The following is a 57,502-nucleotide window of genomic DNA, read 5'->3' as shown; positions in this document are numbered from 1 at the left end:
CACGGAATGTTGAACTTATCGATAAACATGCCGAAGCCGTCTGACCAAAATGTTTTCTGCCATTCGGTCGTGATTTTGCCGCCAGCAGAGAGTTTATCAAACCACTCTTTGCCCTCTTTCTCGTCAGTGGTTGCCAGGCTTACCGCATAACCCGCGTGCTCAGACGCCGGTGGCTTGCTGGTATCGCCGTCGCTCAGCATCAGCTCGCCCTGACCAATCTGCAGATGTGCATGCATGATTTTTTCCGGTGGCAGCGGCGGTGCGGATTTATCGCCCACCTGCTCTCCCTGCTCCGGATTATCGCCGAAGGTCATTTTTTGCAGCACTTTGCCGCCGGTGGCCTGCAGGTAAAATTCGATGGCTTCTTCACAGCGACCATACAGAAACAAATAAGGACTTACTTGCATCGTTCCCTCCGCTTATCAGTTAGTGAGCTTTTGCACTCACCACTAAGTGTAGACGATCGCGTTCAGCCCCCGCCCGCGCTGGCTTTGGCTGATCCGTCGCTGTTTTTCGCCCATAAAAAATCCGGGCACCAGGCCCGGATAATTAACGCTCCGCAGGCGCGCTTACTTCTCTAATGCGTGGATATCCGCGCTGCCCTGATAAGGCTGTACCGTTTTATCCTTACGCTGCTTCGCCACGTCGCCAGCCGTTACGCGGGTGGTAACGCCGTTGCCCCAGCTGCTGCGAATAAAGTTCACCACATCCGCAACCTGCTGGTCGCTGAGACGCCAGCCAAATGCCGGCATGGTGATGGCCGTCGGCGCGCCTTTCACGCCTGGGAGCGTACCGCCCACCAGCACAATGTGGATCAGCGAAGCCGGATCGTCAGCCATCACGACCGGGTTGCCGCGCAGCGCCGGATAGAAGCGCTGATAGCCTGAACCGTCAGTTTTATGGCAGGCAGCACAGCTGTCTACGTAGACTGACGCGCCCGGCTGGCTGTCATCGCCGTGCCACAGCGCTTTCGCTACCGTATCATCCGGGGTAAATACCGCCTGCTGCGGATCTTTGGCGCCCAGCGACTTCAGATACTTCGCAATCGCGCTGATATCCTCATCGCTGAGATGCTGCAGGCTGTGTTCCACCACCTCGGTCATACCGCCAAACGCCGCGGTGTGATCGTTACGGCCAAAGCGCAGGAACTGCTTCAGCTCCTCTTCGCTCCAGCGGCCCAGCCCGTCACGGTTGTCACCGCGCAGATTGCTGGCGGTCCAGCCATCAATCGGTGCGTTGCTGCCGGCAAGGTAGTCGCTGCCGTCACCGTTGTTCAGCGCTTTCTCCTGCATCGTAATGCTGCGCGGCGTATGGCACGCTCCGCAGTGTCCGAGCCCTTCAACCAGATAGCGTCCGCGCGCCAGCGCCGGATCTTCCTGTGCGGCAGGCTGGAACGCTTTCACGTCCGGTGCAAAGATGCCGCGCCAGATCGCCAGCGGCCAGCGCATGGAGAGCGGCCAGGGAATGTCGCTCTCTTTGTTCGCCTGGCTGACCGGCGCCACGCCGTGCATAAAATAAGCGTAAAGCGCTTTCATATCCTCGTCGCTGACAACCGCATAGGAGGGATAAGGCATCGCCGGATAGAGCGTATCGCCATTTTTCGCTACGCCATGACGCACTGCTTTCTGAAAGTCGTCATAGCTGTAGTCACCAATGCCGGTCGCTTTATCAGGTGTGATATTGGTGGAGTAGATGGTGCCAATCGGCGTCGCCATTGCCAGTCCGCCGGCAAACGGCTTGCCGCCGGCCGCGCTATGGCAGGCCACGCAGTCCCCGGCGCGCGCCAGATATTCACCGCGTTTGATCAGTGATTCGGCGGCCACATCGTCAGCCAGCGCGCTGAACGTCAGGGTGCCCAGCATCAGGGCCAAAACTGATTTCATCATCGTCATGTTCCTTATGCCTGTACCAGCGGACCCGGGTTTTTCAGATACTGTTCGCGGATCGCTTTCGCTGACCAGTAGCTCAGTGCAGCGACCATACCGGTCGGGTTATAGCCCAGCCCCTGCGGGAAAGCTGACGCCCCCGGCACAAAGACGTTGGGCACATCCCAGCTCTGCAGATAGCGGTTGACCGCGCTGGTCTGCGGATCTTCACCCATGATCGCACCGCCGCTCATATGTGTGGTCTGATAGGAGGTCGTATCAAAATGGGTTCCCGGCGCTTTGGCGGAGCCGATAATGGTTTTCGGGTTCATCGCCTCGGTGATCTTGCGCATCTTGCCAATCATAAACTGCGCCATTTTGATGTCGTTATCCTGCCAGTCAAAGGTCATACGCAGCAGCGGCTGGCCGTACGCATCTTTATAGTTGGGATCGAGATCGAGATAGTTAGCGCGATAGGACTGGTGCGCACCGTGCGCATCCATGGAAACATGGTGCGTATAGGTATCGGCTACCGCCGCTTTCCACTGGCTGCCCCAGCCTGGCGTACCGGCTGGCACCGGCACGCCGGAGATAGGCTTGGTGCCGGCCTGGTTAACCCAGAAAGGAGACCCGCCAACAAAACCGTGCGGCCCGTGATCAAAGTTGTCCGCGTTAAAATCATCTACCGCCACACCCGCCCCGCCTGCGCCGATAAACGGGTTGGTGGTGGTGTTTTTATCAAACAGCGCTTTCAGCGTGGAGAGATTCTGATAGGCGAAGTTGCGCCCCACCACGCCCTCATTAGTGATCGGATTATAAGGTTTGCCGATCCCGGAGAGCAGCATCAGATGAACATTGTGGAACTGGAAGGCGGAGAGGATCACCAGATCGGCCGGCTGCACCACTTCACGTCCCTGACCATCAAGGTAGGTCACGCCGGTAGCGCGCTTTTTATCATCGGTCAGATTGACGCGCAGAACGTATGAATTGTTGCGCAGCTCAAACTTCGGCTCCTGACGCAGTGCCGGCAGGATATTGACGTTAGGCGACGCTTTGGAATACATGTAGCATGCGTAGCCGCTGCAGAAGCCGCAGAAGTTGCACGGCCCCATCTGTGCACCATAGGTATTAGTATAGGGTCCGGAGGTGTTCGCTGACGGCATATCATAAGGGTGATAGCCAACCGACTCCGCCGCCTGCGCAAACAGCTGCGCAGAGTAAGTACGCTTCTGTGCCGGCAGCGGAAAGTCGCTGGAGCGATCCGGCGCAAACGGGTTGCCGCCGTGCGCGTTATTGACCACTTTGCCCTTGATTGACCAGGCGCTGCCGGAGGTGCCAAACACCTTTTCGGCTTTGTCGAAGAACGGTTCCAGCTCATCGTAGCTGACGCCAAAATCCTGAATGGTCATGCCTTCCGGAATAAAGCTTTTACCGTAGCGCTGCTCATAGTGGCTGCGCAGATTCAGCTCAACCGGATCGACGCGGAAATGCACGCCGGACCAGTGCAGGCCCGCACCGCCGGTGCCGGTGCCGGGCAGAAAAGCGGCCAGCTGGCGATAAGGTACCGCGGTCTGCGACGCATCGTGACGGATAGTCACGGTGCTTTTAGAGAGGTCCTGAAACAGCTTTTTGCGAACGTTGTAGGTCAGTTCATCAATCGACTGCGGATAAGAGCCGTCCGGATAGGTGTCGCGATGCGGACCGCGCTCCAGCGCAACGACGTTAAGACCCGCTTCGGTCAGCTCTTTCGCCATAATGGCGCCCGCCCAGCCAAATCCCACAATCACTGCATCAACTTGTTTTAATTCGTTTGCCACGCTTACGCCCTCGCTCCGCGAATGTCGACTGACGGGAACGGATAACGTTCACCGCGCTCTACCCAATCCATAAAGTCGGCGCGGGCGCCCGGGAAGCCAATCAGCTTCCAGCCCACCATGCCCTGGTTGCCGCCATGAATCGGGTCGCAGAAAAAGCCTTCGCGGGTATTCTGCAGCAGGTAAGAGAAAAAGGTTTTTGCCGGCAGCTGGGCAAACTCAGCCTTACCGGTTTCGAAGGCGCTCAGCAGCGCATCCTGCTGTTCGCCGCTCAGGCTGGCGAACACCTTGCCATGCTGTTTCTGACTCCAGGCATTGGCGTCGGCAATGCCTAAGCGATAAATCTGCTGCGGCACCAGCGGCAGCTGGTAGCCCAGCTCTTTCGGCATATCCGGGTGAAAAGGTCCCTGCATATACCAGTTGCTGCCGGTGGCGTAAGGCGTATTCATCTGACGATCGATAAATTCCGGTACGCCTGCTTCCAGCGCGCCTGGCCCGCGCTCGTCGCTGGGGATCAGCCGCGCCACGGCGGCGGTGATGAAGGCAAACTCTTCGGCGGTAAACCAGCCTGGCTGATAGTCGCGTGCCGGCTGCGCTGGCGCTGCTGCATCGCTGGCAGCAGCAGGCGCGACCAGCACGCCCATGGCGGTTGAACCGACCGCCATAGCGGGTGCGAGGGTGATCGTCCTCAGCAGGAAATCACGACGTGAATGACCCTTTTTTTGTTCTGACATGACATTGCCTCAGTACCGCATATAATGCGGCATGGAAGGTTAAGTAGTTGCGTTGTAATGGTTTTTATTCTTGACTTAAGGGATACAGCACGTTTGTTACCGGTAACAAGATGACAATTGTAACACCGAAACGGTAACGAATTTAGTTTTCCGAAACAATTACGCACAAAATACTTAACATTTTCCCGCGCTGGTTTACATTCCGGCGATGGAATTGTCATGCCCGGAAACAACCCACTACAGACAGATAAACAGAAATAGCGGTATAAACGTGTCTACACCACAGCGGAGTGCTTATGTTTAAATCCTTTTTTCCGCGGCCCGGCGCATTTTTCAGCTCGGCAGCGATTTGGAGCGTGCTTGTTATTTTTGCCTGGTTTGGCTTTTTCAGCGACCTGCCGGCGCGCTGGCCCGCACTGCAGGCCGCGATGCAGCAGCCGCTGCCTACCAATGCCAGCCGGTTTATTCACGCCAGCCAGCTCTGGTTTTACGGCTACTACTGGTCTGCGGTTGCGCTGTTTGCCCTGGCGTGGATGATAATCGATCGCCATCCGTGGCAGCGCTGGTCGGTCTGGGGCACGGCGCTCATCATCTTTGTCACCTGGTTCAACGTCCAGGTCAACGTGGCGGTCAACGCCTGGTATGAGCCGTTTTACGATCTGATTCAGAAAGCGCTGACCAAAGCGGGTGCCGTACAAATTAACCAGTTTTACAGCGAAATCAGCGACTTTCTCGGCATCGCGCTTATCGCCGTGACGATTCTGGTCGCCAACGTCTTTTTCATCAGCCACTGGATTTTCCGCTGGCGTACCGCGATGAACAGCTACTACATGCACAACTGGCAGCGTCTGCGGCATGTGGAGGGGGCGGCACAGCGTGTGCAGGAAGATACGATGCGTTTCTCCACCACGCTGGAGGACTGGGGCGTCAGCTTTATTAAGGCGATCATGACGCTGGTAGCGTTCCTGCCGGTGCTGCTGGCGCTGTCGAAACATGTGAAAGATATACCGATTCTCGGTTCGATACCCTATGGCCTGGTGATCGCCGCTATTCTCTGGTCGGTGTTCGGCACCGCGCTGCTGGCGCTGGTCGGCATTAAGCTGCCGGGACTGGAGTTCCGCAATCAGCGGGTGGAAGCGGCCTACCGTAAAGAGCTGGTCTATGGCGAAGACGATCCGTCGCGCGCGTCACCGCCCACGGTGCAGGCGCTGTTCAGCCGGGTGCGCTACAACTATTTCCGGCTCTACTTCCACTACCTCTATTTCAACGTCACGCGTTTTCTCTATCTGCAGGTAGATAATGTCTTTGGCGTGTTTCTGCTGTTTCCGGCGATCGTGGCCGGTGCGCTGACGCTGGGCCTGATGAATCAGATCCTCAACGTGTTTGACCAGGTACGCTCCTCCTTCCAGTATCTGATCACCTCCTGGTCGACGCTGGTCGAGCTGATGTCTATCTACAAGCGTCTGCGCAGCTTTGAGCAGATCCTGCAGGATATCCCGCATCAGGAGATGCTGCGCGAGGCGGCGAAAGAGCCAGCCGGCGAGTAACGGCATCCTGCGCCCGCCTTCTGCATGGCCGGGAAGGCGGGCGCAGCCTGGTGCGGTGTCACCCTGGCAGGCAACTCAGCCTGCCATCACCTGAAACACTTTCTCTACCGCATACGCACCGGGATCTTTTACCCCATCCAGACTCTGCTGGTTGAGATAGGCTGAGCGTCCCGCTTTCGCACTGTTCATCTGCGCCGTAGCCTCTGCGCCCTGCGCCGCCGCCTGCGCGGCCGCCGTCAGCGATTCGCCCGCTACCAGTTTTTCCAGCGCCGGCTGCAGCGCATCAATCAGCGTGCGATCGCCCGGCTGCGCGCCGCCATAGTGCTTCATGCGCTCCAGCCCCTGCATCAGCGCCTCCGGCAGTGAGCTGCCCTCTTCCAGATGCTGTCCGGCGGAGGTAAACAGAATCGACATCAGTACGCCGCTGGAGCCGCCCATCGCCCCTGCCAGCTGCTCGCCAATCAGCGCGATCAGCGTCGGCAGCTCGTTCAGCGGCAGCTGCTTCTCCTGCAGCGCGCGCTGAATACGCTTTGCACCCGCAGCAAACGTGGAGCCGGTATCACCATCGCCGACCTTTGCGTCCAGCGCATTCAGTTCACTCTCCAGATCGATGAGCGTCTGCGTAACGCGCGTGATCCAGCCCGCCACCTCATCATTTTCAGAGGGATCGAAGTCGAGCGCGCTGCTGACTTTCTCTGCCGTCTGCAGATTGATGGGCGCAAACTCATAGGGCGCAACCCAGCCCTGCACCTGAACCGGTGCCTGCAGCGCCAGCAGGAACGGCTCTTCCAGCGCCAGCACGGAGAGTGAAAAGCCTTTCATATCCAGCGCGCTGACCAGCGTAGCGGGACCGATAAGATGGGTAATACGCGCGGCCAGCGGCGTGCGCAGGACTTCACGCGTCAGCAGCGCCAGCTCCAGCTGCGAAAAACCGCCTAAATTGTTGATAAGCAATAGCGCCAGCTTACCGTCCGGCAGCGCCTGCGCCAGTTTATCCGTCATCAGAGCGGTGATTTTTCCGCTGTCCTGCGTATCCAGCGTAATGACCCCCGGCTCGCCGTGGATCCCCATACCGAGTTCACTGTGGCCTGGCGCCACGCGCGCTTCGCGCTTCTCACCCGGAAGATGGCAGGTCGCAAACGCCAGACCAATAGAGAAAACAGACTCAATCGCCCGCTGCGCCAGCGCCTTCACCTCCTGCAGTGAATGCCCGTGCTCAGCCGCGTAGCCCGCAATCTTATGAACCAGTGCGGTGCCGGCGAGACCGCGCGGCTGCGGGTTTTCAGGCAGCGCAATATCATCCTCGACCATGACCAGTTCTACGTGATAGCCCAGGTTTTTGGCTTTCTCAGCCGCCAGACCAAAATTAAGGCGATCGCCGGTATAGTTTTTAACGATCAGCAGACAGCCCGCGTCACCGGTCACGTTGATAATGGCGTTAAGCACCGCCTCCACGCTGGGCGATGCGAAAATATCACCGCAGACGGCCGCAGTCAGCATCCCTTTGCCGACGAACCCGGCGTGCGCCGGCTCATGGCCCGATCCGCCACCTGAGATCAGCGCCACCCGGCTTTTATCCCAGTCTGAACGCACCACAACGCGGATATCATCGCCCAAATCGAGACGACGCAGGTTACGCCACGGCGTGCTGAGTAAAATACCTTCGATGGCTTCGTTAATCAGATCGTTCTTTTCATGCATAAAAAACTGGCTCATCGCTTTTTTCCCCCTGGTGTAGTTGTCACTAAAGGTAGCGCATCTGTGCAGAAAACCGTCAAAGCAACGCGCGGAAATGCAAAGGGCGGCACACGCCGCCCCTGAATCAGAAAAAGCCCTGCCGCTGCACCTTAGCCATGCTGCCTGACGCGCGTATAGATGGTTACCGCCGCCAGCAGCATCATGACGCCGCTTGCCATAAAGACGCCGCCCGCGCCCTGCAGGTCAAACATCCAGCCGCCGGCCGCCGCGCCCGCCGTGATCGCCAGCTGAATGGTCGCCACCAGCAGTCCGCCGCCCGACTCTGCATCATCAGGCACGGCACGCGAAATCCATGCTGACCAGCCGGTGGGCATGGAGCCAAATGCCAGTCCCCATAGCGCCACGCCGGCTCCCACCAGCCACGGCAGCTGCGCCATTGCGGAGAGTACCACCGCCGTCACGCTCATCAGCAGCGCCATGCCGGTCAGCGTCAGCGAGACGCTGCGCGTAACCAGCACGCCCGCCAGCGAGGTGCCAAAGAAGTTAGCTATTCCAAACGCCAGCAGCGCGAGCGACAGCTGATTAACGTTAAGCTGCGCGCTGCCCTCCAGATAAGGTCGCAGGTAGGTAAAGAAAGCAAAATGTCCGGTAAACATCAGGATCACCGCCAGCATGCCCCAGCGCATGACGCCCTGGCGCAGCAGATCAAGCACGCCGCCGCTTTGCGTCCGGTTTTCCGGCGGCATTGCCGGCAGCGTGAAGAACTGCCACAGCAGCGCCAGCACGCCCAGCAGCCCCGTCATCAGAAAAATGTTGCGCCAGCCAATCACATCGCCGAGATAGCTGCCGAGCGGTGCCGCAATAATTGTCGCCAGCGAGATGCCGCTAAAGACAATTGATAGCGCGCGCGGCACCTGCTCCGCCGGCACCAGTCGCATGGTAATGGCGGTTGACAGCGTCCAGAAGCCGCCAATCGCCATACCCAGCAGCACACGTGCCAGCAGGATCATCGGCAGACTGTCCGCCAGCGCCACCAGCAGCGCCGAGGCGATAAGCAGCAGGGTAAATGCCAGCATCACCAGACGACGATCAAACCGCCGCGTAAGCGTGCCGATCACCAGACTGGTGAGCAGCGCAACCAGCGCGGTTACCGTCACCGTCTGCCCCGCCTGACCTTCGCTGACCTGCAGCGACGCGGCTATCGGCGTCAGCAGGCTAACCGGCAGGAACTCAGCGGTGATCAGGCCAAACACGCCAAATGCCATGGCAAATACCGCGCCCCACGCGGGTTTTTCTGCCACCGCACGGGCAGCTGTCAGTTCAGTTTCCAGACTCATTTGCGATCCCCATCACAAAAAAATAGTTTCGCTAAGGATAGAGCGCTGCGGTAAGACGATCTATGATACAGAAAGTTTATTAGTTGATAATTCGTCTGGATTGCGATGAGCCGTTATGAAGATTTAACCAGCGAGCTGCTGATGGGCATGCGCCTGTACGGCGTAAAATATCAGCGTATTGCGCTGCATGCGCCTTTTGGCCTGCAGTATGACGACGCGCCTGGCCGGGCGCAGCTGCATTTTGTCGGGCGCGGTACGCTGCTGCTGCGCGCCGCTTCCGGTACGATCTATCCGCTGCAGGCGGGCGATGCGTTACTGATCCCGCACGGAAAAGCGCATGCGCTGATCTCAGATGAGACGGCGCACTGTGAACCGATCACCACGTTTAACAGTAAGCCCATCTGCCCCAGCGTCTGCGCGATCAACGATGCGGCAGATGCCGATCTCTGTCCGGCGGATAGCGATGTGATCCTGTTCAGCGCCTGCATGGCGTTTGAACTGGGCGGTATGCAGCCGCTGGTACACACCATGCCGGATGTCATGCTGGTCAGCACCCTGCTGGGACAGTATCCGGAAATCCAGCCGATTCTGGACGCGATGGAGCGGGAAACCCGCCAGCGCAAAGCGGGCTTCGCCGGTATTCTGTCGCGGCTGGCGGATGTGGTGGCCGCGCAGATCGTGCGCGGCTGGGTAGAGAACGGCTGCGGCGCCGGCAGCGGTCTGGTCCAGGCGCTGCGCGATCCGCGCCTGAGCCTGGCGATGGCGGCGATGCACCGTGCGCCGGGAGAAAACTGGACGGTGGAGCGGCTGGCGCGTGCGTCCGGCAGCTCGCGCTCGGTGTTTGCTGCCCGCTTTCAGAACGCCACCGGCATGACGCCGCTGCGCTATCTTACCGAACTGCGTATGCGGCTGGCGAAAGAGCGTATCGTTGATCAGGGCGAGGCGGTAGAGAGCGTTGCGTTTGAGCTTGGCTACGGATCGCTGGCTGCGTTCAGCCGCGCCTTTAAACGGATTACGGGCACGTCACCCGGCGCGCTGCGCGCCGGGCGGGAAGTGGCATAAGCGTTAGCGAAAGACGCTAATCGCCTCAACCAGGCGGTTCGCCTGATGCGCCATGCGGGTTGAGGCTTCTGCGCCTTCAGCCACGCGCGCGGCGTTTTGATGGGTGATATCATCCAGATCTTCTACCGCCGTGCTGACCTCGCTCAGCGCCGTGGCCTGCTCGGCGGTGGCTGCGCTGATCTGCGCAATCAGCGTCGTCACGTTCTGCACCTGGCTGACAATATCCTGCATGGTGCGGCCGGCGGCTGCCGCATAGTCGTTGCCTGACGCTACGCGGCTGGCGCTGGTCTCTACCAGCGTTTTGATTTCGCTGGCGGCTTTTGCGCTGCGCTGCGCGAGATTGCGCACTTCACCCGCGACTACGGCAAACCCTTTACCCTGCTCACCGGCCCGCGCCGCCTCTACCGCCGCATTGAGCGCGAGGATATTGGTCTGAAAGGCGATGCTGTCGATCACGCTGGTGATGCTGGCGATGCGTTTCGCGCTGTCGGCAATATCGCCCATCATGCCTGCCATCTCCTGCATCACCTCGCCACCTTTGATAGCAGCGTGGCTGGTGGTGCCCGACAGCGCATTGACCTCGCTGGCGGTTTCCGTGTTGCTCTTCACGGTGGCCGTCATCTCATTCATGGTGGCGGCCGTCTGCTGCACGTTAGCGGCTGCCTGTTCAGTCCGGCGGGAGAGCTCACTGTTACTGCGCGCCATCGCATCACTGGCACTGAGGACGTTGATCGCCTGGCCGCTGACGTCATCCACCAGCCAGCGGAACATCAGCCCCAGCTGGCCGATGGCGCGCAGCGTCATGCCGATTTCATCCACGCGGTCGGGCTGATCGACTTTATGGCTGTTGCCGGTCGCCACGCTCAGCGCCTGCTGGCACATCCGCTCGATGGGGCGTGAAATTTGCTGCTCCAGCCAGAGGCTCGCCAGCAGCAGGCAGAGGGCCGTCGCAACGCTGAAGCCGCCGAGTGCCAGCGCCGTCAGGCCTGCCCCCCAGGCGCTGCCCGCTATCAGCGGCAGCAGCAGCGCCAGCGCTGAACGAATGCGCCAGCGCAGCGGCAGCGTTTTCAGCAGTGAGGTGGCGCGACGCCAGCCGCTGCCGATAATCAATCCTTTGTAAAAACAGCGTCCTTTGCTGCGCCCTTCGCGAAAATCGCGGTACAGGGTTTCAGCCTGCTGCACTTCCGCTGCTGAAGGTTTGGTCCGCACCGACATATAGCCGCGCACGCATCCTTCGCGTACCACCGGCACCGCATTGGCCCGCACCCAGTAGTGATCGCCATTCTTACGCCGGTTTTTCACCAGCGCGCTCCAGGGCTGCCCCTGCTTCAGGGTATGCCACATATCGGCAAAGGCTTCGGGCGGCATATCCGGATGGCGCACCATGTTGTGGGGCTGACCGTTTACCTCTTCCGGCGTGAAGCCGCTGACCTCAATAAAAGCGTCGTTGGCGTAGGTAATATGGCTGCTGAGATCGGTAGTCGACATCAGCGTCGCATCGTCATTGAAAACGAATTCACGCTGTGTCACGGGCTGGTTATTGCGCATACAGAGATCCCTGGTCAATTCAGGCTGATAAACATTATTCCGGATCTATCGGCTGATTAGCGGAACGACTTAAGCGCTGATGATTTATTTCTTGCTGCTAAAAAAGAGCAATTTTTATAAATAACTGTATTGAAGGGTAAAAACTGAAAGATGAAAACAGGATTATGCGTTGCGGCTCACACCATTATTTAGCCAGAATGGAGGAAACGGTAAATATTTACGGGCGCAGCAGCGCCCGCAGCGGGCGTTAACCCAAATCGATATTTTTCATGCCCCACCACCAGGTGAAGAGAAACCCGCCCGTCCAGGCGACCAGCAGACCGGCAAGATAGACCGCCATGCCGGCAAAAATGCCCTGTGCTGACGTCATCAGCGGCAGCGTCACCAGGCCGGAGGGGCCAAACACCGTATTCATCCCCACCGGCAGGCCGAGCCAGGCCACCAGACCGAAAAAGAAGCCGCCCAGTGCACCCCCGCAGCAGGCGGTGATAAAAGGCTTGAGGCGCGGTAGCGTGACCCCGTAAATCAGCGGTTCCCCCACGCCCAGCAGCCCCGGCACAATAGCTCCTTTGATCTGGCTGCGCAGCAGCGACGCTTTTCCGGCTTTGCACCACAGCGCCAGCGAGGCACCGACCTGCCCCGCTCCCGCCATAGCCAGTATGGGAAACAGCGAATTAAAGCCCTGCGTCTCCATCAGCGCGAAATAGACCGGAATAAAGCCCTGATGGATACCAAACATCACCGCAATTAAAAACAGCCCGGCCAGAATGGCACAGCCAAACGGATTGTTATTGAGGTGAATAAACAGCCACGACATTCCTTTAAACAGCTCCCCCCCCACCGGCATAATGAGCAGAAACGTCACGGCGCCGGTAATAAGCAGCGTCAGCAGCGAGGTGAGGATCATATCCAGGTTATCGGGAATGATTTTACGCAGCTGCTTCTCTGTCCAGGCACCAAATATCGCGGCCAGCAGCACGCCGATAATGTTGCCGCGCGGATCGATCGTCAGCCCGAAAAAGTTCTCCATCCCGCTGTAGTACCCGACGGTGGCTTCCGGGCTGTAGCCAAGCACAAACAGCGAGGCGATAATCGCGCCGTTGACGCCGGTGCCGCCAAACGCTTTCTGCGCGTTATAGCCAATCAGAATGCTGAGAAAGGTAAACAGTCCTTTGCCAAACACTTTCATGTAGGCCACGGTCGCCAGCAGCCACGGGGCGTGCTCACCCGGCTGATTAAGGTGAAACAGTTGCTCGGTCAGGGTGGCAAAACCGAGCAGCAGGCCAGCTCCGATAAATCCCGGAATAAGCGGCGTAAAGATGGTGGCAAAGCAGGCGAGAAAGCGGTGCAGCGCACTGCTCTGTTTCGATTTTAACTGCTGCTTTTGCGCCTGGGCGATCGCCTGCAGATCCTGCGCCGGCGTGCCGTCATTGAGCAATAGCTGCATCTTTTCCGCCGCGGTTTGCGCCTTGCCCGGCCCCAGAACAATCTGCAGCTGGGCGTCGCTGACAATCACGCCCAGTACGCCCGGCAGCTGTTTCAGCTGCGGGCTATCCGCCAGCGCAGCATTCACCAGCGTCAGGCGCAGGCGGGTCATGCAATTGCCGCACATCGCTACGTTACCCGGCCCGCCCACGGCCCGCAGAATATCGCGCAGCAGCGTTTCAGTGATTGCGGCCATCAGCGTACTCCTGAGTCACGTAATGCGGCGCGGATAAACCCGCGGTTCTGATCCAGCAGCGCGCGCGCCTCTTCCGCCGTCAGGCCCGCCAGCACCATGACGATAGCGGTTTTGCAGTGGCCGCCGCACGCCGTCAGCGCCTGCTGAGCCGTGGCGTCGTCGCATTCGGTGGCCTGCTTAACGATGTTTATCTGGCGCTGAACCAGTTTCTGATTGGTAGCTTCCACGTCCACCATCAGGTTGCCATACACCTTGCCGCTGCGGATCATCGCGCCAGTGCTCAGCATATTCAGCACCAGCTTCTGTGCCGTGCCCGCCTTCATGCGCGACGATCCGGTGACGATCTCCGGCCCCACAACCGGCGTCAGCGCGACATCAGCCGCCTGCGCCATCGCGCTGTCGGGATTGCAGGTCAGCGCGGCGGTAAACGCGCCCTGTTCGCGTGCGTAAGCGAGCGCGCCCAGCACATAGGGGGTGCGGCCGCTGGCCGCAATTCCGACCAGCACGTCCCGGGGGCTGAAACCGATATCCGCCAGATCCTGTGCGCCCTGTCCGGCGTTATCTTCCGCGTTCTCAACCGCCTGCAGGATCGCCGTATGCCCGCCGGCAATCAGCCCCACCACCTGACCGCGCGGCGTACCAAAAGTAGGCGGGCACTCACTGGCATCCAGGATACCGAGCCGGCCAGAGGTACCGGCGCCGCAGTAAATCAGTCGCCCGCCCTGGCTAAAGGCGTGCGCAATCGCCTCCGTAACCTGTGCGATCTGCGGCACAATCGCCTCTACCGCCAGCGCCACTTTTTTATCTTCGTCATTAATGACGCGCAGCATCGCTTCCGTGCTGAGCTCGTCAATATTCTGGCTGGCCGGATTGCGGCTCTCGGTGATCATCTTGTTGAGATCAAGGGTCATAATACGCTCCTACAAATGAATAATTTATTCTGAAAAATTTATATCACAAAGAATTGTTAATTCATGTGCAGCGGCGCAGAATTTTTTTATTTTTACTGCAGGCATAAAAAAACCCGCCAGCGGCGGGTTTTGTTCTGCTTAGTAGCGGATCAGGTGGCGCTTTGCATACGCAGCTGCAGCTCGTAGGCGGCGGCCTGCTTAGCATCAAACTGATTTTCCCAGCGTGCAATGACCAGCACAGCGAGCGCATTTCCCACCACGTTCAGCGCCGTACGCGCCATATCCATGATGCGGTCAACGCCTGCGATAAACGCCAGCCCTTCAAGCGGGATCCCCACACTGCCCAGCGTCGCCAGCAGCACCACGAAGGAGACGCCCGGAACACCGGCAATCCCTTTTGAGGTTACCATCAGCGTCAGCACCAGGATGATCTCATCGGTCAGCGACAGGTCAATGCCGTAAAGCTGGGCAATAAAGATGGCGGCAATACTCTGATAGAGCGTAGAGCCATCCAGGTTGAAGGAGTAGCCGGTAGGCACCACAAAGCTGGTGATCGCTTTCGGCGCACCATACGCCTCCATCTTCTGCATAATGCGTGGCAGCACCGTCTCTGAACTGGAGGTAGAGTAAGCCAGAATCAGCTCATCCTTCAGAATACGCATCAGGGTCGTAATACGCAGCTTGCAGAAGCGCGCGACCGCACCGAGCACGACAAAGGCGAAAAACAGGATGGCGGCATAAACCAGCAGTACCAGTTTCGCCAGCGGGTAGAGCGATGCAAAACCGAAGTTCGCAATGGTCACCGCAATCAGTGCAAATACGCCCACCGGCGCATACCGCATGATCATATGAGTCACTTTGAACATGGTTTCTGATACCGAGCGGAACAGGCCGACCAGCGGATCGCGATGTTCCGACGGCAGCGCCGACAGACCCAGGCCAAACAGCACTGAGAAGAAAATAATCGGCAACATATCGCCTTTGACCAGCGAGGCGAAGATGTTCTGCGGGATCAGTGACAGGATGGTACTAACCAGGCCATGAGGAGCGCCCTGAACCGCTTCGGTGGTAGCTTCATATTTAGAGATGTCCACCGTTGCCAGCGTTGACATATCAATGCCGCTGCCGGGTTGGAATACGTTAGCCAGCGTGATGCCGACCACAATGGCAATGGTGGTGATCACTTCAAAATAGATAATGGTTTTCACCCCGATACGCCCGAGTTTTTTCGCGTCCCCGACGCCGGCAATGCCAACAATCAGCGAGGAAATAACAATCGGCACCACAATCATCTTGATCAGATGAATGAAGATATCACCGGCAGGAGTAAGAATATTGGTGATTAACCATTCACGATCGTCTGGCTGATTATGCAGCACGGTTCCTGCGATAATGCCGAGGATCAGGGCAATCAGGATCTGCCAGGCGAGGGTGAGTTTAAAACCTTTCATAACGCGTTATTTCCTCAGTTAAAACCCCTTTGCTCTGCTGCGAAGGTGCAGGAGATGGTACACACAGGGAAGTGAGCAAAAGCCCGATAAAATAGAGGGTTATAATGGGCTGTATTCCGCTTTGTTCTGCCGGCGGTTTGCGCCAGCGCAAGGATACAGCCTGAGTTGATACCTGCTGAACAGCGGCCAGATAAGTACCATTTTCACTACGGTAAATGCAACCCCCGGCGCGATAGCTTAAATCGTGCGCAGCTCAGTAGCATAAAATGCTGCTGTTATCCTGTGGCTATAACCCGCTGTTATGAAAAGCGTTAATTCGATAATTTTCCGCATAGCTATTCAGATCTGACGATTTTATCGCCCGGCGCGTTTGCTTAACATTTAATCACAAAACCCTCTGTTGCCTGCTGACAGCCGCTTTCAGCACGCTGCTTTTTTGCCGCAAAAAGCGCCGTTTTTGCGCGCTTTAGCGCATGCCGGCAGGCCGTGATCCAGACTGCAAAACCGAAACAAAGCCCCTGCCCCCTCTTCAATTAACCTTTGATTGACATATGATTAACATCTTCAAGGAGGTCAGCCATGAGCCAAATTCACAAGCATCCTGTACCCGCTGCCATCGCAGCGAACGCCCTGATTAATGCCGACGAGTATGCGGCGCGCTATCAGCAGTCCGTGGACGATCCTGACGCCTTCTGGGGTGAGCAGGGAAAGATTCTCGACTGGATCACGCCTTACAGCACGGTGAAAAATACCTCGTTTGCGCCGGGCAATATCTCTATTCGCTGGTATGAAGATGGCACGCTGAATCTTGCGGCTAACTGCCTGGATCGCCATCTGGCGACGCGGGGCGATCGCCCGGCCATTATCTGGGAAGGGGATGACGCCAGTGAAAGTAAAACGCTGACTTTCCGGGAGCTGCACGCTGACGTCTGCCGCATGGCAAATGTATTAACGCAGCTTGAGATTAAAAAAGGCGACGTGGTGGCCATTTATATGCCGATGGTGCCGGAGGCCGCTGTCGCCATGCTGGCCTGCGCGCGTATTGGTGCCGTGCATTCAGTGATTTTTGGCGGCTTTTCGCCGGAAGCCGTGGCGGGACGCGTGGTCGACAGCAACGCGAAGCTGGTGATCACGGCGGATGAGGGTATCCGCGCCGGACGTGCCATTCCGCTGAAAAAGAATGTTGATGACGCGCTGGCAAATCCGCTGGTGACCAGCGTGAAGCAGGTAATCGTATTTAAGCGCACCGGAAAAACCACGGAGTGGCATGAGGGACGCGATCTCTGGTGGCACGATCTGGTCAGCCAGGCCAGCGCAGAGCACGAAGCGGTGGCGGTTGAAGCGGAACACCCGCTGTTTATTCTGTACACCTCCGGTTCGACCGGCAAGCCAAAAGGCGTATTGCATACCACCGGCGGCTATCTGGTCTATGCGGCCAGCACCTTTAAATATGTCTTTGATTACCATGACGACGACGTTTACTGGTGCACCGCAGACGTCGGCTGGATCACCGGTCACAGCTATCTGCTCTACGGGCCGCTGGCCTGTGGCGCAACCACGCTGATGTTTGAAGGGGTGCCCAACTGGCCGAAGCCGAGCCGGATGGCGGAAGTCGTCGACAAGCATAACGTTACCCTGCTCTACACGGCGCCCACCGCGATTCGCGCGCTGATGGCGGAAGGCGATCGGGCGATTGAAGGCACCCGACGCAGCAGCCTGCGCATCATGGGCTCCGTGGGTGAACCGATCAATCCGGAAGCCTGGGAGTGGTATTACAAAAAGATTGGCGACAGCCGCTGTCCCATCGTCGATACCTGGTGGCAGACTGAAACCGGCGGCTTTATGATCACGCCGCTGCCGGGCGCAACCGAGCTGAAAGCGGGCTCGGCCACCAAACCCTTCTTTGGCGTACAGCCGGCGCTGGTGGACAACGAAGGCAATCAGCTTGAGGGCGCAACCGAGGGTAACCTGGTTATTAATGACTCCTGGCCTGGTCAGGCGCGCACGCTGTTTGGCGATCATGAACGCTTTGAACAGACCTACTTCTCCACGTTTAAGCATCGCTACTTCAGCGGTGACGGCGCGCGGCGCGATGAAGATGGCTACTACTGGATCACCGGACGCGTGGATGATGTCCTGAACGTTTCCGGACATCGTCTGGGCACGGCAGAGATTGAGTCCGCGCTGGTTTCACATCCGAAAATTGCTGAAGCGGCCGTGGTCGGTATTCCGCACAGCATTAAAGGGCAGGCCATTTACGCCTATATCACCCTGAATCAGGGCGAAGAGCCGTCAGCGGAGCTGTATACGGAAGTGCGCAACTGGGTACGCAAAGAGATCGGCCCTATCGCCACGCCGGACGTGCTGCACTGGACCGACTCGCTGCCGAAAACCCGCTCCGGTAAAATTATGCGGCGTATTCTGCGCAAAATTGCAGCGGGCGATACCAGCAACTTTGGCGATACCTCTACGCTGGCCGATCCAGGTGTAGTAGAGAAATTACTGGAGGAGAAGCAGTCGATCGCCATGCCGTAATCGTTGCCCTTATCAGCGGAGAGCATCAGCCTGTCCCCGGCAGGCTTCTCTCCGTTAGTTCACCTTACGCCGTATGCTGTTCACCATCGCACAACCCTGATAACCAGAATATTCAATCCGTTAAATCACATTAATGTGAGATTTCCGTCTGCTTTGCCTCTGGAGAAACTGTGATGAATGACACCCTGAATCAACAGGAAGCCGTCTGGCAACAAATAGAAAATAACCCCCGTTTTCAGGAGCTGGTCCATAAGCGCCAGTCTTTTGCGCTGCTGCTGAGCATTATTATGCTGGTCCTGTATGTCGGGTTTATCCTGCTGATCGCGTTTGCGCCCGGCTGGCTCGGCACGCCGCTGCATGCCGGTACCAATGTGACGCGCGGTATTCCGATTGGCGTGGGCCTGATTGTGGTCTCTTTTCTGCTTACCGGCGTCTATGTCTGGCGCGCCAATGGCGAGTTTGATCGCCTGACTAAACAGATCGTCAGCGAGGTAAAATCATGAAGCGCGCGCTCCCGATTCTGCTGGCGCTGGCGCCAGCGGGCGTACTGGCGGCCGATGCGCTGACCGGCGACGTCCAGCAGCAGGCGACCAACTATGAAGCGATAATCATGTTTGTGGTGTTTGTCGCGTTCACGCTGGGTATTACCTGGTGGGCATCAAAGCGCACCCGCTCACGCAGCGACTACTACACCGCAGGCGGCAATATTACCGGCTTCCAGAATGGCCTGGCGATGGCGGGCGATTTTATGTCCGCCGCCTCATTTCTTGGTATTTCGGCGCTGGTCTATACCTCGGGCTATGACGGGCTGATCTATTCGCTCGGCTTTCTGGTCGGCTGGCCGATGATCCTGTTTCTGATCGCTGAGCGGCTGCGCAATCTCGGACGCTATACCTTTGCCGATGTGGCCTCCTACCGGCTGCAGCAGAAGCCGATCCGCACCCTCTCTGCCTGCGGTTCGCTGGTGGTGGTTGCGCTCTATCTGATTGCGCAGATGGTGGGGGCCGGCAAGCTTATCCAGCTGCTGTTCGGCCTTGATTATCATATCGCCGTGGTACTGGTTGGCATTCTGATGGTGCTCTATGTTCTGTTCGGCGGCATGCTCGCGACCACCTGGGTGCAGATCATCAAAGCGGTGCTGCTGCTGTTTGGTGCCAGCTTCATGGCGATTATGGTAATGAAAGCTACCGGTTTCAGCTTTAACACGCTGTTTACGGAGGCGATGGCGGTCCATCCTAAAGGCGCGGCGATTATGCAGCCCGGCGGACTGGTGAAAGATCCTATCTCCGCCCTGTCGCTGGGGCTGGGGCTGATGTTTGGTACAGCGGGACTGCCACACATTCTGATGCGCTTCTTTACCGTGGCGGATGCGCGCGAGGCGCGTAAAAGCGTGTTCTGGGCAACCGGCTTTATGGGTTACTTCTATTTCCTGACCTTTATTATCGGCTTTGGTGCGATTCTGCTGGTGGGTGCAAACCCGCTGTTTAAAGACGCCAGCGGCGCCCTGATTGGCGGCACCAATATGGCAGCGGTGCATCTATCGAATGCGGTAGGCGGCAGCCTGTTCCTCGGCTTTATCTCGGCGGTAGCTTTCGCCACGATTCTGGCCGTTGTCGCCGGGCTGACGCTGGCGGGCGCGTCGGCAGTGTCGCACGATCTCTACGCCAGCGTGATCCGCAAAGGTCAGGCAACGGAGCGTGAAGAGCTGCGCGTCTCTAAAATTACCGTGCTGGTGCTGGGTGTGGTTGCCATTGCGCTGGGGATCCTGTTTGAGAAGCAGAACATCGCCTTTATGGTCGGTCTGGCCTTCTCTATTGCAGCCAGCTGCAATTTCCCGATTATTTTGCTCTCCATGTACTGGTCGAAGCTCACCACACGCGGCGCGATGGTGGGCGGCTGGCTGGGACTGCTGACGGCGGTGGTGCTGATGATTCTGGGCCCTACCGTCTGGGTTCAGGTGCTGGGTCACGCTACCCCGGTCTATCCTTACGAGTACCCGGCGCTGTTCTCCATGCTGGTCGCTTTTGTCTGCACCTGGTTCTTTTCCATCACCGATCACTCCGCTCAGGGTGCACAGGAGCGCGCACGGTTCCGCGGACAGTTTATTCGTTCGCAAACCGGTATCGGTATTTCACAGGGGAAATCGCACTGATCGCAGCCGCACCGGGTTCGACACGGTCGCCATAAATGGCGTCATCGGATCCGGTGCGGGAATTGGCCAGGGCGTCATTAATGATGTCATCGGAACCGGGGCGGATATCAACCAGGGCGCCATTAATGGCGCCCCTGCGAGGTGATGTAGGGGGCGCATTTATGCGCCCCTGGTTTGCAGCGGCAGATCAGAAGCGGAGTGAGGCACCTACGTATGGGCCATCTACCAGCACGTTATCTTTGCGGCTGCCTTTATTGTTCAGCTCGATATACTGGTAGCCCACGCGCAGGTTCAGCAGTGAAACTGGCGTAAAGCTCAGGCCGCCTGACGCTTCCTGATAGCTGTCCAGACGATCGGAAAACGCCTCTGGCGCATAGTAATATTCACCATACAGGCCCCACATGCTGTTGAAGCTGTACTGTGCACCTGCACCCACGGCGATGGTGAAGCCATCACGGCCATCTTCCGGGTGCGTAAACAGCGCTTTTGCCGTCGGCGCGACGCGCAGATCGCCAACATCGATGTTATAGCCCAGACCTGCACCGTAGGTGCTGCCGTCATGGTCGCTGCGCAGCCAGTTACCTTTCAGAAACAGACCCGGAGAGGTAGTACCGAGGCCAAGGTTCAGGTTGGTGCTGTGCTCACCCACGTCAACACTGCCCTCAATCGCCTGTACGCTACCGCTCAGCAGTGCAAGGCCCAAAACGCTTCCGGTAACAAGTTGCTTGATCATGCTAATCCACTCCATGAAGTAAAAAATAAGTCGGCGCAAAGAGTAGTTAGCATAGTCGTCAGACACAACTTTTATTGGAAACCTTTACGTAAAATTAAATTACAATGGGAACGATTTATCGATAAACGTGTCACGCGTGCCACAGCAGATGGCTCAGAAGCGGCGCCAGCAGAACCGTGACGACGCCCGAAAGCATCATCACCAGGCTGGATACCACCCCCTCCTGCTGACCAATCTGATAGGCGCGCGCAGTTCCGGCACCGTGAGAGGCAGCACCCAACCCGGCGCCTTTCGCCACCCCCTGTTTTATCGCGATGCGCAGAAAAAGAATATCCCCTGCCGCCATGCCAAACACGCCTGTGATCACCACAAACAGCGCGACCAGATCGGGCTGTCCGCCCATCGGACCGGCGGCGGCCAGCGCAAATGGCGTGGTGATTGAACGCACGGCCAGACTACGCTGAATACTCTCCGGCAGCGCCAGTAATCGCGCCAGCCAGACTGAGCTACACACGGCAACCGTGGTAGCGCACAGAACCCCCGCACTCAGCGACAGCCAGTGACGCCGGATGAGCGCCATGTTTTCATACACCGGCACGGCAAACGCCAGCGTGGCGGGTCCCAGCAGCCAGAGCAGCCAGTGACTCTCCGCAATATAGTTTTGCCAGCTGACATGCGTAATCAGCAGCAGCCCGACCAGTATCAGCGGCGTCAGCACCAGCGGCATCAGCATCAGCCGCCGCCAGCGCCGGTAGAGACGCTTGTTGAGGTAATAGACCAGCAGGGTGAGTGCCAGACAGAGCAGACTGATGATGGCGTTACTCATTGATATCCTGCCTGCGTGCCGCACGCGCCATTTCAAACCGGTAGAGGCGATCAACCACCAGCGATGTGACCGCCAGCACCAGCAGCGTGCTGATCGCAATCACGATAAAAATACGCCATCCCTCACTGCGCAGCAGATCGCTGTAATTGACCACCGCCACCACCGCCGGAATAAAAAACAGCAGCATTTCAGCCAGCAGCCAGTTTGCCCCGGCCCGGACCCAGCCCAGCGGCAATACGCGCAAAACAATCAATAACAGCAGCATAACCATGCCGAGTACATTTGCCGGTAGCGGCAGGTGCAGCCAGCGCACCAGAAGATCGCAGACGCTGAATAGCCCGATATAAAGCAGCAGCTGCAGCGGCAGTATCAGATGTTGTAACAGACGGGGGCGCGGATTAATGGCGGCAGCCATGGCGATCTCCGGTAAGGAATGTGAGAAACGCAGTATAAATCTGCCGCTAACCGTGAAAGAAATGAATTAAAATCATCCGGACTATGCCATTAAGGAATGATCATGGATATACGTGCCCTGCGCTACTTTGTCGCCGTAGTACAGCAGCAGAGCTTTACCCGTGCAGCAGAGCAGCTTTATGTTACGCAGCCCACCATCAGCAAAATGGTGCGCCAGCTGGAAGAGGAGCTGGGGTGCGCGCTGCTGCGGCGGGAGGGACGCCGTCTGCATCTCACCGACAGCGGTCAGGCGGTCTACCAGCGCGGTCTCGCGATCCTGCAGGAGTTTCATCAGTTGGAGGCGCAGATTGGTGATATCAATCAGCTGAAAACCGGTGAGCTGCGCCTGGGTATTCCGCCGATGGTGGGCATGCAGATTGCCGGCTCAATTTCAGCATTTCAGCGCCGCTATCCCGGCGTGCAGCTGCATATTGCAGAATCAGGCGGGCTGACCGCACAGCAGGCGGTGCTGAGCGGCGCGCTGGATATTGCGCTTACCGCCCTGCCGGTTGAGCCCGATTTACCGCTTAACACGCTGGAGCTGATGCGCCATCCGCTCTGCGTGCTGGTGTCGCGCAGCGCGGCCTGGCACGCCCGCCCGCATCTGACGCTGACAGAACTGGCGCAGCATCCGCTGCTGATCCTGAATGAAGAGTTTGCCCTTAACCGCCAGCTGATGCAGGCATTTCAGCGTGAAGGCGTAACGCCTCAGATTGCGCTGCGCAGCGGTCAGTGGGATTTTCTGGCTGCGATGGTGCAGGCGGGGATGGGCGTAGCCGTACTGCCGGAACCTATCTGTCAGCGGCTGGATCCGCAGTCGCTGGCGTGGCTGCCGCTGGCATCTGCGCTGGAGTGGCGTATCGGGTTGATCTGGCGTGAAGGGAGCTATCTGTCGCGCAGTGCGGAAGCCTGGATCAGCTGCTGTCGCACACACTGGCCGGATGATGCGCCGCGTCTGCAGGTGTGAGACGCGGCGGCATGCAAAGGAGGTTACTCCTCTTTCTCGATCAGTAGCGCTTCCAGCAGATCGAGATCGCGCAGCAGGCGCTGCATCGTTTCATTGGAAATCTGCTGCGTTGCGCGCAGGTGATACACTTCAGCACGCTCGGCGCGCAGCGCGGTCAGACGGAAACGACGCTCCAGGTTCTCAGCAAACAGTGCCTGATCCACGTCATCCTTGCCATCCACGCGGCGGCGCAGGTTGCCAATCACCCGCAGGCTGACCTCTTTAAGCAGCTCCGGATCGATATTCTCTTCGGTATCACTCTCCAGCCGCTGCTCCATCTTATGCAGGCTTTCAATCGCCACACCCGCCATCGCGGCTCGCGCATGCTGCAGTTCATGACGGTGGCCTGCTTTATCATGGCTGTCGATACCGCGCAGCAGGAGAGGCAGCAGGATAACGCCAACAAACAGCGAGAAGAGGATCACGCCGGTGGCGATGAATACCAGTTCATAACGCGCCGGGAAGGGCTCGCCATTACTGAGAAACAGCGGAATAGAGAGCACGCCCGCCAGCGTAATCGCACCGCGTACGCCCGCAAAAGAGGCAATCAGCAGCTCGCGCAGCGAGTAGTTTGAGAATTCCAGCGGTTTTTTCTTCAGCAGGCGCATGCTGGCGCGCTTCATGATCCAGAGCCAGCCAAAACGCACAATCATCAGCGCCGCATACACCAGCGCGACATCGGTAAACAGCATCCACAGCTCGACGTTGGGATCGGCATTCGCCTGCTCAACGGACGTCGCAAGGATATCCGGCAGCTGCAGGCCGAGCATCAGGAACACCATGCCGTTGAACACAAACTCCAGCATCTGCCAGACGCTGTTTGCGCGCAGGCGCATCGCCAGCGGCGCCTGACGGATGATGCCGGAGCGCGTGATGGTCATCCCGGCCGCGACGGCGGCAAGGATACCGGAGACGCCGAGATGTTCAGCAATCAGGTAGGAGGCAAACGGCAGCAGCAGCAGCAGCACGGTCTGCGTCGCCGGATCGTCTCCGCTCCAGCGGCTCAGCAGGCGCAGCGAGCGGCCATAGAGCCAGCAAACGGCCACGCCGGCAATCAGTCCGCCAATGGCCACTTTAAGAAACTCCACGCTGGCGCCGCCCCAGGTAAAGACCATGGTGCCCATCGCCACGGCGACCGCAAATTTCAGCGATACCAGGCCAGAGGCGTCGTTCATCAGCGCCTCACCCTGCACAATCGACATGATTTTCTTTGGGATGCGCCCTTCGCCAACGATACCCGACAGCGCCACGGCGTCGGTCGGTGACAGCACGGCTGCCAGTGCAAAAGCCGGGATCAGCGGAATACCCGGCACCAGCCAGTAGATCAGGTAGCCGATACCGACCACGGTGATGAGCACCAGTACCAGCGCCAGCCCGAGGATCTCGCGACCGTGGCTCAGAAACTCATTGATAGGCGTCTTCCAGCCGTCAGCAAACAGCAGCGGCGGGATAAACAGCACCAGAAAGAGTTCCGGATCGAAATCGACATGCAGGCCAAACGTGGGCCAGGCAAGTAAGGCACCCGCTGCGATCTGCACCAGCGGCAGCGGAATTTGAAACGGCAGGATTCTTGCCGCGACGCCGGAGAGTGACACCACCAGCGTCATAATGAGAATAGTAAAAAAGATTTCCATGCTTTCCTTAGGCGAATCGAAATGGTTAAAAGCGAGGGTCGTTACGCTAAAAAGTGTAAAACAAAACGCCGCACATAGGGGGACCCGATGTGCGGCGCTGGCAAAGTCAGGGGATTATCTGAAAATTACTGGAACCTGTGGTCAGATAGCCCAGCCTGCCGCATAAAAGGTGACCAGTGCAACAGCGATCGCTACCGTCCCCACGTTGAGTTTGCGCCACTCCCCGGCAAACAGACGGCCAATCACCAGCGAGGCGAAGCCCAGCATAATGCCGGTCACGATGTTACAGGTCAGCACAATAAACACCGCGGTCAGCAGGCCTGACATGGCATCTACAAAATCGCTGAAATCAATTTTTGCCACGTTGCTCAGCATCAGTAGCCCGACATACATCAGCGCCGGCGCGGTCGCATAGGCCGGCACCAGACCGGCAAGCGGCGACATGAACAGCATCAGCAGAAACAGTACGCCTACGACGATAGCGGTTAAGCCGGTTTTGCCACCCGCTGCCGTACCGGCTGCTGATTCAATATAGACTGCTGCCGGAGACGCACCGACCAGGCCGGCAAACAGGCTGCTGAGGGAGTCGCTGGTCAGCGCCCGGCCGCCATTGAGGATCTGCCCTTCTTTATCCAGCAGATTGGCCTGCCCGGCAACCGCACGAATGGTGCCGGTCGCATCGAATACCGCTGTCATAACCAGCGCCAGAACGCTGGGCAGTACGGCTGGCTGCAGCGCGCCTGCGATATCCAGACTGAACATCGCTGACTGACCGCTGGCATCCTTCAGGCTTGGCATCGCAAACAGCCCCTGCCAGGTCACCGCCGGATCAAACACAAGCCCAATCAGTGAGATAGCCAGTATAGTCAGCAGGATGCCGCCAGGTACGCGGCGTTTTTCCAGGCCAAAGATTGCCGCCAGACCCACCAGCGACATGATGACCGGAAACGCGGTAAAATCGCCCAGCGCCACCGGCAAGCCTGCGGCCGGGTTTTTTACCACCAGGCCAATACCGTCTGCTGCAATCAGCAGTAAAAACAGGCCGATACCAACCCCGGTACCGTGCGCCACGCCCATCGGCAGATTGCGTAAGATCCAGGCGCGGATACCGGTTACCGAGATAAACGTAAACAGTAATCCCATCAGGAATACGGCGCCCAGCGCGACCGGTACGCTGATGTGCTGCCCAAGGACCAGGCTGAATGCAGTGAAGGCGGTCAGCGAGATAGCACAGCCGATAGCCAGCGGCAGATTGGCCCAGAGTCCCATCAGCAGGGAGCCAAACCCGGCGACCAGGCAGGTGGCAACAAATACCGCCGTAGGGGAAAAGCCCGCTTTACCAAGCATGCCCGGTACCACAATAACCGAGTAGACCATGGCCAGGAAGGTGGTAAGCCCCGCCAGCACTTCCTGCCGCACGTTGCTGCCGCGTGCTGAAATGTGGAACCAGGCGTCCAGTTTTCCACTGGCCGGGCGTGAGTCGCCAGACATAATTATTCCTCTGCATATTTTAGATGTAAGTCGCCGCACAGCTGCCGCTTACGCATCACCCTGGTGGGGATTTCTCAAAGAGAAAAGAGGCGCAAACGATTACGCAGCTATGTACTTCCCGTCAAAGAGGGGGAGATAAAATGGCAGGCGATTATCTGGCGTTTGGGGTAACGTTTTCAACTGTTAATCGTCACCGGACTGGAGAAAGCACGCCTGCGGTGACGGCGGACCAATTCGGGGCGCATTAATGCGCCCCCTACGATTACCGGATTCCGGGCCGGCGTCAGTCGCTGAATTTAATCGGGCCGCCCTGCTTCAGCGCCCGCTGCCAGGCGGCGCGCTGCTGCATCTCTTCCAGCCAGCGGGTGGTGGCAGGCAGATCGTGCAGGCCGCCGCGCATCTGAAGCGCCAGCAGCGGAAAACTCATCTGAACATCAGCGATGCTGAAACGCGAACCGGCAAAAAACGCATGCTGACTTAAATGCTGTTCAATCACGCGGGTATGCAACGCCAGCTGCTTATTCAGCCAGGCTTTCTCCATTCCTTTACGCATGGCGCCACCGATCGGGCGCAGCAGCCAGGGAACCGGTTTTTTGCTTAGCTGCGCAAAAACCAGCTTGATGATCAGCAGCGGCATCAGCGATCCCTCGGCATAATGCAGCCAGTAGCGTCCCTGAATCTGTTCATCTTCATTGCTCAGCGTCAGCTGCTGCTCGCTGTCATACTTCAGCTGCAGATACTCCAGAATGGCGCCGGATTCAGCAATAACGCGGTTGCCATCGGCTATTACCGGTGATTTCCCCAGCGGATGCACCTTTTTCAGCTCATCGGGTGCCAGCATCGTATTTTCCCGCTGATAACGTTTGATCTGATACGGCACCGCCAGCTCTTCCAGCAGCCATAACACACGATGCGAACGGGAGTTTTCCAGATGATGAACGGTGATCATGTACAGCTCCTTGCTGATAAAGGTATCGCACCAGTATAGCGGATTAACGCCCCTGCTCATCCTGCTCCGGGTCAAGCAGCACGGCGCCTGAACCCTGCTGCGCCAGCCGGTCGCCGGGGTTGCGTAACGGACAGTCGCGCATCGACAAACAGCCACAGCCAATACATCCGTCCAGATCGTTCCGCAGCCGCGTCAGCGTCTCAATGCGTTTATCCAGCTCCTCACGCCAGTGCTGCGTCAGTGCATCCCACTCCTGCGTCGACATCCGTTTATTCGCCGGGACATGCATCAGGCTCTCACTCACCGTCGCCAGCGGAATACCGATACGCTGCGCAATTTTAATAATCGCCACGCGGCGCAGTACATCACGGCTGTAGCGTCGCTGATTGCCATTATTACGGGTGCTGGAGATCAATCCTTTGGTTTCATAAAAGTGCAGTGCCGAGACCGCTACGCCGCTACGTTTTGCCACTTCTCCTGGCGTCAGCACCGGCTTTGGATAGTTACGCTCTTTTTTTACCATCAGCCTTTACCTCAAGTTAACTTGAGGAACTATACTCGCTCACCATCAAAAGTACGAATTTCTCACCGGGTAATACCCCTTCAGAAGGATGAGGCTATGATGCAACAGGAAATCATTCATTCACTGACTAACTGGATCGATCAGAATCTGGATAAAGCACTGTCGATTGATGATGTGGCAGCAAAATCGGGTTACTCAAAATGGCACCTGCAGCGTATGTTCCGTACCGTGACGAAACAGACGCTGGGTGGCTATATTCGTGAACGGCGTCTGACGATGGCGGCAGAAGCGCTGCTGCAGACGCAGCGACCGGTTTTTGATATCGCTATGCAGTATGGTTACGATTCGCAGCAAACCTTTTCGCGCGTGTTCCGCCGGCAGTTTTCGCAGACGCCTACGGCCTATCGTCACGCCATGCGTCGTCAGGCGATTGCGCAACGGCCTCGCCTGCTTAGCTTTGACTGCAGCGACAATATGAACAGCTTCGCCCAGCGCACCACCGGTGAATGCTGCCCTGTCCGGTAATCAGCGCGCCTGCTTCAGGCGCTCTCTTCCAGCTTTAGCCGCGCGTCCCAGCCCGCCTTCGCGGGTACAAAATTTGTTCAAAAATTCAAATCCGCTGATATAATGTGATCCAAATCACACTCAATCCGACGTGAGAGCGTTTCCTGACGCGCTCTTTGCCGTCAGTGATGTCCGGTTAATGTCAGGGATATCACTGATTCGAAGAGGTTTTGCGTTAATGGCTACGTTAACAACCAGTTTACTGGTAATGCGCTGGGGTATTCTGAGCGCCGTTCTGATGTTTCTCGCCAGCTCAATGAAAATAAAACTGCTGCAAAAGAGCCATCCGGTTATGGCGCTGCTGTGTGGCGGTCTGGGCGTGGGGATGTCGTGCTGGTTTGTGACCGGACTGCTGGGTATTACGCTGAGCATGGAGAACGTGCACAACTTTATGCAGATTGGCAAACAGGCTTTTATCGATGTGATGAGTCAGGCGCCGACTGAGTGGCCAATTCCCTGAATAGTATGCATAAAAAACCCCGCGCTGCGGGGTTCTTTATATTGCTGTGCGATCAAATTTTCTTCAACACGGCGGGAATACCGACTTCCGCAACCGAAACGCCCGGTCTCTTCGTACCGCGACGATCCTGAATCCACATATCACCCATCATCTGGTCCAGCCCGCGGTCCAGACCCGTTACCAGTCCGGCACCCGGCGTGAAGGTCAGCTCACCAAAGTAGATCTCTTCACCGTGGATATACCAGTCAACGCGGACATAGTCGAAATCGCTGGCCAGCGTCTTGCTCAGCGCCAGCGCCTTCTGCAGCTGCGGCAGAATAGGCTCAACATCCAGACCGGTATCGCGGATCTTATGATACGCCTCGTTCAGATTGTTGACGTAAAAGTTCATCGACAACAGCGGGTTGCAGCGGTTGTAGATCACCTGCAGCACATATTCAAAACTGCCATCGCGCTTATTGAACATGTGAAATTTGTAGTCAATCGGCGCACTTTTGCCATCGCCAATGTACTGCTCTACCAGAATCCGCGGCTTGATGTAGCGATAGTGGATCTCACGCGCTTCATTAGCGAAGTCCGTTTTCAGCCAGCGATGACAGTCGCTGATGATCTGCTGCTTCTTCAGCGCATCCGGCTCTTCCAGCAGGATCTCAACCATGTTGGAACCATGGTTAGGCTTGATCACAGTATTCTTCCACTGCGACAGCGTGTGAAGCGAATGCGGATCGCTGGTCTCGTAAACCAGCGGGATCAGATACTCACTGCCTACCTTCTCAGCAATGTATTCGCGTACTGAATACTTGTCCGACAGGCGACCATAGATTTGATAGTCGCCATACACAAATTTGCGATACAGCACCTTCTCGTTAAACACCTTTGGCTCGCGCAGATTAGGCAGCTTACGGAATTTACGGAAGTAGTAGATGCGATCCTGCGTAGCCCAGGGCATCTTCTTGATAAAATACTGAACGCTTCTTCTGAGTTCTTCTTTCAACCTGAGCATATCTGACCTCATTTGTAGGTTTTGTAGTTGAGTGAGGAAACCTGAATTTTTTGAATGACGCCGTTTTTAAAGAAGTAATTCATTACGGTAAGGGAGAGCAGCTCAGTGATGAAGACGCTCCAGGCGGCACCCATAATGCCGTACCCCTGGATCAGCCACCATGAGAGCGGCAGGCTGATAACCATCAGGCAGAGGATCTTCTTCAGCAGATAGTTAAACCCGCCCTCTTTGACCATGTAGCGGTAAGCTACGGTCCCCATTGCCGAAAAGCAGGTTGCTAACGACAGTAACGTAACGAGACTTCCCGATTGTGTGTACTCGTGACCATATAACGCGATGATGATCTTCTCGCCAAACATGGCGATCACCGCCAATAACAGCAATGAAACTCCCATGACATAGCCGTTCAGCCGCGCGGTGAGTTTGATTGCGGCTGCTCCACGCTCACGGAAAATTTCCGAAAAGCAGGAAGTGATGATGGCAACCGGGATAAAAATCCAGGAAGCCGAAATGGTGTTAGCCGCGGCGAACAGGCCCAGATCGCGGGCGGAAGCGATACCGGCCAGAAACATCTGCGCCGCTTTTACCTGCACGGAGATAAAAATGCTGGAGATAGCGAGCGGCAGACCGGCATACATCAGGTAGCGCAGATAGGTAGTGCGTTTCTGCTGCGGCGGCGCAATGTCCTGATGCTCACGGTAAAAATTGATGCGCTTGATGAGATAAGGCACCAGCGTTACCGCCACGATGGATATGGTCAGCCACAGCGGATTGAGATGCAGCCACGCGATGGTAAAGCTCAGCGCGAAGCCAAGCAGCAGTCCCACTGAGTTAGCCAGCGTATTGAGCCGCGACGCGAGACGCGCATTGTTGTAGACGCTAAAAGTGTCCTGCGTTACAAATACCGAGGAGATAAATGAGGCCAGTGCAAATGCGAGAAAATTCTCCTGCATGTTGTACCAGACCCAAATCAAGACCGGAATGGAGGTCAGCAGCAGCAGCGCGAGGCGCATGGTGCGCGCCACGGCCATCAGACGCAGACCTTTAGGCGCACTTTTGCTGATGCGCTTAAACAGGATGGTTTCGGTACCGAAAATCGCCACGGTCTGCACCATGGAGAATAGCGAAGCTGAAAATGCCATCTGGCCAAATATGGTCGGGCCAAACGATTTTGCCACATAGGAGGTGACAAAGATGACGCCGAACACCGAGACGACTTTTTCAGACATCATCCAGACGGCATTAGACATTACGCTCAATTTCATTGACTGGTCCTTAGTATTACTTACAGCAACTGCCTTGCGGTAAAACGTCCTTGAAATGAATTAACAAGCGCTCAGTGGGCCTGACAAAAATTAATAACTTCAAACCAGGCTGGTCCGAAAAATGAGACTCGCGTCAGGATTTAGAAGAGAAATTCAGGAAAATTCTGATTAAATCTGGTGCGAATTTCAGCGGATGTAAACGATTTCAACCCGAATTCGAGACAAAAGTTTACTGGCACGCCCTCTCTTTTTTGCAAGAAAGCTGTACCGAATATCCAATGTTTGTCGTATTTTTCTGCATTTGGGATGGAATGAATCTATATCAAAAAGCCAATGCCAGGAAGATGTTCATTGGCATTCATAATAAAATAAGATTTATCCCATGATGATATTTATTCTAAATATCTTAATTTATCCCTCGCAATTCAAATCGCGCACTTTAATACTGCATTAATACCGTTTTTGCAGTACCAGATATTAATACAGTAATTCTCATCCACTAATTGATAAGAAAGGTAAGAGCATTTATGAGAAAGTCACGATATAGCGAAGAGCAAATCACAAATGCCATTAAAGCTTCTGAAACAGGAGTAAAAGTCAGGGAGATTTGTGAAGAGCTCGGCATTTCAGAGGCTACCTTCTACAGCTGGAAGAAGAAATTTTCAGGCCTTTCTTCTGAAGAAGGAAGAAAGATCAAGGAGTTAGAGGACAAACTACAGAACCTTACCCGCGAACTGCAAACGCTGAGTTCCGATAAAGAGATGCTGCAGAGCGTGCTCAAAAACTTCTTTACCACCAATGAAAAGCGTCAGGCAGTCAACTTTTTGCAGACAACCTTTGATATTGGAACCCGCCGCAGCTGTCGTTTGCTCGACATCAGCCGCAGCGTTTACCACTATCCGTCAGGATCAGAAAATCGCTAATAGTTGTAAGGCCGCTGTTATTTGACTAAATGCTGAGATTTGTTCTTACCAGAAGAGATGAAGATCATTTAATCCGGCGTTCACAATATAACAATTCGCACCTCTTTTTCCTGATGAGTAATGGCAGGAAAATGCTTCTTTTTTTGCGGTAAAATTGATTCACACCAGCAAAAGTCTTGTAGTTTAAGCCATTTAGACGTTGCCCAATCTCATTGCGGTGAGATTGGCGCTTCGTTTATTGCATTAATGCCACTGTTGCTGGCCTTAAATCACAGTTGTTTTTAGTTAGCACAACTGAACATCTCCTCCGGCTGCACCACTTTTCCCCTCTCATTTATCCTGGCCCTGACGGTTGCGCTTAAAAATCGGCGCGTCGCGTGGGATAAACAATTTATGATTTAATTTCTCCAGGAATTTTCCCGCCCAAAAACGTAATGAGCTTTAAACTATGTAAGATAAAAAGCGATATGATCGATAAATAACATTCGGTTATTTGTCGCTGGTTTTAATATTTTTATGCGGAATGTGACCGGGATCATTCTTAACCGCAGCGCTCTCGCTTGATACCTGAATGGTTTTTCTTACCATTAAACAGGGCCATTCTCTGATTAAAACCGGGGGCAGCAGAGCGGTTCCAGCCAATTTTTATTCTCATTTCGTCTCATCAATATGCAACTGCTGCTCTGTTTTGCATAAAAAACAGACGTCCTGACACATTTATCATCGGGGTAAGCACGCCATAGCAGCCGGGCTTTATGTCAAAAGGTGATTAAAAGACAACCTGTCTGCCTGCTCAGGAGCATATAGCAGCGGATGTGCAGGCGATAAGGCGGGTAAATCAGGCAAAAGCGGGTGGGCTAAATTCTTAAAAACGCCGGTATAACACTACAAATCAACGCCGGTTGGACATCGCTGGCCGTGGTCACAGAATGAGGAGGCATGAACGCCAGCAACCTCAGCAAAAGCTGTTAGCGACATAATACGCAGAGCACAACCGGCACGCCTCTGGCTGTAAAAAGCGCGTCACTGCTGGCGAGCTATATCGCAGCGTAAACCTGCCGGGCTGACGCTACGGCACTTCTGTTTTCGTCAGGCTGTCCGTTGCCTCTCAATCTCAGTCAGTAACTTCTGGACTAACCCTGCAGCAAAACGCTGTCGGCTAACAAGCTCATCTTCGTCTTCATCGTTCTCGCTATGGAAACGTGCATAGGCAACGGGGGACCAAACCACCGACAAGTCTCAGAGTTTCTCTCAAATTTCCAAAGGCGCTTAACAGTGTAAGCAGCGTCCTCTCGCATGCCAGTGTGACATTTTGATCGTATCCAGCCGCTGTACGAGGTTTCAATTCCGTTGCCATAAAGACTCCAATCGTTCTCTGATATGTTGCGCCAGTTCCTTGTTACGGCCCCGACCATCTAATAAGTCCAGATACAGAATGTAAGGACTGGCGAAAAAGGCAGGCTGATCCGAGCGCATATATCGATAAAGCAAGCTCGCAGGTTCGCGCTCGATGAGCGTAACGTTTGCCCCTTTACTCACTGGCTTCAGGCCTAATCTATCAGCCATCTTATCCGCATAGCCCCTGGGCACAATGATTTCTGCTCCCTCAGTACTGGTCAGCAGTGGAGCATAAACATTCGCTGCAGCAGCACCCGTAAATGCCCACGGATAATCCACTTTCTGACGGTCTATCTCTTCCGCCAGGTGAGCCAGCAGATGCTCGGGCGTTTCGACAAAGGTGTACCACTTTGACCTTTTTTCTTTACGCCCCTGCCACTGCTCAGACCAGGCGTCTAAAAGCTTATCAGGGTGAGTGAGCATTCTGCGCTTGCCCGGTCCTCTACCAGTAGACTCCACCCATTCACGCAGCGTCAGCTCCTGCAGGACGAGAGAGCAGGTGTATGGAGATGTTTCGGCTTTTTCGGCCAGTTCTGCACCGGTTAACCACTTATGACTATTCATCAGAAGCGCATGTATTACACTTTCCCGAGCCTCAGTGAAAAGCTCAATGCCATGAGTGTTCTTTTTGGTACGGTGGGAAGGCTTTTCGATGTTAATGAGCCAGCCTTCATGCTTCAGATAAAGGCTGCCCCCCAGCTCGAATGAGGCGATATTTTGATTCCTGAGCTCCTGTTTAGCCCCGGGACTCAACTCACCTGCAGCAAGCAGTCCAATCGCTTCGTGACAATCACTGGTTTCATCTATGCCTCTGCGAAGCTGGTAGACAGCATTTCTCAGGTCTCTTGGGTAGACCTTTTTTTTGACGTCGACGAATACCTGCAGGGTTTTACCAGGAGTCTTGATCACAATCTTGCCATCAAGTTCAACTCCAGCTTCGGGAAGCTCGTGTGAGGCATTCAGTACAGAAGCTTCGGAGCCGAAGGCTTCAGCAATAGCTTCCCTCAGTGCATCCAGCATCTGTTGTTCGAATTCTGAATAATGTGCGTAATGGCTCATAACATTCGTTTCCAGCCCGTTATTAGCTGTGCAAAAATAAAGCTAGCTTAGCTAATATTAGTCATAATTGCATCATTAGCTGCGCAGCTAATAATTATTCTAAGGCTAATATTGCTCTTTCCTGCTTTACATCAGCTGACGCGTTCATACAGATAAAATATGCCACTCTTTTTTCTCCTGGCTGTCATGCAGGATCTTTGGATCAAAAAACGGATATGAATTGATATTTGATGAGTGCCGAAAGTACAAAATAAAAAGCCCCTGTATTAACAGGGGCTTGCGCATATATTTTAAAAGGTGACTTATCAGTCAGCTTCAGAACGGGATATCGTCGTCGAAATCCATTGGCGGTTCGTTGTTCGCCGGTGCGCTCTGCTGCTGTGGACGCTGCTGCGCGCCGCCGCTGAACTGATTGCCGCCCTGAGACTGCTGCGGCTGCTGTGGCTGACCCCAGCCGTTGTTATTTCCGCCGCCGCTCTGGCCGCCCATCGGTGCGCCACCTGCATTCGCACCGCCCTGCTGACGTCCGCCCAGCATCTGCATGGTGCCGCCTACGTTGACAACAACCTCGGTGGTATATTTTTCCTGACCGCTCTGATCCTGCCACTTGCGCGTACGCAGCTGACCTTCAATATAGACCTGTGAGCCTTTACGCAGATATTCGCCGGCAACTTCAGCCAGTTTGCCAAACAGCACAACGCGGTGCCATTCGGTGTTCTCTTTGTTTTCACCGGTCTGCTTGTCACGCCAGCTTTCAGACGTGGCCAGCGTGAAGTTGGCTACAGCGCCACCGTTTGGCATGAAACGCACTTCCGGATCCTGACCCAGATTCCCGACAAGAATCACTTTGTTTACGCCACGACTGGCCATGTTGCTCTCTCCCGATGAGTTGATGCTATAAGTCTAAACGACAAAGTTTAACACGTCCTGATCTATGATGGATACTTTGGAGCGTGCTTCCAGTTTTGCGTCTCTAGTGTACCAAAGGATAAAACTACTGGATATTTATTCAGGTTATTTTTTGTGCCATAATGATGCGTTTCTATCCGTTATGCTTTGCTGGCATAGCGGGTGTAGTTCAATCCGGGAAAGGTGAATGGATAAGATCGAAGTCCGCGGTGCTCGCACCCACAATCTGAAAAATATTAACCTGATCATTCCACGCGATAAGCTGATCGTTGTCACCGGTCTCTCAGGTTCCGGGAAGTCATCGCTGGCGTTTGATACGCTCTATGCCGAAGGTCAGCGGCGCTATGTAGAGTCCCTCTCTGCTTACGCGCGCCAGTTTCTCTCGCTGATGGAGAAGCCGGATGTCGATCACATCGAAGGCCTGTCGCCCGCCATTTCCATTGAGCAGAAATCGACTTCGCATAACCCGCGCTCGACGGTGGGTACTATTACTGAAATCCACGACTACCTGCGCCTGCTGTTTGCCCGCGTGGGTGAGCCACGCTGTCCCGATCACGACGTCGCGCTTGCGGCGCAGACCGTAAGCCAGATGGTGGATCAGGTGCTGGCGCAGGAAGAGGGTCGCCGCCTGATGCTGCTGGCACCGGTGGTGAAAGATCGCAAAGGTGAGCACACCAAAACGCTGGAAAACCTGGCGGCGCAGGGTTACATCCGTGCCCGCATCGATGGCGAAGTGTGCGATCTCTCCGATCCGCCGAAACTTGAGCTGCAGAAAAAGCACACTATTGAAGTCGTCATCGATCGTTTTCGCGTGCGCGACGATCTCGCCACGCGTCTGGCGGAGTCGTTTGAAACCACGCTTGAACTCAGCGGCGGCACCGCGATCGTGGCGGACATGGACGATCCTGACAGCGAAGAGATGCTCTTCTCCGCCAACTTCGCCTGCCCGATCTGCGGCTACAGCATGCGTGAGCTGGAACCGCGCCTGTTTTCGTTCAACAACCCGGCCGGCGCCTGTCCAACCTGTGACGGCCTTGGCGTGCAGCAATACTTCGATTCCGATCGCGTGGTGCAGAACCCTGAGCTGTCGCTGGCGGGCGGTGCGATTCGCGGCTGGGATCGCCGCAACTTCTACTATTTCCAGATGCTGCGCTCGCTCGCTGAGCATCTCGATTTTGACGTAGAGGCGCCGTTCAGCAGCCTGAGCGACAAAGCGCGTCAGGTGATCCTGTATGGCTCGGGCAAAGAGAATATTGAATTCAAATATATCAACGATCGCGGTGACACTTCCGTGCGGCGTCATCCGTTTGAAGGGGTGCTGCATAATATGGAGCGCCGCTATAAAGAGACGGAGTCCAATGCGGTGCGCGAAGAGCTGGCGAAGTTTATCAGCAACCGCGCCTGCACCAGCTGTCACGGTACCCGCCTGCGCCGCGAAGCGCGCCACGTGTTTGTTGAAGATACTAACCTGCCTACCATCTCTGAAATGAGTATTGGTCATGCGATGGAGTTTTTCACCAACCTTAAACTGAGCGGCCAGCGCGCAAAAATTGCTGAGAAAGTCCTGAAAGAGATCGGCGATAGGCTGAGTTTCCTGGTCAACGTCGGCCTGAACTATCTCTCCATGTCACGTTCGGCTGAAACGCTCTCCGGCGGCGAGGCGCAGCGTATTCGTCTGGCCAGCCAGATTGGCGCGGGCCTGGTTGGCGTCATGTACGTTCTTGATGAGCCCTCTATCGGGTTACACCAGCGCGATAACGAACGCCTGCTCTCGACCCTGATCCACCTGCGCGATCTCGGCAATACCGTGATTGTGGTAGAGCATGACGAAGACGCGATCAGAGCGGCTGACCATATCATCGATATCGGTCCGGGCGCGGGCGTGCACGGCGGACAGATAGTGGCTGAAGGTGATGTACACGCCATTATGGCGCATGAAGAGTCGCTGACCGGCCAGTTCCTGAGCGGCAAGCGCGAAATCGCAGTGCCGGCCGAGCGGGTGAAAGGCGATCCGGCTAAAGTGCTGAAGCTCACCGGCGCGCGCGGCAATAACCTGAAGGATGTGACGCTGACGCTGCCGGTTGGCCTGTTTACCTGCATCACCGGCGTCTCCGGCTCCGGGAAATCAACGCTTATCAACGATACGCTTTTCCCGATCGCGCAGCAGCAGCTTAACGGTGCAACCAGCGGTGAAGCGGCACCTTATCGTGAGATCGCCGGCCTTGAACACTTCGATAAAGTGATCGACATCGATCAAAGCCCGATCGGGCGTACGCCACGATCTAACCCGGCGACCTATACCGGCATTTTTACGCCGGTGCGTGAACTCTTTGCCGGTGTGCCGGAGTCGCGCTCGCGCGGCTACAATCCGGGCCGCTTCAGCTTTAACGTGCGCGGCGGACGCTGTGAAGCGTGCCAGGGCGATGGCGTGATCAAAGTGGAAATGCACTTCCTGCCCGACATCTATGTGCCGTGCGATCAGTGTAAAGGCAAGCGCTATAACCGCGAAACGCTGGAGATCAAGTACAAAGGCAAAAGCATTCACGAAGTGCTGGAGATGACGATTGAAGAAGCGCGCGACTTCTTTGAAGCGGTCCCGGCGCTGGCACGCAAGCTGCAGACGCTGATGGATGTCGGCCTCTCCTATATCCGTCTCGGCCAGTCCGCCACCACGCTCTCCGGTGGTGAGGCGCAGCGCGTCAAGCTGGCGCGTGAGCTGTCGAAGCGCGGTACCGGACAGACGCTCTATATTCTGGATGAGCCGACCACCGGCCTGCACTTTGCCGATATTGCGCAGCTGCTGGAAGTCCTGCATCAGCTGCGTAATCAGGGCAATACCATTGTGGTGATTGAGCATAATCTGGATGTGATTAAAACCGCAGACTGGATCGTGGATCTGGGTCCCGAAGGCGGCAGCGGCGGCGGTGAGATCCTGGTCGCCGGTACGCCGGAAACCGTGGCAGAGTGTGAAAAGTCACATACCGCACGCTTCCTGAAACCGATGCTGAAGAAGTAAGCCTTTTCTGTCTGCGCCTTTACCATTATCAGGCCGCCCTCCGGGGCGGCTTTTTATTTGCCGGTTATTCAGACGTGCCTGATTACGCAACAAAATGCAGAAACAGGCAAGAATCAGACAACTTCAGGCATGGTCGCATCCAGGCGAGCTGACTACGCTTATAGCGGTCTGCTTGCAACGCTGCCTCAGCGTTGCGGCCTTTCGAACTCCGTAAGGCGTTTGCATACCCTACTCACGACACATCCGACTGGAGACACCATGAATATTACCCATGCCTGGGCTGCACAGGACGCCAAATCAAAACTCGCCCCGTTCGACTACAAACCGCGCGAACTGCGTGAGCATGATGTGGAGATTGAAGTGCTCTATTGCGGCGTCTGCCACTCCGATCTGCACCAGGCGCGCAACGAATGGAACAACACAATTTTTCCGGTCGTACCGGGCCATGAAATTGTCGGTCGCGTAACCGCCGTGGGCGCGCACAGCCATAAATATCAGCCCGGTGACCTGGTGGGCGTTGGCTGTATGGTTGACTCCTGCCGCAGCTGTCCGAGCTGTCAGGAAGGGCTGGAGCAGTATTGCGAAGAGGGCATGACAGGCACCTACAACGGCCAGGATCGCGAAACCGGCGCGGTCACCTACGGTGGCTACTCCACCAGCATGGTGGTCAACGAAGATTTTGTGCTGCGCGTGCCGGAAAACCTCGACCTGGCAGGCGTTGCGCCGCTGCTGTGCGCGGGGATCACCACCTATTCGCCGCTGCGCCACTGGAATGTCGGGCCGGGCAAAAAAGTGGGTATCGTAGGCCTCGGCGGCCTGGGCCATATGGGGGTGAAAATTGCCCATGCGATGGGCGCGCAGGTCGTGCTGTTTACGACATCGCCATCAAAAGTCGAAGATGGCAAACGTCTTGGCGCTGATGAAGTGGTGATATCTAAAGATGCCGATCAGATGGCGGCCCACGCTAACAGTTTCGATTTTATTCTGAACACGGTAGCCGCACAGCACGATCTCAACCCGTTTATCACCCTGCTGAAGCGTGATGGCAATATGACGCTGGTCGGTGTGCCCGAGCACGATCATCCGGCACCTCAGGTGGTTAACCTGATTTTCAAACGCCGCAGTGTCTCTGGCTCGCTGATCGGCGGCATCGCTGAAACGCAGGAGATGCTCGATTTCTGTGGCAAGCACGGCATCACCTCAGACATTGAACTGATTGCCATGGATCAAATTAATGAGGCGTATGAGCGCATGCTGAAAAGCGATGTAAAATATCGCTTTGTCATCGATATCAATACCCTGCGCGATACGCCTGCGGCGTAACGGCTCAGGCGTTGTGCTGGCTGGCGCCCGCCGCGTGCGTGGCGTCGGCCTGCTGGTAAGAGGCGTCAACCAGATAGTAAATCTGCGAATCCTTCAGCGATCCATCCAGCCACAGCGTGCTCCAGCAGGATTTATTCAGGTATTCGCTGGGAAAGACGTCGCTGTGCTCTTCACGCAACAGTTCAGCCAGTGCGGGAGAGGTTTTCAGCGTCACCGCCGGCCGCCCTGCTTTCTCATAAAGCATGGCAAACAGCACACCGTGGCTCTTAATCTGCGTTGCATCCCACGCCTCTTTAATGTCCTGTTCTGCGGCGGGTTTGCTCATGCAGTAGGTCAATAGCTCAGAAATCGTCATTGGTTATTCCCCTTGTAAAGTCGCGACGATGCGTCTGGCACCGCCCTGTATGCGATGTTCGCCCAGCCAGATGCCCTGCCAGGTCCCCAGCATCAGCCGCCCGCGACTGACCGGCAGCAGCAGTGAAACGCCCAGCAGTGACGACTTGATATGGGCAGGCATATCGTCTGCGCCTTCATAATCGTGCTGCCACCCTGCGTTTTCAGGCACCTGGCGTAAGAAATGCTGCTCCATGTCGCTGCGCACGGTGGGATCGCAGTTTTCATTCAGCGTCAGCGACGCGGAGGTATGCTGTAACAGCAGATGCAGCTGGCCGATGCGCACGCCATTGAGGCCGTTAAGCTGGCTTAAGATCTCATCGGTAATGAGGTGAAACCCGCGCGCTTTTGCGCTCAGGGTGAGGGTCTGTTGCTGCCACATAGCAAAGTCCTAAAAAAACAGGTCTCTTAAGTGTGCAGCATGTTGGCGAAAGGTAAACCCTGCCGCAGGAAAAAGCATCAGCCTGCCTGGCAGACGCAAAAAAAAACCATCCGCATTAAAACGGATGGTTCGTGGTGTCGCGTCCGGCAGTTACATAACGGCAGCAAACGCCTCTGCAACGCGTTTAACGTTACTGCGGTTCAGACCAGCAACGCACATACGCCCGCTGGCGATAAGATAGATCCCGAACTCATCGCGCAGGCGATCAACCTGCTGTGCGCTGAGACCGGTGTAGCTGAACATACCGCGCTGCTTCAGCAGATAGTCGACATTTTTACCCGGCAGAATTGCCTGCAGCTCGCTGACCAGCGCCTGGCGCATCTCCGCAATACGCAGGCGCATCGCTTCAACTTCTGCCAGCCACATGTTCAGTAATGCGGCATCATTCAGCACGCAGGAGACTACCTGCGCACCAAAATTTGGCGGACTGGAGTAGTTGCGGCGCACGGTGGCTTTCAGCTGACCCAGCACCCGTCCCGCTTCTTCAGCGCTGTCGCAGACCACAGAGAGCCCGCCCACGCGCTCGCCATAGAGCGAGAAGATCTTGGAAAATGAGTTGCTCACCAGCGCCGGCAGACCCGCGGCTGCGATAGCGCGAATGGCGTAAGCATCCTCTTCCATTCCTGCACCAAAGCCCTGATAGGCGATATCGAGGAACGGGATCAGCTCCTGCGCTTTCAGCACGGCGGTGGTCTCATCCCACTGGGCATCAGTGAGATCGGCGCCGGTCGGGTTATGGCAGCAGGGATGCAGCAGCACAATGGCATGCTTCGGCAGCGATTTCAGGCAGCGGATAAATGCGTCAAACTTAACGCCGTTGGTCTCAGCATCGTACCAGGGGTAGGTGTTTACCGCGAAGCCCGCGCCGTTAAAAATCGCTACGTGATTTTCCCAGGTCGGATCGCTGACCCAGACCTCTGAGTGCGGAAAATAGCGCTTCAGGAAATCAGCCCCCACTTTCAGCGCACCGGAACCACCCAGCGTCTGAATAGACGCGATGCGTCCCGCTTTCAGCACCGGGTGTTCGTGACCAAACAGCAGCGGCGCAATGGCGTTGCGGTAAGGGCCTAAACCTTCCATCGGCAGATAGAGTGATGCCTGATGCGGCTGCGCCTGCAGACGCTCTTCAGCTGCCGCAACGGCCTGCAGCTGCGGAACGATCCCTGCTTCGTTGTAGAACAGGCCGATACTGAGATTGACTTTATGCGCGCGCGGATCTTGTTTGTAGGTTTCCATCAGCGACAGAATCGGATCGCCGGCGTAGGCATCAACGTTTTGAAACACGGTGCAGATCTCCATAAAAATGCATGAGTAAGCGTAAGACGGCGCTTTTATACCTGATAGCGGCCAGGACGATGGTTCAGCGCAATGATAAGGTTGAGGATCGCCGCGCCCGCAACAGAGGCCAGCAGCATCGGTAGCGGTACGACAAACAGCGAGGCGCATACCACACAGGTATCAACCATCATCTGTAGCTTCCCGGCACGCAGACCGGTGCGATCCTGCAGCCAGAGCGCCAGAATATTGATACCACCCAGGCTGGCTTTGTGACGAAACAACACTATAAACCCGATCCCCATGACCACGTTACCGAACAGTGTCGCATAAAAAGGATTTAATGCCGAAAAGTGGATAAACAGCGGATGCAGCTGTGTGAACAGGGAAACCAGCGCCACGGCACCAAAGGTTTTGCAGGTAAATTCCCACCCCATGCGGCGTATCGCCAGCCAGTAAAACGGCAGATTGATGGCAAAAAAGGCGGCGCCGAAAGAGGAGGATGAAAGGTAGCTGATTAAAAACGCGATACCGGCCGTTCCGCCGGTCAGCGCGCCCGCCTGCTTCAGCAGCATGACGCCAAATGAGACCATCAGCGTTCCCAGCACGATAGCCAGCGCATCTTCGATGCGGGAGTGAGGAGCCGCCACTGGCTGAGCGATGTTGTCCATCAGGAGTTCTCTGTGCAAATAAAAGCGATATAGCTGCAAAAAACGCACCACTCCGGCCTCGCTGCTGCTTAGCCGGAGGGTGCCAGCGAATATCCCATTGATATCTAAGGCGCTTTATTGCACAGTTTTATGCATGAATCAGAATAAAACCGTTGATTCATGCACAAATTCGGTCTTAATCGCGAGAAATAAGCAGAGAGAGGGAGTCTGATGCACTTTTATGGCGCATTATGCACCTTTATGGCGCACTTTGTGCGCAGGCTTCATCATCAGGCCATTCTCTTTCAGCCGGTTGAGTACCACCGCCGTTTTAACGTGCGACACGCTCTGATGGCCCGCCACCAGCTGGCTGATCAGCGCGCTCAGCGAAGCGAGATCGGCCACCGCCACTTTCAGCAGATAGTCAGCGTCTCCGGTGGTTTTAAACGCGTCAACAATGGCGGGTTCTGCTTCTACCATCTGCAAAAAGTTATCTTCGTAATCGGGCGTATGGTTTTTCAGCCGCACTTCAATCAGTCCGACCATGCCGAGACCCACCGCATCAGGCGACAGCCGGGCATGATAGCCAAGGATTAAATTCGCCTGTTCAAGGTTGATGCGGCGGCGTGAGCATTGTGATGCGGATAACCCCACCAGATCGCTCAGTTCCTGATTGGTAAGACGGCCGTTAGATTGTAATAGCGTCAATATCTTAAGATCGTAATCATCTACCTGCGTCATTCTGATCCCACAGCGTTGTCACATTCGCTTTGGCACAGATAACCTGATAGCGGACCGCCTTGTCCAACACTATTTTCTGATGACGTGAGGTGCATGCACAAAACGTGCATGCACTGGCAGGCAAAGGCTTATTCGTCGTCGTATTGCGGGCCGGCGTAGTTGTCAAAGCGCGACCACTGGCCGTTGAAGGTAAGACGCACGGTACCGATCGGCCCGTTACGCTGCTTGCCGATGATGATCTCAGCGATGCCTTTCAGATCGCTGTTTTCGTGATAAACCTCATCGCGGTAGATAAACATGATCAGGTCAGCATCCTGCTCGATCGATCCTGATTCACGCAGATCGGAGTTAACCGGACGTTTGTCGGCGCGCTGCTCCAGTGAACGGTTTAGCTGCGACAGCGCCACGACCGGCACATTCAGCTCTTTGGCCAGCGCTTTCAATGAACGCGAAATTTCGGCGATCTCCAGCGTACGGTTCTCGGAGTGCGACGGCACGCGCATCAGCTGCAGATAGTCGATCATGATCATGCTCAGACCGCCATTTTCGCGGAACACGCGGCGGGCACGCGAGCGTACTTCGGTTGGCGTCAGGCCGGAAGAGTCATCAATAAAGATGTTTTTCTTCTCCAGCAGAATACCCATCGTGGCGGAGATGCGCGCCCAGTCCTCATCTTCCAGCTGGCCGGTACGAATACGCGTCTGGTCCACGCGCGACAGAGATGCCAGCATACGCATCATCAGCTGCTCGCTGGGCATCTCCAGACTGAAGATCAGCACCGGTTTCTCATTGAGCATCGCGGCGTTTTCGCACAGGTTCATGGCGAACGTGGTTTTACCCATTGAGGGACGCGCCGCCACGATAATCAGATCGGACCCCTGCAGGCCAGCCGTTTTTTTGTTCAGATCCTGATAGCCGGTATCTACGCCGGTTACGCCATCGTGCGGCGTTGAGACCAGCGCTTCAATACGGGACACGGTGGCTTCAAGGATCTGCTCAATGTTCTGCGGGCCGTCATCTTTATTCGCGCGCTGCTCGGCGATTTTAAAGACGTTGGATTCGGCAAAGTCGAGCAGATCTTCACTGCTCCGCCCCTGCGGATCGTAACCGGCGTCGGCAATCTGGTTAGCAACCGCGATCATCTCACGCACTACCGCACGTTCGCGCACGATATCTGCATAGGCGCCGATGTTAGCCGCACTTGGCGTATTTTTCGCGAGTTCGGCCAGATAGGCAAAGCCGCCCGCCATCTCCAGCTCGCCGCGCGTTTCCAGCGACTCTGACAGCGTGATCAGGTCGATAGGCTGGCCCAGCTCCAGCAGCCGCTGCATCTCAGCAAAAATCATGCGGTGTGAGCGGTTAAAAAAATCGTCTGCGACAACGCGCTCAGAGACGTTGTCCCAGCGCTCGTTGTCCAGCATCAACCCACCCAGCACCGACTGCTCCGCTTCTATGGAGTGCGGCGGCATTTTTACGCCTTCCAGCTGCCGATCGCGGGGTTCGTTCGATTTGTTGGTGGGTTTGTTTCCTGCCATAGTGAATGCATTACCGATCGTGAAAGGGACGCGCAAGTATACCGCCCCCGGATGAACATTCACAGGAGTCAGCATGGCAAAGCGTATTCAGTTCAGTCAGCACGGTGGCCCGGAGGTTTTGCAGTGGGCAGATTTTGATCCTGCCGATCCGGCTGAGCATGAGGTGCAGGTAGAAAACCGGGCGATAGGCATCAACTATATCGACACCTATGTGCGCAGCGGGCTCTACCCGGTTTCAGCCTTTCCTTCCGGACTCGGTACCGAAGCGGCAGGCGTGGTCAGCAAAGTGGGCGCAGCGGTCACGCGTTTTCAGCCTGGCGATCGGGTGGTTTACTGTCAGGCCGCTCTGGGCGCTTACAGTGAACTTCACAACGTTGCGGAAGAGCGGCTGGCGCTGCTGCCGGAGAGTATCTCTTTTGAAACGGCGGCTGCCTCATTTCTTAAAGGGCTGACAGTCCAGTATCTGCTGCGACAAACCTGGAAAGTCAAAGCGGATGAGACGTTTCTGTTTCATGCTGCCGCAGGCGGTGTGGGTCTGATTGCCTGCCAGTGGGCCAAAGCGCTGGGTGCACATCTTATCGGCACGGTGGGTTCTGCCGAAAAAGCGCAGATTGCCAAAGCGGCTGGCGCATGGGCCACCATCAACTATCGCGAAGAGGATATTGCACAGCGCGTCAGCGAACTGACGCAGGGGAAAAAAGTGGCCGTGGTGTATGACTCTGTCGGTAAGGATACCTGGGAACCATCGCTCGACTCTCTGCAGCGCCACGGGCTGCTGGTCAGCTTTGGCAACGCCTCCGGCCCGGTAACCGGCGTGGATTTAGGAATTCTTAATAAGAAAGGCTCTCTGTTTGTCACCCGCCCGTCGCTGTTTGGCTATATCACAAACCGTGAGGAGCTGGAGCAGGCGAGCAGTGAACTCTTTTCCCTGATAGCCAGCCGCGCCATTCAGGTAAACGTACCGGAGCAGCAGAAGTTCCCGCTGCGCGATGCCATGCGCGCGCATCAGATACTGGAGAGTCGTGCGACCCAGGGCTCCAGCCTGCTGCTGCCCTGATGCAGGCAAAAAAAGAGGGCTTCCTGAAGGAAGCCCCTGATTCTTTTTTTAGTTCGCGCTGGTGTAGGGACAGCGGTACTGAATCTGTATACGTATAGTGGCAGAAAACATAAGTAAAAAATATGTTTACGTTTTATTTAGCGCCAGCGGAATTCAGCGCTGTGATCTGAGCCGCATTTTTTACCAGCCGCGTCGCTCCATCCTGCTGATTTTTCTCCTGAGCCGGTTCAGTCTGGTGCTGCTACCCGGTGTGGTAACGCTGCGCCAGACCCAGACGGCGACCACGGCCAGCAGCAGCCAGGGTAACAGTTTTATAACAAAGGCAAACAGGCCGGTTAAAAACATCAGCGCGGTGGCAACGGCTAAAGCCGCAATCACCCCCAGCAGGGAAACGCCGGTCAGCAACAGCATTAAAAAGAACCCAAGCACAAATACAATTTCCACGTCTATTCTCCTCTGTCAGGACTCTGCTGACAGATACAATTTTCGTGCCAGATCGGTTAATTTATAAGATATTGATTGAAAAGTATTTATTCAGGGCACTGCGGTAGAAGTGGTGAAAAAAACCAGGTTTCAGGCAAAATAAAACCGCACCATTTCTGCTGCGGTTTTTAGAGAGCGCGAATTACGCTTCCTGGGGGATGCGATCGGCCACCAGCGCCAGCGCGGCTTCCAGCACCCGCACATCAGCACCCGGTTTATGGGCATTTTCGCTCAGATACCGTCGCCACTGACGGGCACCCGGAATACCCTGAAACAGCCCCAGCATATGCCGGGTGACGTGCCCCAGATAAGTGCCCTGCGTCAGTTCCGCTTCGATATAGGGATACATTGAACGCACAACGGCGACCAGATCCACTGCCGGCGTTGTGCGGCCAAAAAGCTCGCGGTCAACCTGCGCCAGCACGGAAGGATTTTGATACGCTTCGCGGCCCATCATCACGCCATCCAGATGCATCAGGTGCGTCTTGGCCTCTTCCAGCGTTTTTACCCCGCCGTTGATCGCCATGGTCAGCGCCGGAAAATCACGTTTTAGCTGATAAACGCGCGGATAGTCCAGCGGCGGGATCTCCCGGTTCTCTTTGGGGCTCAGGCCTGACAGCCAGGCTTTGCGAGCGTGAATGATAAAGGTGTCGCAGCCGCCCCGCTCTGCCACGGTGCCGGTAAAGTCGCGCAGAAACGCGTAGCTGTCCTGCTCATCAATACCGATGCGGGTTTTTACCGTGACCGGAATAGAAACCACATCGCGCATCGCTTTAATGCAGTCAGCCACCAGGTTCGCATCCGCCATCAGGCAGGCACCAAAACGACCGTTCTGTACGCGGTCGGAAGGACAGCCCACGTTAAGGTTGATCTGATCGTAACCGCGCGCTTCAGCCAGTCGGGCACACTGCGCCAGCGCCGCCGGATCGCTGCCGCCCAGCTGCAGCGCAACCGGATGCTCCTCTTCGCTATAGGCAAGGTAATCGCCTTTGCCATGAATAATCGCGCCGGTCGTCACCATTTCGGTATAGAGCAGCGTATCGCCGGTCAGCTTGCGATGAAAATAGCGGCAGTGACGATCGGTCCAGTCGAGCATCGGCGCGATAGAGAAGCGTTGCGAAGAGAAGTTATCAGTCATGAAGCGCAGTAGATCCGGAGTTAAATGATGAGAAACTGCGCAATGATACCACAGCCGTCACGGACGACACAGCCGCCCGTGACAGACCCGTCAGAAGTTAAAGCCGAGCTGTACCATCGCACCCCAGGTACGATCTTTACCGGCGGAGCCCGCGAGATCCAGATGCACCGCATTATTAAACGGCGACAGCCCGAGGCCGGCGGTAACCACGTTAACGTCATTTGATTTCAGATCGGCGCGATAGCCTGCCCGCAGTGCCAGCCAGTCGAGCACGCGATATTCCGCGCCTGCGCCCGCATACTGGCTGCTCTCCTGCGACTTAAAGCGTTTGGTTTCCGTCAGGTCCACATCGCCGGTCAGGGTAACCGGCCCGCGCTCCCATGCCAGTCCGGTTGTCACCAGCGGACGGATTTGATAGGTATCGCGATAGCCATTGACGACTTTGGTTTCCAGATCGCGTGAGATCAGGTTCTGCCCGGTCAGACCAAACGTCCAGTTTTCAGCAAACGCGGTTGCGAGACCGGCATCAACGTTAAAGCCGGTGTCTGAACTGCGATAGCGTCCGTTTTTAAGATCGTTTTTATCGTAGTTATAGACGCTGGCGCTGTAGTTATAGAGCCATGTCTTCTGCAGCTTGGGCGTAATACCGAGCGAGACCGGATGACCGGCAACCGTGAACTCATGCGCCATGGCGATACCATAATCGGTGACCAGCGCTGCCAGTCCGTTCGCGCTGGAGCGCAGGTTATCCTGATCGCCCGGCTGCGGAAACGCCCCGTTTGCCAGACTATCCAGATAATCGATATCGCTCTGAGCCACATTGGCCCGGATATGGGCGGTGCCATAGGCTTTGGTAATAAAAGCAAACGGCAGCGTCGCATTGGGAACGGTGACGGCCAGCGCAACGCCAGCGGTGGCATCCGCTTTGTTACCTTTAAGCCCGCGCAGCTGATCGGCCATATCACCGGCTGCGGCACGCAGTTGCGGTACCGCATTGATGGCGGCAAACGGATCCGAGATGAGATTCGCGTTGATGTTATCAATCACGTCGCGATAGCGATCAACCGTATCGGTGATGTCATCAATGCGATCGACCAGCTTGTCTTTATCCGTCACCTGTAACCCGGCAGAGGGAAAAATAATGCCGGCGTTCTCTTCCGGCTGCGCGCGTGTCATCAGCGCGGGGTTAGCCAGCACGGCAGAGCTCCAGTGCGACGATGCGACACCGGTTCCGCCCATCGCATCATTGCGCGCATCATACCAGGTTCCCGCGGCCAGCGCTGAAGAGGAAACCAGCAGCGCGTTTAAACCAGCAAAATAAGCCACCCGGGCCAGCGTAAAGCGTGTTGTCATCATGAGGCTGCTATCACCTTAAAAAATTATTGAGTGTCGCGTAGGCGAAATAATGGTGTTAACCGCTATTCTGAATGGCGGCTAACGCTTCATTGCTGTGAACTGAAAGGGATAAGCACTGCTGTTCGCAGAATTGGACACGATTGCGTCACACTGCGCTTTTTTTAGCCACTCAGGCGAATTATTGCTCTTATAAGGCCAGTGATAACTTTAGCCTGCCTGAACCATATCGGGAATCTGGTCACTTGCAAAGCAAAAATAGCGCGCTAAACACGCTTAAAATTGCCGGATAAGTGTGATCGACAGCACGCTTCGGCCTGGGCAGGCAAAAACAGCATGGGCGGATGGAGTGTGATAAAATAACATCACCTGTTAGCCGGAGAACATTATGTCAACTCTTACCCCAGCGCAGCTGCTGACCCAGGTCGAGGCGCTCTGTCTCGATCGCGGCGTGCGTCTTACGCCACAGCGTGCCGAAGTACTGCGCCTGATGGCTGAGCAGAAAGGTTCTGTCAGCGCCTACGATCTGCTGGATCAGCTGCGTATGAGTGAGCCTCAGGCGAAGCCGCCCACGATTTACCGCGCCCTCGACTTTTTGCTGGAGCAGGGATTTATCCACCGCGTGGAGTCCAACAACAGCTATGTGGTCTGCCATCATTTCAATGAGCCGGCCCACAGCTCTGTCATGCTGGTTTGCGACAGCTGTGCCGCAGTGAGTGAACAGCAGGCGCACGGCGTGGAAAAAATCATTGCGGGACTGGCTGACCAGGCAAACTTCAGCCTGCGCCATACGGTAATTGAAGCGCACGGCCTGTGCGAAAACTGTGCGGAAATTGCCGCCTGTACACAGCACGCCAGCTGCGCGCACGATCATGAAGCGATGAGTAAAAAACGCGGCAAAAAGGGCTGAGCGCACGCCTGAAGGCATGCGGGCGGGTTATGCTCTGAAGCGGGGTGGCACTAGCTGTGTGGATCGTTGTGCCGGCTTTCCCATTCGTTTACTTCGCGCTCCGCTTCTGCTCTGGCATAGCCGTAGCGCTCCTGAATTTTGCCGATCAGCTGCTCGCGTCTGCCTTCGATCACGCTCAGGTCATCATCGGTCAGCTTGCCCCACTGCTCTTTGCATTTTCCTTTAAACTGTTTCCAGCTGCCACTCGCTTCATCTCTGTTCATTGCATCTCTCCCCGGTTTGCTGAGCCAGACGGTATGCCACCACAGCGCGGGCTGAACCGCCGTATAACCCGCGTGCTGTCACGTTAAGGTTAACCGCTGCAGCACAAACTGCCAGTTTTGTGGGCTACCGCCTGACCGGCTGCTATCACACGCTGAACCAGCTGTCGCGCTGCCAGTGATGACGCCAGATCAGCCCGAGCGTAATGCCTCTCAGCGCGAGAAATACGGTAATAGCCAGCCATAAACCATGATTCCCGAGCCACGGCAGCGTCAGCAGCGTCAGCGCATAGCCCAGCGCCGCCAGCAGCATGCTGTTGCGCATATCCCGGCCGCGCGTGGCTCCGATAAACATCCCATCCAGCAGATAGCACCAGACGCCAGCCAGCGGCAGGATCACCTGCCAGATCAGATAGCGGTCAGCCGCCTCACGCAGCGACTCAATCGAGGTCAGCAGCGCGATAATTGCCGGACCGCAGAGGGCGTAAATCACAGCGAACAGCAGCGCCACAATGCCCGCCTGCCGGCAGGCGGCATACCAGATCAGCCGCAGCCGGCTGCGATCGCCTGCGCCGGTCGCCTCACCGGAGCAGGCTTCCACCGCATACGCAAAACCATCCAGCGCATAGGCAGTAAAAGTCAGGAACATCAGCAATACCGCATTGACGGCGACCACGTCAGCGCCGAGTCGCGCGCCCAGTAGCGTCAGCGAGGCGAAGCAGAGCTGCAGCAGCAGCGAACGCAGCATGATGTCGCGGTTAAGCCGGAACAGGCGCGCGGCGTCGCCGCGCCAGCTGGCTTTAAGCAGCGAAAATGATATGCCGCGCAGCGCCAGCACCCGCGCCACCATCCATAGCCCCACGGCCAGCGTCACATAGTCCGCGACGGCGGTGGCCGCTGCGGCACCCGCCACGCCCCAGTGCCACTGCAGAACAAACAGCAGATCGAGCAGGATATTCACGACGTTGCCGGTAATAAGCAGCACCATCGGCGCGCGCGCATACTGTACGCCGAGCAGCCAGCCGAGGATCACCAGATTTGCCAGCGTGGCAGGCGCGCTGAGCCAGCGGATAGCGATAAAGGTTTGTGCCTGCTGCTGCACCGCCTCGCTGCCGCCCATCAGCGCGGCTGCCAGCTCGCTGACCGGCGTTCGTAGCGCAATGAACAGCACGCCTGCCGTCAGCGCAATCAGCATCGGCTGGATCAGCGCCCGCGCCAGCGCTGGCTTATCGCGGGCGCCGAACGCCTGCGCCGTCAGGCCAGTGGTGCTCATCCGCAAAAAGAGCAGCAGCATAAAGACAAAGCTGGTGGCCGTTGCACCCACGGCTACGCCGCCGAGGTAAACCGGGCTGTCGAGGTGGCCAATGATAGCCGTATCCACAATGCCCAGCAGCGGTACGCTGATGTTAGAGAGGATCATGGGCAGCGCCAGGCGCCAGAGCGTGCGATCAGAAGAGGTAAACAGCGGCATCAGCCAGTCCTGTTATTGCGGGCAACGCGCCTCATGCAGCTGCACGGCGCCACGGTTGGAAGCAGAGGGGTAATATAGCAGACCGCGGCCTGTGCAAGCACAGACCGCAGCGGGGGGACTAACCAGGTATTACAGCCATTCACCGGTACGGACAATACCGACAGCCAGACCTTCAACGGTCAGAGACTGCTGGCGCGTATCCACTTCGATAGGCTGAAAATCGCTGTTTTCCGGCAGCAGATGCACGATAGCACCCTGCTTTTTCCAGCGTTTTACGGTGACCTCGTCGTCAATGCGCGCCACCACGACCTGGCCATTACGCACATCCTGGGTTTTATGCACGGCAAGCAGATCGCCATCCATAATCCCGATATCTTTCATCGACATGCCGCTAACGCGCAGCAGAAAATCCGCACTCGGCTTGAACAGGTTAGCATCGACCTGATAGTGGGTCTCGATGTGCTCCTGAGCCAGCAGCGGCTCGCCGGCAGCGACACGCCCGATTAACGGCAGTCCGCCGCTTGTCTCTTCTTCCATCAGCAAGCGAATGCCGCGCGAGGCGCCAGAGACAATCTCAATGACCCCTTTACGCGCCAGCGCTTTCAGGTGCTCTTCAGCTGCATTGGGTGAGCGGAAGCCCAGCTGTGAAGCGATTTCAGCACGCGTTGGCGGCATGCCGGTTGTATTAATATGGTCGCGAATCAGGTCATAGACCTGCTGCTGCCTGCTGGTTAACGCTTTCATCCCGCCCCCTGGTTGTTTATACAGTCGCTGTGAGTATATACAGGTATTGGCGAAATGAAAACCGCAGCTGCGGCAAAAATCAGCGATATATCGGTACGGGCGGCCTTAATATGCGTGCGGCCAGAGCAGCGTTATCCAGACAAACAGCGCGAGAAGGATCGTCAGCAGTACGGCGGCAGAACCCATATCCTTAGCGCGGCCCGCCAGCGGATGACGCTCCTGGCCGATTCGGTCGACCACCGCCTCAATCGCGCTGTTGAGGATCTCCACCACCACCACCAGTATCACCGAACCAATTAGCAGTACGCGCGTCACTGCGTCCACATCCAGCCAGCAGGCGACAACTACCGCAATCACCGCTGCAACGGCTTCCTGACGAAAGGCCGCTTCATGTTGCCAGGCTGCGCGTATTCCCTGCCAGGAGTAGCCCGCCGCTTTGATAATACGCAGCAGGCCGGTAACGTTATTTGCCATGAATAGGGAACCCTTGAGTAATTTTGGCGTCAATGAGTGCGCAGCGTGCGATGGCACAGCCACAGATCTCCGCTGCACTTTCTGGTATGCTTGCCGCGCTTTGCTAACAAGAGGCTTCAAGTTGTCTATGTCAGGTTGGCGTAAACTCTATTACAAATTATTGAATTTACCACTCTCTATTTTGGTAAAAAGTAAGGTCATACCGACCGATCCGGTTTCGGAGCACGGTATCGATCCCACTCGTCCCGTGATGTATGTTTTGCCTTATGATTCAAAGGCGGACCTGCTTACATTACGCAACCAGTGTCTGCGGCTTGATCTGCCCGATCCGCTCGCGCCGCTGGAGATTGACGGCACGCTGCTGCCGCGCCATGTGTTTATCCATGATGGCCCGCGTGTCTTTCCTTACTACGTGGCGAACCCGGAGTCAGTGAAATTGTTTCACGACTATCTGGATCTGCATCGTAATAACCCGCAGCTGGATGTCCAGATGCTGCCGGTGGCGGTGATGTTTGGCCGTGCGCCGGGTCGTGAAATTCAGGGCGAGCCTACGCCGCATCTGCGCGTACTGAATGGCGTACAGAAGTTTTTCGCCATTCTCTGGCACGGTCGCGACAGCTTTGTCCGCTTCTCTTCCACCGTCTCGCTGCGCCAGATGGCGACCGAACACGGCACGGATAAGTCGATTGCGCAGAAGCTGGCGCGCGTGGCGCGTATTCACTTTGCCCGCCAGCGTCTCGCCGCGGTGGGACCAAGCCTGCCCGCCCGTCAGGATCTGTTCAACAAGCTGCTGCAGTCGAAGGCGATTGAAAAAGCGGTTGAAGATGAAGCGCGCAGCAAAAAGATTTCGCATGAAAAAGCGCAGCAAAACGCCGTTGAGATGATGGAAGAGATCGCGGCAGACTTCTCATATGAGGCGATCCGCGTTACCGACCGCATCATGGGCTGGCTCTGGAGCCGCCTCTATCAGGGCATTAGCGTCAACGGCGGCGAGCGCGTGCGTCAGCTGGCGCAGGATGGTCATGAAATAGTCTATGTGCCCTGCCACCGCAGCCATATGGATTATCTGCTGCTCTCCTACGTGCTTTATCATCAGGGGCTGGTGCCGCCGCACATCGCTGCCGGTATCAATCTTAACTTCTGGCCAGCCGGGCCCATTTTCCGCCGGCTGGGGGCCTTCTTTATTCGCCGTACCTTTAAGGGCAATAAACTCTACTCCACCGTATTCCGCGAATATCTGGGCGAGCTGTTCAGCCGCGGCTACTCGGTTGAGTACTTTGTTGAGGGCGGACGCTCGCGCACCGGTCGCCTGCTCGATCCCAAAACCGGCACGCTTTCAATGACGCTGCAGGCGCTGCTGCGCGGCGGCAGCCGTCCGATTACGTTTGTACCGATCTACATCGGCTATGAGCACGTAATGGAAGTGGGTACTTACGCCAAAGAGCTGCGCGGCGCAGCGAAAGAGAAAGAGGGCTTTGTGCAGATGGTGCGCGGCCTGCGTAAGCTGCGCAATCTCGGTCAGGGCTACGTTAACTTTGGCGAACCGCTGCCGCTGGTTAACTACCTGAACAAGCATATTCCCGAGTGGCGCGAGGCGATCGACCCGATCGATCCGCAGCGCCCCGCGTGGATGACGCCAGCGGTAAACGATATCGCTGCCCGCCTGATGGTGCGCATTAACGAAGCGGGTGCGGCCAACGCCATGAATCTGTGTGTGACCGCGCTGCTTGCGTCCCGTCAGCGCTCGCTGACGCGTGAGCAGCTGACGGAGCAGCTGGAGTGCTACACCCAGCTGCTGCGCAACGTGCCCTATTCACCGGAAGCGACGGTGCCCGATCTGAGCGCCGAAGCGCTGCTGGATCACGCGATGGGCATGAATAAGTTTGAAACCGAGCAGGACAGCATCGGCGATATCATTATTCTGCCGCGCGAGCAGGCCGTGCTGATGACCTACTACCGGAATAACATTCAGCACATGCTGGTGATGCCGTCGCTGATTGCCGCGATTGTGCAGCAGCACCGCGAAATCAGCGAAGCAGAGCTTCTGCGTCAGGTAAGCCTGGTCTACCCGATGCTGAAAAGTGAACTGTTCCTGCGCTGGGAAAGTGCCGAACTGCCGGCGCTGCTTAGCGCGCTGTGCGCGGAGATGGCGCGACAGGGGCTGGTAACGCAGCTGGATGGGCAGATTAAGCTGAGCGCCGCGCGCTATCGCACGCTGCAGCTGCTGGCAGCCGGTATTCGCGAAACGCTGCAGCGCTTTGCGATCACTTTCGCCATTCTCAGTGCCAAACCGACGATCAACCGCGGCACGCTGGAGAAAGAGAGCCGCACGCTGGCGCAGCGTCTGTCAGTGCTGCACGGTATCAATGCGCCGGAGTTCTTTGATAAGGCGGTATTTACCACGCTGGTGCTGACGCTGCGCGATGAGCGCTATATCAGCGACTCAGGTGATGCCGATGCGGAGCGCACGCACGCGATGTGGCAGATGCTGGCGGAGCTGGTCACCAGCGATGTGCGTCTGACGATAGAGAGTGCGGTCGCACACGAGTAAGGCAAAGCAGGGACGCAGGATGCGTCCCTGCCGGTTCAGAACAGCGCCAGAAACGGCTGCGTATTCAGCAGCACGCCAGCAAACAGCACCAGTCCCACATAGTTGTTATTCAGAAAGGCCTGAAAGCAGGCGTCGCGTTCGCGGCGGGCGATCAGGCTCTGCTGATAGACAAACAGCGCGCCGGCAGCCAGCAGTGACCAGTAGAATGCCCCGTTCAGATTCAGCATACTTCCCACCAGCGCCATCAGCCCCAGCGTGGCCAGCTGCAGCAGGCCAATAATCAGCTTGTCAAAACGACCAAACAGAATCGCCGTAGATTTAACGCCTATCTTCAAATCGTCATCGCGATCCACCATGGCGTACTGGGTATCGTAGGCCACCGTCCAGCAGATGTTAGCGAAGAACACCAGCCAGCAGACTAAAGGTAAGGACTCACTTACTGCAGCCCACCCCATCGGGATCGCCCAGCCAAAGGCTGCGCCGAGCACCACCTGCGGCAGATGGGTATAGCGTTTCATAAAGGGGTAGACCCAAGCCAGCGCCAGCCCGCCGAAAGAGAGCAGGATGGTCATGCGATTCATGGTCAGCACCAGCATAAACGCCAGCAGGCCCAGCGCAGCAAACAGCAGCTTTGCCTCTTTTTCTGAAACCGCCCCGCTCGCCAGCGGCCGGCCGGCGGTGCGTTTGACGTGACCATCCACTTTGCGATCGGCGTAATCATTGATGACGCAGCCGGCAGCGCGCATAACGATGACGCCAAGCACAAACACAATCAGCACCGGCAGCGGCGGCACCGCCATGCCAGCCAGCCACAGCGCCCAGAGCGTAGGCCACATCAACAGCAGCGTGCCGATAGGTTTGTCGATGCGCATCAGGCGGCTGTAAGCCTGCCATTTGCTTACGGATAATGATTTTTGCACGGGTCTCATCCTTGCTGCAGCGCGCGGTAAAGCGGCGATGCCGGTAAAAAAAGTTCAGTTAACAGAAGGGGCTTATCCGACAGGCGCAGGCGCGAACGCCGTCCCCACAGATCGCCGGCCTGGCCGGGATGAATAAAATCGCGGCTCAGCGCTGAAGAGGCAAAAAGATAGCGCCCCAGCGGGCGTGTGCCAAGTTGCTGCAGCATCTGCTCCGGTCCCTGCAGCGTACTCTCGGGCACTACGGTGCGGCCCAGCAGCCACGGCTCGCCGTCGCCGCACAGCACGATTTCGCGCAGCCAGAAGCGCGTATCGTTCGGCAGAAAAGCCGCTTCTGCTGCGACCTCCGCCGCGCTGACAAAGCCTTCACGGATGGGTTGAACGGTAACCTGCCGGCAGTGCTGCTCAAAACGGCGCGTCATGGAATCTTCTTCCATCAGCCAGTCGGTCAGCGGTGCGGGCAGCAGCGAGGAGGCGGGTAACCACTGCAAGGCATATAACTGGCGCAGCGCATCGTGCGACATCAGGCGATCTCCGGCAAAAAAGTTGCCTTAGTTTACCGCAGAGCGCGGCCGCTGGCACGGCCGCGAGCGCCGGAGATGATAAGGGACGTTATTCGCGCTTCAGCCGGTTGCTGTTTGCCAGCCACAGCGTGACCACCAGAATCAGGATCGCAGCGGAATAGCAGAGCGTGTCGAACGGGTTTTTGTGGTCAACGATAATCAGCCGGATAATGGCGGTGATCCCGATATAAACAAAGTAGCGCAGCGGAAAGTGATAGCCCGACTGAAAATATTTCACAATCAGCGCGATAAATTCAAAGTAGAGAAAGTAGATCACAATGCCTTCAATCAGCAGATAGGATGACGCCTGTTCACCGGTGCTGAACAGCACGTTAGCCAGATGAATCGTCTCCTTGCCGAGAAACACCACCAGGATCACGGCCAGGATTAACAGGCCGAGGTTAAGTACCCACTGCAGCACCGTCGCGATGAGCTGACCGGCGGCTGATTTATCTGTCATTGCTGCGTCCTTAATGCGCAAATGAGAAGAGCGCTATCATGCTGCAATGTGATCTGAATCACAATATGACGTTAAGGTGGCGGTTCTCCGGCAGGGGCAGCGTAAACGCCGTGGATATCTCATCGCAGTGAACCGGATTCAGCTACAGTTAACAGGTCGACGCCGCTTCAGGTTATTTATATCTAACGAAAAATTCATGCGGTGCGCTACCGGTC

Annotated in this window: 51 protein-coding genes (1 of these 51 running past the window's edge); 14 read left to right on the top strand and 37 right to left on the bottom strand. The window is 56.5% G+C overall.

Annotation, left to right across the window (positions count from 1 at the left end):
• From yjdN to F3J39_RS13230, 4 genes are all read right to left on the bottom strand, one after another.
• Positions 1 to 407: the 5' portion of a VOC family metalloprotein YjdN gene (gene yjdN, locus F3J39_RS13245; RefSeq protein WP_039382083.1), read on the bottom strand. 31 nt of this gene lie to the left of the window's left edge; only the first 407 of its 438 coding nucleotides appear in the window; its start codon is at positions 405 to 407; its stop codon lies off the left edge, out of view.
• A 162-nt stretch (positions 408 to 569) separates the two neighbouring features.
• Entirely contained in the window at positions 570 to 1,886 is a 1,317-nt protein-coding gene (locus F3J39_RS13240; protein ID WP_039382082.1) for a cytochrome c, read from the bottom strand.
• A gap of 11 nt (positions 1,887 to 1,897) precedes the next feature.
• Complete coding sequence (locus tag F3J39_RS13235) at positions 1,898 to 3,682, bottom strand: GMC family oxidoreductase (protein ID WP_071668433.1); 1,785 nt, start codon at positions 3,680 to 3,682, stop codon at positions 1,898 to 1,900.
• A 2-nt stretch (positions 3,683 to 3,684) separates the two neighbouring features.
• Positions 3,685 to 4,413, bottom strand: a complete 729-nt coding sequence (locus tag F3J39_RS13230) for a gluconate 2-dehydrogenase subunit 3 family protein (RefSeq protein ID WP_094111316.1) — start codon at positions 4,411 to 4,413, stop codon at positions 3,685 to 3,687.
• Between the two features lie 296 nt (positions 4,414 to 4,709).
• Between F3J39_RS13230 and sbmA the strand changes: the two genes are divergently transcribed.
• Positions 4,710 to 5,960 (top strand): peptide antibiotic transporter SbmA, encoded by a 1,251-nt coding sequence (gene sbmA / locus F3J39_RS13225; protein ID WP_094111315.1) that lies wholly within the window; start codon positions 4,710 to 4,712, stop codon positions 5,958 to 5,960.
• Between the two features lie 75 nt (positions 5,961 to 6,035).
• Here the strand turns inward: sbmA and F3J39_RS13220 are convergent, their stop codons facing one another.
• Both F3J39_RS13220 and F3J39_RS13215 read right to left on the bottom strand, forming a co-directional pair.
• On the bottom strand, positions 6,036 to 7,676 hold the full coding sequence (locus F3J39_RS13220; RefSeq protein ID WP_094111314.1) for a dihydroxyacetone kinase subunit DhaK: 1,641 nt from the start codon (positions 7,674 to 7,676) through the stop codon (positions 6,036 to 6,038).
• 131 nt (positions 7,677 to 7,807) lie between these two features.
• Entirely contained in the window at positions 7,808 to 8,995 is a 1,188-nt protein-coding gene (locus F3J39_RS13215; protein ID WP_094111313.1) for an MFS transporter, read from the bottom strand.
• Positions 8,996 to 9,100: 105 nt separating this feature from the next.
• On the opposite strand from F3J39_RS13215, the gene F3J39_RS13210 reads away from it, so the two are divergent.
• Positions 9,101 to 10,057 (top strand): AraC family transcriptional regulator, encoded by a 957-nt coding sequence (locus tag F3J39_RS13210; RefSeq protein WP_094111312.1) that lies wholly within the window; start codon positions 9,101 to 9,103, stop codon positions 10,055 to 10,057.
• Positions 10,058 to 10,060: 3 nt separating this feature from the next.
• Here F3J39_RS13210 and F3J39_RS13205 read toward each other — a convergent pair whose 3' ends face one another.
• From F3J39_RS13205 to gltP, 4 genes are all read right to left on the bottom strand, one after another.
• On the bottom strand, positions 10,061 to 11,605 hold the full coding sequence (locus F3J39_RS13205) for a PAS domain-containing methyl-accepting chemotaxis protein (RefSeq protein ID WP_094111311.1): 1,545 nt from the start codon (positions 11,603 to 11,605) through the stop codon (positions 10,061 to 10,063).
• Between the two features lie 247 nt (positions 11,606 to 11,852).
• Positions 11,853 to 13,286 carry a PTS N-acetylmuramic acid transporter subunit IIBC gene (gene murP, locus F3J39_RS13200; RefSeq protein WP_166714298.1) on the bottom strand — a complete coding sequence of 478 codons (1,434 nt, stop codon included), beginning with the start codon at positions 13,284 to 13,286 and terminating at the stop codon, positions 11,853 to 11,855.
• A complete protein-coding gene (gene murQ / locus F3J39_RS13195; protein WP_094111310.1) occupies positions 13,286 to 14,197 on the bottom strand; it encodes an N-acetylmuramic acid 6-phosphate etherase in 912 nt (303 codons plus the stop codon). The genes murP and murQ overlap by 1 nt, the downstream gene beginning before the upstream one ends.
• A gap of 149 nt (positions 14,198 to 14,346) precedes the next feature.
• Positions 14,347 to 15,648 carry a glutamate/aspartate:proton symporter GltP gene (gene gltP / locus F3J39_RS13190; RefSeq protein ID WP_071668440.1) on the bottom strand — a complete coding sequence of 434 codons (1,302 nt, stop codon included), beginning with the start codon at positions 15,646 to 15,648 and terminating at the stop codon, positions 14,347 to 14,349.
• Positions 15,649 to 16,227: 579 nt separating this feature from the next.
• Between gltP and acs the strand changes: the two genes are divergently transcribed.
• The 3 genes from acs (at position 16,228) to F3J39_RS13175 (ending at position 20,335) form a co-directional block, all read left to right on the top strand.
• On the top strand, positions 16,228 to 18,183 hold the full coding sequence (gene acs, locus F3J39_RS13185; RefSeq protein ID WP_071668441.1) for an acetate--CoA ligase: 1,956 nt from the start codon (positions 16,228 to 16,230) through the stop codon (positions 18,181 to 18,183).
• A 173-nt stretch (positions 18,184 to 18,356) separates the two neighbouring features.
• Complete coding sequence (locus F3J39_RS13180) at positions 18,357 to 18,686, top strand: DUF485 domain-containing protein (protein ID WP_094111309.1); 330 nt, start codon at positions 18,357 to 18,359, stop codon at positions 18,684 to 18,686.
• Entirely contained in the window at positions 18,683 to 20,335 is a 1,653-nt protein-coding gene (locus F3J39_RS13175) for a cation acetate symporter (protein WP_094111308.1), read from the top strand. Before F3J39_RS13180 ends, F3J39_RS13175 begins: the two co-directional genes overlap by 4 nt.
• Before the next feature lie 187 nt (positions 20,336 to 20,522).
• Here the strand turns inward: F3J39_RS13175 and F3J39_RS13170 are convergent, their stop codons facing one another.
• The 3 genes from F3J39_RS13170 to F3J39_RS13160 form a co-directional block, all read right to left on the bottom strand.
• Positions 20,523 to 21,068, bottom strand: a complete 546-nt coding sequence (locus F3J39_RS13170; RefSeq protein ID WP_039382044.1) for a YfaZ family outer membrane protein — start codon at positions 21,066 to 21,068, stop codon at positions 20,523 to 20,525.
• 130 nt (positions 21,069 to 21,198) lie between these two features.
• Complete coding sequence (locus tag F3J39_RS13165; RefSeq protein WP_071668443.1) at positions 21,199 to 21,894, bottom strand: LrgB family protein; 696 nt, start codon at positions 21,892 to 21,894, stop codon at positions 21,199 to 21,201.
• Positions 21,887 to 22,309 (bottom strand): CidA/LrgA family protein, encoded by a 423-nt coding sequence (locus F3J39_RS13160; protein ID WP_104085611.1) that lies wholly within the window; start codon positions 22,307 to 22,309, stop codon positions 21,887 to 21,889. The genes F3J39_RS13165 and F3J39_RS13160 overlap by 8 nt, the downstream gene beginning before the upstream one ends.
• 102 nt (positions 22,310 to 22,411) lie before the next feature.
• On the opposite strand from F3J39_RS13160, the gene F3J39_RS13155 reads away from it, so the two are divergent.
• On the top strand, positions 22,412 to 23,314 hold the full coding sequence (locus F3J39_RS13155; RefSeq protein ID WP_071668445.1) for a LysR family transcriptional regulator: 903 nt from the start codon (positions 22,412 to 22,414) through the stop codon (positions 23,312 to 23,314).
• A gap of 23 nt (positions 23,315 to 23,337) precedes the next feature.
• Here F3J39_RS13155 and F3J39_RS13150 read toward each other — a convergent pair whose 3' ends face one another.
• The 4 genes from F3J39_RS13150 to soxR all read right to left on the bottom strand — a co-directional run bounded on the left by F3J39_RS13150 (position 23,338) and on the right by soxR (position 27,950).
• The gene (locus F3J39_RS13150; protein WP_039382034.1) at positions 23,338 to 24,987 is read right to left on the bottom strand and encodes a Na+/H+ antiporter; all 1,650 of its coding nucleotides are present in this window, start codon (positions 24,985 to 24,987) and stop codon (positions 23,338 to 23,340) included.
• 141 nt (positions 24,988 to 25,128) lie between these two features.
• On the bottom strand, positions 25,129 to 26,478 hold the full coding sequence (locus tag F3J39_RS13145; RefSeq protein WP_094111306.1) for an NCS2 family permease: 1,350 nt from the start codon (positions 26,476 to 26,478) through the stop codon (positions 25,129 to 25,131).
• A gap of 283 nt (positions 26,479 to 26,761) precedes the next feature.
• Complete coding sequence (locus F3J39_RS13140) at positions 26,762 to 27,427, bottom strand: glutathione S-transferase (RefSeq protein WP_104085639.1); 666 nt, start codon at positions 27,425 to 27,427, stop codon at positions 26,762 to 26,764.
• A 43-nt stretch (positions 27,428 to 27,470) separates the two neighbouring features.
• On the bottom strand, positions 27,471 to 27,950 hold the full coding sequence (soxR, locus tag F3J39_RS13135) for a redox-sensitive transcriptional activator SoxR (RefSeq protein WP_039382028.1): 480 nt from the start codon (positions 27,948 to 27,950) through the stop codon (positions 27,471 to 27,473).
• A gap of 96 nt (positions 27,951 to 28,046) precedes the next feature.
• Between soxR and soxS the strand changes: the two genes are divergently transcribed.
• Together soxS and F3J39_RS13125 are read left to right on the top strand one after the other, a co-directional pair.
• Positions 28,047 to 28,475: a superoxide response transcriptional regulator SoxS gene (gene soxS / locus F3J39_RS13130; protein ID WP_039382026.1), complete on the top strand. Its 429-nt coding sequence runs from the start codon at positions 28,047 to 28,049 to the stop codon at positions 28,473 to 28,475.
• Positions 28,476 to 28,692: 217 nt separating this feature from the next.
• Entirely contained in the window at positions 28,693 to 28,974 is a 282-nt protein-coding gene (locus F3J39_RS13125; RefSeq protein WP_104085612.1) for a YjcB family protein, read from the top strand.
• 52 nt (positions 28,975 to 29,026) lie between these two features.
• Here F3J39_RS13125 and F3J39_RS13120 read toward each other — a convergent pair whose 3' ends face one another.
• Positions 29,027 to 29,977, bottom strand: a complete 951-nt coding sequence (locus F3J39_RS13120) for an ATP-grasp fold amidoligase family protein (RefSeq protein ID WP_039382021.1) — start codon at positions 29,975 to 29,977, stop codon at positions 29,027 to 29,029.
• 8 nt (positions 29,978 to 29,985) lie between these two features.
• Positions 29,986 to 31,242 (bottom strand): polysaccharide biosynthesis C-terminal domain-containing protein, encoded by a 1,257-nt coding sequence (locus tag F3J39_RS13115; protein ID WP_104085613.1) that lies wholly within the window; start codon positions 31,240 to 31,242, stop codon positions 29,986 to 29,988.
• Positions 31,243 to 31,769: 527 nt separating this feature from the next.
• Between F3J39_RS13115 and F3J39_RS13110 the strand changes: the two genes are divergently transcribed.
• On the top strand, positions 31,770 to 32,165 hold the full coding sequence (locus tag F3J39_RS13110) for a transposase (RefSeq protein ID WP_039382017.1): 396 nt from the start codon (positions 31,770 to 31,772) through the stop codon (positions 32,163 to 32,165).
• 1,341 nt (positions 32,166 to 33,506) lie between these two features.
• Here the strand turns inward: F3J39_RS13110 and F3J39_RS13105 are convergent.
• On the bottom strand, positions 33,507 to 34,622 hold the full coding sequence (locus F3J39_RS13105; protein WP_166714297.1) for a type IV toxin-antitoxin system AbiEi family antitoxin: 1,116 nt from the start codon (positions 34,620 to 34,622) through the stop codon (positions 33,507 to 33,509).
• A gap of 315 nt (positions 34,623 to 34,937) precedes the next feature.
• The gene (gene ssb1 / locus F3J39_RS13100; RefSeq protein WP_166714296.1) at positions 34,938 to 35,492 is read right to left on the bottom strand and encodes a single-stranded DNA-binding protein SSB1; all 555 of its coding nucleotides are present in this window, start codon (positions 35,490 to 35,492) and stop codon (positions 34,938 to 34,940) included.
• Positions 35,493 to 35,718: 226 nt separating this feature from the next.
• Here ssb1 and uvrA point away from each other — a divergent pair, with 226 nt between their 5' ends.
• Positions 35,719 to 38,547 carry an excinuclease ABC subunit UvrA gene (uvrA, locus tag F3J39_RS13095; RefSeq protein ID WP_039382007.1) on the top strand — a complete coding sequence of 943 codons (2,829 nt, stop codon included), beginning with the start codon at positions 35,719 to 35,721 and terminating at the stop codon, positions 38,545 to 38,547.
• Positions 38,548 to 38,805: 258 nt separating this feature from the next.
• Entirely contained in the window at positions 38,806 to 39,870 is a 1,065-nt protein-coding gene (locus F3J39_RS13090) for an NAD(P)-dependent alcohol dehydrogenase (RefSeq protein WP_039382002.1), read from the top strand.
• 4 nt (positions 39,871 to 39,874) lie between these two features.
• Here F3J39_RS13090 and F3J39_RS13085 read toward each other — a convergent pair whose 3' ends face one another.
• The 6 genes from F3J39_RS13085 to dnaB form a co-directional block, all read right to left on the bottom strand.
• Positions 39,875 to 40,225: an MmcQ/YjbR family DNA-binding protein gene (locus F3J39_RS13085; protein ID WP_039381999.1), complete on the bottom strand. Its 351-nt coding sequence runs from the start codon at positions 40,223 to 40,225 to the stop codon at positions 39,875 to 39,877.
• Between the two features lie 3 nt (positions 40,226 to 40,228).
• Complete coding sequence (locus tag F3J39_RS13080) at positions 40,229 to 40,645, bottom strand: secondary thiamine-phosphate synthase enzyme YjbQ (RefSeq protein WP_071668448.1); 417 nt, start codon at positions 40,643 to 40,645, stop codon at positions 40,229 to 40,231.
• Between the two features lie 150 nt (positions 40,646 to 40,795).
• Positions 40,796 to 41,989: an amino acid aminotransferase gene (locus F3J39_RS13075; protein WP_108570134.1), complete on the bottom strand. Its 1,194-nt coding sequence runs from the start codon at positions 41,987 to 41,989 to the stop codon at positions 40,796 to 40,798.
• 47 nt (positions 41,990 to 42,036) lie between these two features.
• Entirely contained in the window at positions 42,037 to 42,651 is a 615-nt protein-coding gene (locus F3J39_RS13070) for a YitT family protein (protein ID WP_039381991.1), read from the bottom strand.
• A 228-nt stretch (positions 42,652 to 42,879) separates the two neighbouring features.
• Positions 42,880 to 43,371: an Lrp/AsnC family transcriptional regulator gene (locus F3J39_RS13065; RefSeq protein WP_039381989.1), complete on the bottom strand. Its 492-nt coding sequence runs from the start codon at positions 43,369 to 43,371 to the stop codon at positions 42,880 to 42,882.
• A 128-nt stretch (positions 43,372 to 43,499) separates the two neighbouring features.
• Positions 43,500 to 44,906, bottom strand: a complete 1,407-nt coding sequence (dnaB, locus tag F3J39_RS13060) for a replicative DNA helicase (RefSeq protein ID WP_039381986.1) — start codon at positions 44,904 to 44,906, stop codon at positions 43,500 to 43,502.
• Between the two features lie 73 nt (positions 44,907 to 44,979).
• On the opposite strand from dnaB, the gene F3J39_RS13055 reads away from it, so the two are divergent.
• Complete coding sequence (locus F3J39_RS13055; RefSeq protein WP_039381983.1) at positions 44,980 to 45,963, top strand: quinone oxidoreductase; 984 nt, start codon at positions 44,980 to 44,982, stop codon at positions 45,961 to 45,963.
• Between the two features lie 180 nt (positions 45,964 to 46,143).
• Here the strand turns inward: F3J39_RS13055 and pspG are convergent, their stop codons facing one another.
• From pspG to F3J39_RS13040, 3 genes are all read right to left on the bottom strand, one after another.
• Positions 46,144 to 46,407, bottom strand: a complete 264-nt coding sequence (pspG, locus tag F3J39_RS13050) for an envelope stress response protein PspG (RefSeq protein ID WP_039381981.1) — start codon at positions 46,405 to 46,407, stop codon at positions 46,144 to 46,146.
• 181 nt (positions 46,408 to 46,588) lie between these two features.
• Positions 46,589 to 47,584: a tRNA dihydrouridine(20/20a) synthase DusA gene (gene dusA / locus F3J39_RS13045; RefSeq protein ID WP_071668450.1), complete on the bottom strand. Its 996-nt coding sequence runs from the start codon at positions 47,582 to 47,584 to the stop codon at positions 46,589 to 46,591.
• Between the two features lie 90 nt (positions 47,585 to 47,674).
• Positions 47,675 to 48,937 carry a conjugal transfer protein TraF gene (locus F3J39_RS13040; protein WP_166714333.1) on the bottom strand — a complete coding sequence of 421 codons (1,263 nt, stop codon included), beginning with the start codon at positions 48,935 to 48,937 and terminating at the stop codon, positions 47,675 to 47,677.
• 388 nt (positions 48,938 to 49,325) lie between these two features.
• Here F3J39_RS13040 and zur point away from each other — a divergent pair, with 388 nt between their 5' ends.
• Positions 49,326 to 49,847, top strand: coding sequence for a zinc uptake transcriptional repressor Zur (zur, locus tag F3J39_RS13035; protein WP_071668451.1), 522 nt, complete (start codon positions 49,326 to 49,328; stop codon positions 49,845 to 49,847).
• A gap of 50 nt (positions 49,848 to 49,897) precedes the next feature.
• On the opposite strand, the gene F3J39_RS13030 is transcribed toward zur, so the two are convergent.
• From F3J39_RS13030 to F3J39_RS13015, 4 genes are all read right to left on the bottom strand, one after another.
• A complete protein-coding gene (locus F3J39_RS13030; RefSeq protein WP_071668452.1) occupies positions 49,898 to 50,110 on the bottom strand; it encodes a CsbD family protein in 213 nt (70 codons plus the stop codon).
• A gap of 145 nt (positions 50,111 to 50,255) precedes the next feature.
• Positions 50,256 to 51,578: an MATE family efflux transporter DinF gene (gene dinF, locus F3J39_RS13025; protein ID WP_039381969.1), complete on the bottom strand. Its 1,323-nt coding sequence runs from the start codon at positions 51,576 to 51,578 to the stop codon at positions 50,256 to 50,258.
• Between the two features lie 129 nt (positions 51,579 to 51,707).
• The gene (gene lexA, locus F3J39_RS13020) at positions 51,708 to 52,322 is read right to left on the bottom strand and encodes a transcriptional repressor LexA (RefSeq protein WP_039381966.1); all 615 of its coding nucleotides are present in this window, start codon (positions 52,320 to 52,322) and stop codon (positions 51,708 to 51,710) included.
• A gap of 105 nt (positions 52,323 to 52,427) precedes the next feature.
• The gene (locus F3J39_RS13015; RefSeq protein ID WP_039381963.1) at positions 52,428 to 52,796 is read right to left on the bottom strand and encodes a diacylglycerol kinase; all 369 of its coding nucleotides are present in this window, start codon (positions 52,794 to 52,796) and stop codon (positions 52,428 to 52,430) included.
• 127 nt (positions 52,797 to 52,923) lie between these two features.
• Between F3J39_RS13015 and plsB the strand changes: the two genes are divergently transcribed.
• Positions 52,924 to 55,347, top strand: coding sequence for a glycerol-3-phosphate 1-O-acyltransferase PlsB (gene plsB, locus F3J39_RS13010; protein WP_039381961.1), 2,424 nt, complete (start codon positions 52,924 to 52,926; stop codon positions 55,345 to 55,347).
• 35 nt (positions 55,348 to 55,382) lie between these two features.
• Here the strand turns inward: plsB and ubiA are convergent, their stop codons facing one another.
• The 3 genes from ubiA to psiE form a co-directional block, all read right to left on the bottom strand.
• The gene (ubiA, locus tag F3J39_RS13005; protein ID WP_039381959.1) at positions 55,383 to 56,267 is read right to left on the bottom strand and encodes a 4-hydroxybenzoate octaprenyltransferase; all 885 of its coding nucleotides are present in this window, start codon (positions 56,265 to 56,267) and stop codon (positions 55,383 to 55,385) included.
• 5 nt (positions 56,268 to 56,272) lie between these two features.
• Positions 56,273 to 56,788, bottom strand: a complete 516-nt coding sequence (ubiC, locus tag F3J39_RS13000) for a chorismate lyase (protein WP_039381957.1) — start codon at positions 56,786 to 56,788, stop codon at positions 56,273 to 56,275.
• An 88-nt stretch (positions 56,789 to 56,876) separates the two neighbouring features.
• On the bottom strand, positions 56,877 to 57,287 hold the full coding sequence (gene psiE, locus F3J39_RS12995) for a phosphate-starvation-inducible protein PsiE (RefSeq protein ID WP_039381954.1): 411 nt from the start codon (positions 57,285 to 57,287) through the stop codon (positions 56,877 to 56,879).
• Positions 57,288 to 57,502: the final 215 nt, after the last annotated feature.

This window comes from Pantoea sp. Acro-807, assembly GCF_011752675.1.
Taxonomy (GTDB): Bacteria; Pseudomonadota; Gammaproteobacteria; order Enterobacterales; family Enterobacteriaceae; genus Pantoea; species Pantoea eucrina.
Note: the sequence above shows the minus strand (reverse complement) of the source record. Positions and strands in the feature narration are given on the sequence as shown.

Bases quoted from the DNA above. Each gene is read 5' to 3' on its own strand.
- F3J39_RS13240 (WP_039382082.1), bottom strand. From the start codon at position 1,886: ATGATGAAATCAGTTTTGGCCCTGATGCTGGGCACCCTGACGTTCAGC.
- F3J39_RS13230 (WP_094111316.1), bottom strand. From the start codon at position 4,413: ATGTCAGAACAAAAAAAGGGTCATTCACGTCGTGATTTCCTGCTGAGG.
- sbmA (WP_094111315.1), top strand. From the start codon at position 4,710: ATGTTTAAATCCTTTTTTCCGCGGCCCGGCGCATTTTTCAGCTCGGCA.
- F3J39_RS13220 (WP_094111314.1), bottom strand. From the start codon at position 7,676: ATGAGCCAGTTTTTTATGCATGAAAAGAACGATCTGATTAACGAAGCC.
- F3J39_RS13215 (WP_094111313.1), bottom strand. From the start codon at position 8,995: ATGAGTCTGGAAACTGAACTGACAGCTGCCCGTGCGGTGGCAGAAAAA.
- F3J39_RS13210 (WP_094111312.1), top strand. From the start codon at position 9,101: ATGAGCCGTTATGAAGATTTAACCAGCGAGCTGCTGATGGGCATGCGC.
- F3J39_RS13205 (WP_094111311.1), bottom strand. From the start codon at position 11,605: ATGCGCAATAACCAGCCCGTGACACAGCGTGAATTCGTTTTCAATGAC.
- murP (WP_166714298.1), bottom strand. From the start codon at position 13,286: ATGGCCGCAATCACTGAAACGCTGCTGCGCGATATTCTGCGGGCCGTG.
- murQ (WP_094111310.1), bottom strand. From the start codon at position 14,197: ATGACCCTTGATCTCAACAAGATGATCACCGAGAGCCGCAATCCGGCC.
- gltP (WP_071668440.1), bottom strand. From the start codon at position 15,648: ATGAAAGGTTTTAAACTCACCCTCGCCTGGCAGATCCTGATTGCCCTG.
- acs (WP_071668441.1), top strand. From the start codon at position 16,228: ATGAGCCAAATTCACAAGCATCCTGTACCCGCTGCCATCGCAGCGAAC.
- F3J39_RS13180 (WP_094111309.1), top strand. From the start codon at position 18,357: ATGAATGACACCCTGAATCAACAGGAAGCCGTCTGGCAACAAATAGAA.
- F3J39_RS13175 (WP_094111308.1), top strand. From the start codon at position 18,683: ATGAAGCGCGCGCTCCCGATTCTGCTGGCGCTGGCGCCAGCGGGCGTA.
- F3J39_RS13170 (WP_039382044.1), bottom strand. From the start codon at position 21,068: ATGATCAAGCAACTTGTTACCGGAAGCGTTTTGGGCCTTGCACTGCTG.
- F3J39_RS13165 (WP_071668443.1), bottom strand. From the start codon at position 21,894: ATGAGTAACGCCATCATCAGTCTGCTCTGTCTGGCACTCACCCTGCTG.
- F3J39_RS13160 (WP_104085611.1), bottom strand. From the start codon at position 22,309: ATGGCTGCCGCCATTAATCCGCGCCCCCGTCTGTTACAACATCTGATA.
- F3J39_RS13155 (WP_071668445.1), top strand. From the start codon at position 22,412: ATGGATATACGTGCCCTGCGCTACTTTGTCGCCGTAGTACAGCAGCAG.
- F3J39_RS13150 (WP_039382034.1), bottom strand. From the start codon at position 24,987: ATGGAAATCTTTTTTACTATTCTCATTATGACGCTGGTGGTGTCACTC.
- F3J39_RS13145 (WP_094111306.1), bottom strand. From the start codon at position 26,478: ATGTCTGGCGACTCACGCCCGGCCAGTGGAAAACTGGACGCCTGGTTC.
- F3J39_RS13140 (WP_104085639.1), bottom strand. From the start codon at position 27,427: ATGATCACCGTTCATCATCTGGAAAACTCCCGTTCGCATCGTGTGTTA.
- soxR (WP_039382028.1), bottom strand. From the start codon at position 27,950: ATGGTAAAAAAAGAGCGTAACTATCCAAAGCCGGTGCTGACGCCAGGA.
- soxS (WP_039382026.1), top strand. From the start codon at position 28,047: ATGATGCAACAGGAAATCATTCATTCACTGACTAACTGGATCGATCAG.
- F3J39_RS13125 (WP_104085612.1), top strand. From the start codon at position 28,693: ATGGCTACGTTAACAACCAGTTTACTGGTAATGCGCTGGGGTATTCTG.
- F3J39_RS13120 (WP_039382021.1), bottom strand. From the start codon at position 29,977: ATGCTCAGGTTGAAAGAAGAACTCAGAAGAAGCGTTCAGTATTTTATC.
- F3J39_RS13115 (WP_104085613.1), bottom strand. From the start codon at position 31,242: ATGAAATTGAGCGTAATGTCTAATGCCGTCTGGATGATGTCTGAAAAA.
- F3J39_RS13110 (WP_039382017.1), top strand. From the start codon at position 31,770: ATGAGAAAGTCACGATATAGCGAAGAGCAAATCACAAATGCCATTAAA.
- F3J39_RS13105 (WP_166714297.1), bottom strand. From the start codon at position 34,622: ATGAGCCATTACGCACATTATTCAGAATTCGAACAACAGATGCTGGAT.
- ssb1 (WP_166714296.1), bottom strand. From the start codon at position 35,492: ATGGCCAGTCGTGGCGTAAACAAAGTGATTCTTGTCGGGAATCTGGGT.
- uvrA (WP_039382007.1), top strand. From the start codon at position 35,719: ATGGATAAGATCGAAGTCCGCGGTGCTCGCACCCACAATCTGAAAAAT.
- F3J39_RS13090 (WP_039382002.1), top strand. From the start codon at position 38,806: ATGAATATTACCCATGCCTGGGCTGCACAGGACGCCAAATCAAAACTC.
- F3J39_RS13085 (WP_039381999.1), bottom strand. From the start codon at position 40,225: ATGACGATTTCTGAGCTATTGACCTACTGCATGAGCAAACCCGCCGCA.
- F3J39_RS13080 (WP_071668448.1), bottom strand. From the start codon at position 40,645: ATGTGGCAGCAACAGACCCTCACCCTGAGCGCAAAAGCGCGCGGGTTT.
- F3J39_RS13070 (WP_039381991.1), bottom strand. From the start codon at position 42,651: ATGGACAACATCGCTCAGCCAGTGGCGGCTCCTCACTCCCGCATCGAA.
- F3J39_RS13065 (WP_039381989.1), bottom strand. From the start codon at position 43,371: ATGACGCAGGTAGATGATTACGATCTTAAGATATTGACGCTATTACAA.
- dnaB (WP_039381986.1), bottom strand. From the start codon at position 44,906: ATGGCAGGAAACAAACCCACCAACAAATCGAACGAACCCCGCGATCGG.
- F3J39_RS13055 (WP_039381983.1), top strand. From the start codon at position 44,980: ATGGCAAAGCGTATTCAGTTCAGTCAGCACGGTGGCCCGGAGGTTTTG.
- dusA (WP_071668450.1), bottom strand. From the start codon at position 47,584: ATGACTGATAACTTCTCTTCGCAACGCTTCTCTATCGCGCCGATGCTC.
- F3J39_RS13040 (WP_166714333.1), bottom strand. From the start codon at position 48,937: ATGACAACACGCTTTACGCTGGCCCGGGTGGCTTATTTTGCTGGTTTA.
- zur (WP_071668451.1), top strand. From the start codon at position 49,326: ATGTCAACTCTTACCCCAGCGCAGCTGCTGACCCAGGTCGAGGCGCTC.
- F3J39_RS13030 (WP_071668452.1), bottom strand. From the start codon at position 50,110: ATGAACAGAGATGAAGCGAGTGGCAGCTGGAAACAGTTTAAAGGAAAA.
- dinF (WP_039381969.1), bottom strand. From the start codon at position 51,578: ATGCCGCTGTTTACCTCTTCTGATCGCACGCTCTGGCGCCTGGCGCTG.
- lexA (WP_039381966.1), bottom strand. From the start codon at position 52,322: ATGAAAGCGTTAACCAGCAGGCAGCAGCAGGTCTATGACCTGATTCGC.
- F3J39_RS13015 (WP_039381963.1), bottom strand. From the start codon at position 52,796: ATGGCAAATAACGTTACCGGCCTGCTGCGTATTATCAAAGCGGCGGGC.
- plsB (WP_039381961.1), top strand. From the start codon at position 52,924: ATGTCAGGTTGGCGTAAACTCTATTACAAATTATTGAATTTACCACTC.
- ubiC (WP_039381957.1), bottom strand. From the start codon at position 56,788: ATGTCGCACGATGCGCTGCGCCAGTTATATGCCTTGCAGTGGTTACCC.
- psiE (WP_039381954.1), bottom strand. From the start codon at position 57,287: ATGACAGATAAATCAGCCGCCGGTCAGCTCATCGCGACGGTGCTGCAG.